Consider the following 43038-nt stretch of genomic DNA (forward strand, 5'->3'; position numbering starts at 1 on the left):
CAGTGCTTTATTGGACACTCTTCTCCCTTAACTCCCTGAATTACCTATTGAGCCTAAATTGTTTGGCTAAGCGTACTTCTGGTTCAGTGCGGGTGCGATCGTGGCTCAAGGCTTGTACCTGCTTGAGCAGGGTGGCGCACTCGTCTTCAGGCAGGGGTGTTTGCACCGTCCAGGCACCGTCCTGGTAACTGGCAGCAAAGAGCCGGTTACCATCATTCGCTTCCAGATTGATGGCTAGTATTTCACCAGCTTTCTCAACAAATAAAAGCTGTTCACCCACATCAATCATCTGGCTGTCAGCTTCTGTTCCAACAGGATGATTCAATGCTGCTAATTCAACTAGAGATTCAGCAACAGCCCTTTGCTCCAAGGATGCCGCTTTGACAGGTGCTTGATGGTTAGCTGATGTTTGTGTAGCCGCCCTCCAAGCTTCAGCTTCTACTTTTGGCTCTGATTGAACAGAAGATTGAGGTGCATAAACAGTGGCTTCCAGAGTTTCTAAACGCTGTTCCAAACCATCAATCGCTTTAACCATCTGGTTGAGATAGCGCTCAAGCTGATCCAGTTTCTGGTTAATGTCTGCTTCAGGATTGAGTTTGAGGGGTGGCAATGGCTTGTGGTCAGGATCAAGGTCATGCCCCAGACGATGGATGCGATCGCCGACCTGGTTGGTCACACTGCTGAGAACCTCTTCTTCATTTGCTTTGTCATTCGTACTGGGTTGAACGGGCGATCGCAACTCAGTTAACCGTTCTCCCAGATCATGCACCCGTTCATTTTGGTGCTGTAAGGCTTCGAGAATCGCTTGCAGGCGCTGCTCCTGCCCTTTGCGCTTGGCTTCTTCCAGGATGTCTGCCAGTTGTTGCAACCCTAAACCACTGATGGCAACACCGAGAGTAGCCAGTTGAGTAATCAATCCTGACTCATTTAAGCCATTCAGTTCAGAGCCTATGTTGGCAGTCTGTCTGGCGGAGTCAGCCACCTTTTCCATCGGGTGTTGTCGGTAGCCATAGCGATCGCCTTTTTGAGGTTTGGCAGGCTTTGAGCTTGCTTGTCTTTTGTCCTGGGCAGCCTGTGGATTTCTCTGGAGGTTTCTCTGGGGGCGCTGTTGGGGAGCAAAAGCCAGGTCATCATCAAGGTCATCAAGGTTCATGGAAGTATCCAGATCATTGGCAAGATCCAAATCACCAAACTCATCATTGAACTCTAATTCAGTTTCAATCACCTCCTCGAAGTCTGCTTCAGTTTGGGAGTCAAACCCCAGATGTTCAGCCAGTGTAGAGGGTGTATAGTCATAGGTTTCGGCACCTGCTTTGATTGCCAGATGCTTGCCGCTGATGGTTTTGCCGGGGTCAGCTTGCAGGTAGAAGCGGAACCCACGCATAGCACCATCAATCTCACATAGTTCCATCCCAATGGGATGTTTGCTGGTTGCCTGACTATGACCTTCAACCAGATCCTTCAGGTCTTCAAAGGAGTTGACGGCTCCAGTTTGGCTGGCGATGGTGATGGCTTCATCTACTTTCCTGGCAATATGGGCGATCGCCTTTGGATTGGTTAAATATGTCTTTTGGCTACGTTTACCAGAAGTGCCAGAACGTTGATAGTTCATAACGGTTGTCACTGCTTTCTATAGCGACCCAAGTTAGGAACCGATCTGAATTAGTTTCATACTCCTTTGGTTAGAGATCATCGCATAGCTAACAGAGCCGAATTTATGCCTAAGCCATAGCTAAATCATTGCTGCTGGCGAATAGCGACAATATGCCACTGTTCTAATGAAGGGAAAGAAGCCCACTAATTTCCAGAGCCGGAGCAGGATGCGAATTGCTGCTCACTTTAATCAAGTTTTGGGATTAGCTGGCGATCATTCTCTTTCACAGTTAGTTTGTGACAAACTTTAAGCAGAGATTTAAGCCCTGCCCACCATCAAGGCGGTTAGGGAAACCTCGTCCACTTGATTGACCGTACCAGCACATAGCCCTCTTCTTACGCACCTTTTGAACCTATGCGCCCCCGTCAGGAACTCACTGAGATTTTCTCGACCTTTATGCAGTTTGAAGCAGAGCGTTTCAGCCGATGGGCAACGGATAGCAGGTTACGCCAAAGCATGCAGAATTGCCTGAAGCAATCATCCAGCATCCCAGTTTCAAAGCATTTCTGGGCATTATCCTGGCATAAGAACTGGCAAGACCAGACGACGACTTTAGCCGCTAAACACCTTTCAGCGTATTTGCAGGAACCTTGCTACTGGGCTGCTCAGGAAACACTCAGAAAATTCGCCCTTCTTCAGCACGGACTCTCTGACTATTTCCAGCTCGCGATCGCCGATATCGATCTGATTTTAAAGGGTTTCAAGCCTGAACGCGGCTCCAGTCTGTCTGTTTATGCCAAACTTGCCTTCTCTACCCGCCTGCGAGATCTTCTACGCCAACGTCGAGAAATCGATGGAGTTGCAACCTGGACGTTACTTCGCAGGCGGGTTAGCAAGAAAGGGTTAATCGACGCGTTGCACCATGCTGGGTTAGCTTCTACAGAGATCGATCAATATTGGCTTGCCTGGGTTTGCTTCAAAGCTGTTTACACACCGATGCAGGAAGGCATCAAACGCTTACCAGAACCTGATCGCTTACTGTGGGAAGCTGCTGCTAACCTCTACAACACCGAGCGGCAGCACCAATTAGCAGTACTGGGTCCACCCTGTAGCCCAGAAATAATCGAACAATGGATGAGAAAGGCAGCAAGCTATATGCGTAGCTATCTTTATCCACCGATCACTTCTTTGAACCTTGTTAATCAGGAGGGGCAGGAAACAGACCTGCCTGATCCTCAAACAGTGTCAGGTCTGGACGTAATGCTTTCAGAGGAAGACCTAGAAAACCGCTTCAACCAACGACAGCAAGTGTTTAGTCTGCTGTCGACGACTATTGAGCAGTTCGACCCGCAGATGCAAGATGTGCTCCGCCGCTACTATCAGCAAAACCAAACTCAGCAACAGATTGCCGCTGAACTCAACACCAGCCAGCCAACTGTGGTAAGGCGCTTAAGCAGAGCCAGGGATGCCCTCCTCACTACATTGGTGATATGGAGTCGAGATGAGATGAATATTTCCCCGACTCCAGACCTAGTAAAAGACAGAGGGACAGCTTTAGAAGAATGGCTTCGGCTTAGATATGCAGAACAACCCTCTTCTGAAGAAAACGCAGAGGAAAATGACCTATGAGCTTCACATTTACAGAACCAACTGAATGGTGGTTGGAGGTGGCTCCAACCCGTGCAGAGTGGCAACAGAACCAACATCATTCCACCTTAAATCGGAGCTGGGCAGCTTATACCAACCTGCTTTGTTTGACCGCAATTCTGAGCTGGATCAAAACTGAGTATGCGCCTAACGCGAGCAGCTTATCGCGTGCAGCGTTGGACTCACATTGGGAGTTTGTCGATGGCTTTACGATTACGGCGGGAACCGTTCGACTTGCCATGATACCTACCGATGAAACTGCTGGAAATGAGCTGGATGTTCCCCAAGAATGGGTGGATATTCCTAGTTGGGCGGCAGACTATTATCTGGCAACCCAGGTTGATGTGGATACCAACACAGTTCGAGTATGGGGCTACACCACGCATCAGGAGCTAAAAACGCAGAGTCGGTATGATTCGGGCGATCGCACCTACTGCTTCAATGCCGAAGACTTAACGAGGGATTTGAGTACCCTATGGGTAACGATCCAGTTTTGCCAAGACGCACAGACAAAAGCTGAAGTTGCGCCCCTTGCCGAACTGTCTAATGCCCAAGCGGGTAATCTGATTCAACGCCTGGGCGATGCATCTGTTGTCTTTCCCAGGCTAGCAGTGCCGTTTACGCTTTGGGGTGCGCTGATTGAAAACGAGGCATGGCGGCAGCGCTTATATCAGCAGCGGCTCACTGGTAAGCTCCAGATCCGTTTGAGCGATTGGTTACAGGGCAGGTTTACATCTGTCTGGCAACCAATGGCAGCGGTGTTGTCGCCACAACAGGTTGAAACGGCATGGGGCGCTGCCGCAAGAGGGCGGAGTGAAAATCGGCTAACGGATCAGTCGCGTAATGCTGTGTTTGATATCAGTCGAGTCAAAGTTTTGGACTTTGGCAACCCACCGAACAATGACCAGGTGGCTCTGCTGGTAGGAGTTTCTGCTCTGGATGAGACGGACGTGTCGGTTGGGATTAAGATCAGTCCGGTAGGCGATCGCCTCCAGCTGCCGGGTGCCGTTCAAGTACGCTTGCTCGATGAGCGTGGCAATGAGGTTGGACAAGCAAGCGCCGCCATTACTGAGACAATTCAGCTTCAGTTCAGCGGTCAGCCAGGGGAACGCTTCAGCGTGGAAGTTACCTGCGATGACCAGTGTGTCACCGAGACCTTTGAAATTTAGTCAGGGTGCCATCAATGAGTAAACGAGCGGTGCTAAGGCTGGATGGCAGATTAGAAGAGGGCTGTCGGGTCACGCTAGAGGTAGGGGAAGAAGGCAGTCTTCATTCGGCGGAAGAAGATGGACGCTTGCCGCCTGCGCCAGAACTTATCCAATGTCTGGAGGAGTGGCAACAGAGCTATCCATTTTTAGAAGGGACACGCATCAAGCTGGGGAACATTACGGTTCGACCTGGGGTCGCGACGCAGGCGGAGGACTGTCGCCAAAAGGCAAAAAAGCTACAAAAGCAGCTGAAAGCCTGGTTAGGGTCTGGTTCGTTTCATGTGATTGACACTCAACTGCGGGAAGCGGTTAATCGAGATGACCTGATTCGAGTGGTGCTGCGTTGCCAGGATCGGCGGTTACATCTGCTGCCCTGGCATACATGGGATTTTATTGACCGTTACCACGCGGAAGTGGCGTTTAGTTTGCCCACTCGTAAGTCCGACCAACTGGGCAAGTCGTTGAAAGCTAGAAAGAAGGTGCGAATCCTCGCCATTCTCGGAGATAGCGACGGCATTGATACGAACGTTGATCGCTCCATACTTGAAACCCTGCCAGATGCGGAGGTGGTGTTTCTAGTTGAGCCACTGCGCCAACAACTCAACGAGCAGCTTTGGGAGCAACCGTGGGATATTCTGTTTTTTGCGGGACATAGCCAGACTAAAGACTGTGAAGGGCGCATTTTTATCAATGCGAATGATAGCCTGACGATCGATGATCTTAGATTTGCCTTAAAGCGGGCGATCGCGCGTGGGTTACAGTTGGCAATCTTTAATTCCTGCGACGGCTTGGGATTAGTGTATGAACTGGAACAGTTGGGGATACCGCAATTGGTGGTAATGCGGCAACCTGTGCCCGATCGTGTGGCTCATGATTTTTTGAAGTATTTGCTGGCTGGACTGGTCAAGGGTCAGCGGTTCTATTTGGCGGTGCGGGAAGCGAGGGAAAAGCTTCAGAGCCTAGAAGACTGCTATCCCTGTGCATCCTGGTTGCCAGTTATTTTCCAAAATCCAAATCAACCCCCATTGACCTGGCAGAGCTTACGCTTCAGGAGAGAGGAGGGGTTGGAGGAGCACACTCGTAAAGGGAGGGCTTCGTCATCGCGAAATTTCGAGCTAATTCCAACTCAGCAAAAATCCCGTAGAGATCTGCTCATTGTTTGTCTAATTAGTGTTGTGATCAGTAGTTTTGTTTTGGGAGCGCGGTGGCATGGCAAGCTACAATCCTGGGAGCTTCAAGCATTTGATCTCCTGATGCAACAGCGTCCAGTTGAAAAACCAGATGACCGAATTTTAGTCATTCGAGCAACTGAGGAAGATTTGCAGAGACTAAAAGAGCCAACGTTGTCAGATCGCACTATCCTCCAGCTTTTAGAACAACTAAAGCCTTATCAACCACGAGCGATCGGGCTGGATATTTTTCGAGATCAACCTCAAGGAAAAGGACATGCTGAACTCCTAAAGCATTTGCAGCAAACCGATAACATTTTTGCGATTTGCTTTGGAGCGATGAATGATCCAACGAAACCGAGACATTATCCTCCAGCGCAGGTGCCAGCTGAGCGCATTGGCTTTTCGGATAATGTTTTCGATCCAGGCGATCGTGTAATTCGTCGTCATATGCTCCGAGCAATGCCCGCTCCAGCATCTCCGTGTCAAACACAGTCTGCGCTGAGCCTGTCCTTAGCTCTCCGTTATCTGAAACCTCAAGGAATTAACCTGGGATATAACTCAAAGAATCAATATTTAACACTGGGTCAGGCGGCTTTAATGCCCGTACAAGCCCACATTGGCGGCTATCATCAGCTAGATGCAACAAAAGATTTGGGAGGAGACCAAATACTCTTAAACTATCGCTCTTATCACAATATTGAAGATATTGTTTCACAAACAACTCTACTGACAATCCTAAATGTCTTAAAGAATACAGACAAGAGCTACACAGAGTATTTCAAAGACAAAATTGTGCTAATTGGGTACGACGATCGCAAAAGCGATTACCACAAAACTCCTCATGGAATGCTGTCTGGCGTCTTCATTCACGCGCACATGGTCAGCCAGCTTCTAAGTGCTGCCCTTAAGGAACGATCACTCCTGTGGTGGTTGCCCTGGTGGGGGGATGCCCTTTGGGTTTTAACTTGGGGATTGGTAGGAGGGATGGTGACTTGGTGGTTCAGGTTACCATCCCTCCTGGGATTGGCTGAGTTTGTCATGCTGAGTGCATTGTACGGACTCTGCTATTTTTTCTTTATTCAAGGTGGCTGGTTGCCACTGGTTCCGTCAATGTTTGTTCTACTACTAACAAGCGGTAGCGTCCTAGTTTACAGAATGCTGCAAGCTCAACGATATTCATCACGATAGGAGTTCGAGACATGACTCGGATACAGCCAATTCTTGTACTAACCGTAGTACTGTGCAGCTCGTTTAACGGCTCATATCTAGCACAAGCGAAACAAGCGCAATTAAGCGGATCGAAACGACCACCCATGGATCAAAAAGTGGCTCAGAATATAGCACAAGTACCACCTCCGACTAGTCCGCCTACAAATGTTGAGTCTGGAGGCAAAGCAGGCGAAGGTTGTCGAGCAGTCCGCGTTCCCCTTACAGCGTTAGCACCGCTGGGCAAGTCCACTACCGGGAGCACAGTGGTTTGGGGCTTGACGGATGCTGAATATCCGACCCTCTGGTTTCACATTCCTTACCAGCTTACGGCTAACCAACCTGGAGAGTTTCAGCTACAGGATGAACAGGGTAAGCAAATCTATGCCAAGCCAGTCACCGTTGTGGATGTATCAACTGGAGTGGTTGGGTTGCAGTTGTCGAAGTCGCTTCAGGTGAACAAAAACTATTTGTGGACGTTTACAGTGCGTTGCGATCGCGAAGATCCTTCCAAAGACCTGTTCGTGAGGGGCTGGATACAGCGTACTAAACTCAGCGCTAACCTTGCGGCTCAGTTGAAGAAAGCAAAACCAAGGGATCGTGCCAAGCTCTACATCAAGGAAAACATTCAGTTTGAGGCGTTGACGGTTCTTGGAGATCTACGGCGATCGAATCCCAGCGATGCTGAAATTGCGGCTGACTGGCGTGCTTTATTAACATCATTGGGATTCGAGCAGGTTGCGGCAAAACCTGTCGTTGAGATTAGGCCTCTGAAGGAATAAAATAACAGCAACCCGTTCGGTTTCCAGCCGCTTTATAAAGTTCTCTGTTCAACTTCACTGGCATAGAGGGAGTTTGCATGGCAAGACGCATCAGCTTGTTGGCGATCGCGCTAGTTTCGGCATGGAGTGTCAAGGTTGGCTACGGGCAGGCGCAGTCAATTACACCAGCACCGGATGGAACGGGCACGATCATCGCTCCAAATGGCAACCGACTTGACATCAGTGGAGGGCAGCTTTCTAGAGACCAGGCGAATTTGTTTCATAGCTTTACCCAGTTTGGGCTAAACCAACAGCAGATTGCCAATTTTCTCTCGAATCCTGCGACTCGAAATATTTTGGGACGAGTGGTGGGTGGCAATCCATCTGTGATCAATGGTTTGATTCAGGTGACAGGCAGCAATGCCAATCTGTACTTAATGAATCCGGCAGGGTTTGTGTTTGGTGCAAACGCCAGCTTAAATGTACCCGGTTCGTTCTTAGCAACCACTGCTAACGGAATTGGGCTCGGAGATCGCTGGTTTAATGCACTGGGTTCTAATGACTATGCATCTCTGATTGGAACGCCGGGTTCTTTTGCGTTCACGATGGGTCAGCCTGGAGCGATCATCAATGCAGGCAATTTAGCAGTAGGACAAGGCAAAGATTTATCTTTGCTAGGAGGAACGGTTGTCAACACCGGGCAACTTTCTGCGCCAGGAGGGCAAATTACGATCGCGGCAATTCCGGGTGAAAACCTGGTGCGGATCAGCCAACCGGGAAATCCGCTGAGTTTGGAGATTGAGCCGCTAGTAGCAGGTAGCAATCAACCACAAAACTGGAATTTGCCGATTGATGCGCTACCGCGCTTATTGACGGTCGGTAGTGCAGGCATCAATACAGGGCTGGCGGCAAGTAATGATGGAACGGTTCAACTAGCTAGTTCTAACACGAGTATTTCGGCTGAGGCAGGGGTAGCAATTGCTTCTGGCAAGATTGATGCATCATCGCAATCGCACATTGGAGGAACGATCAATGTTCTAGGCGATCGTGTCGGGCTACTCTCTACCAATCTCAATGTCTCTGGAGTCACTGGTGGCGGCTCTATTCGGATTGGGGGTGATTACCAGGGAAAAGGTAGTGTCCCCAATGCATCTCAAACGTTTGTTAGTAAGGATTCTGCTATTTATGCAGATGCATTGCAAACAGGTAGTGGGGGAAGAGTTATCGTCTGGGCAGACAACACGACTCGTTTTTATGGCAGCATCTCAGCACATGGTGGAATTATCAGCGGAGATGGAGGATTCTCAGAAGTATCTGGGAAAAACCAGCTTGATTTCAAAGGGTTAGCAGATTTACGAGCCGTGAACGGTAGGCAGGGGACTTTATTACTTGATCCAACAGATATCACTATTAGTGCAGCACCAACAACAGGCACTGTGACTGGTGGCGCTATTTTTCAGGATGCTGCTACAACGCCCTCAAATATCTCAAATACAGATTTACAAAACCAATTAGCCTTGAGTAATGTCACTGTAACCACAGCTTCAGGATTGGCAGGGTTGGGGGATATTACGGTAAATGCACCAATTGCCTGGAATACTCGTTCTAGCTTGACCCTACTTGCAAATCGAAACATTACTGTTAACCCTGGTGCGAACATTACGACAAATGGAGGCAATGTTACTCTCACCGCTGATGCTGATAATGCGGGCGGTGGTTCGCTTAACATCACTGGTAGCATCATCACAACCAACGGCGGTAATTTTACAGCAAGTGGTAAAGGGCTAAATACCATTGCTAACAGTGATGGAATTACTTTGAATGCAAGCACTATCAATACTAGGGATGGCAGTATTACTCTGACGGGCGTAGGAGGAACTGCCACTAATCCAGACGGAACTGTGAATGCAAACAATGGAATTGCTATCAATCCAGATACCATTCTCGAAGCAGTTGATAACGGTTCGATTACGTTGGTTGGTACAGGTGGTACGGGCGCAAACAGGAGTATTGGAATTTCCACCAGGGCACGATCGCAGATCACTACACAAAACGGAAGTATCCAGCTTACTGGTCGAGGAGGTGGAGATGGTACAGGCGATTTTAATGTAGGAGTTTATTTGGGACTCAACGCTGAAGGTAACTCGATTCGGTCTAGTGGCAGCGGTTCTGTCAGTATACAAGGGACTTCTGGAACTGGTCTTTCAGGAAATACAGGTACTTTACTTTACTTTTCCACCATCAATGTAGTAGATGGAGATATTACGCTCAGGGGGATCTCAAATGGTACAGAGGGTTTTAACACAGGAATTTCAATTCAGAGTAGTGCGGTTACAACCACGAGTATAATACCTGGAAAAGGAAACATTACGCTACAGGGGAAAGGTAGTAGTTTTGCAGCGGGAGCACAAAATGGAGGTATTGAAATTAGTGGTGTACTCGCTGGTCTTCCGGCAATAATTGCTGCGGAGGGAACTGGAAACATTGAAGTTGAAGGGATTGGCGGAGTTAGTTCTGCCAATGGCGGTGGTTTCGGGTTGGGCAGAGACAGCACTCTTAGTTCAAAGGATGGCTCTATTAGGATTCGTGGAGTGGGGGGAACTGGAAGTCCTAGTCCAGGAATTAATCTTAGCAGTGACATTCAAAGAGTTAATCAAAGAATTATATCAACGGGTAAAGGCAGTATTTTTCTAGAGGGAATCGCTGGAACTGAAGGAATCAGTCCTGGAATTACTGTTGGAGGTTTCCTATCCAATGGGGCTACGATTGAAGCGACTGGAAGTGGCAATATCACCTTGAAGGGTACAGGGACGCAGGGAGCGCAAGGTATTGACTTACGTGGGAAGGGCTCAATCGTTCCAAATAGCAACAGCGTTATAGATCTAACTGGCAATATCACTTTTACGGAACCTGTCAACTTCAATGTTGCAAGATTCAACCACACAGGCGGAACGTTATCCACGACGGGAGACTTTCCTTTCACACTTCAAGCAAATCAAATAACAGTTGGGAATATTACCAATCCGGGGCAGCCAATTACCCTTACTAGTAATGGCAATATCGCAGTTGGTCAGCTTGACACAAGTGCTACAACGGGCAGTGCTGGAGCCATCACACTCAATGCTGGTGGTAATATTACCCTTGGTGCCAATATATTTGCAACTAGCACCTTGGGGAATGGAGGAGACGTTACGCTGTTCTCTACTAATGGCAGTGTCATCACCAATGGTACTTCCATCTCTACTGCTTCTACAAGTGCTACCAATTCGAGCAATGGTGGAGCCGTTACAGTCAGAGCCGGTAACGGCAGTGTTGCGGTTTTTGATCAAATATCGACTTATTCTCAATCAACAGGTTCTGGTACCGCTCAAAATGCTGGAAATATCTTTATTGAGTCTCGCAACGGCAATATCTCTGCTGATCGCTTAGATGCCAGATCTATCGCCGCTTTTGGTAGTTCTGGTAACGGCGGCAATATTACCCTGAACGCACCTGAGGGCAACATCGCCGTGAGTTCCCTCCAGTCTCTTTCCGAAGCTAATTCTCCTAGTGCAGCCAATCCGAGTCAGGCAGGCAATGGGGGTTCAATTTCATTAAACGCTGACTCCACAAACGGGATCATTAACCTGTTATTTAGACCGCCTAATACTTTGATCCGATCGTACAGTCGAGTATTGGGGACAGGGGGTTCGGCTGGCAGAGGGGGAGATATAAGGTTTACTGCGGGAGAAATAGCGTTAGAAACAAGTTTAGCTGCCTCTGATTCAACCTTTCCTGCACCCGGTGGACAAGTTACTCTAACGGCTAGTAAAAGCATTACTCTGAATATCAACAATACCGTTTCCGAAGCTCGTATCAATACTAGCAATAACAACATTGCTCTCAATAGTGGTGCCATTATTCTAAGAGGAGACACAACCTTTAATAGCCCAGTCACCTTACAAGCCAATACTATTGATACCAGGGGCGGTACGATCAACGGCATCGGTAATGCCACAATTGCCCTGCTCGCCAACCAAAACATTATTACAAGCGACATTATTAATCCGGGTCGAGGGATCAGCCTTAATGCCAGGACAGGGGCAATTAGTACCGGAAATCTGAACTCTAGTTCCACGGTAGGAGATGGTGGTGCTATTACTCTGATTGCTCGTACCAATGTGACAACGGGTTTGTTAGATTCTAGTTCTACCCTTGGCAAGGGCGGCGATGTGTTCATTGACCCGATTAGGGATGTGCAGGTATTTGGCATCAATACTCAGGGTGGTACAGTAGGCGGCAATGTAGACATCACCACGGGTAGATTCTTCCGCGCTATTGGTTCCTTTGTCGATCGCAACAACCTCCTTGCCAGCATCTCTACCGCAGGTGGGCAAGGTGGCGGGGCTATCACCATTCGTCATGGTGGTGGATTCTCCTTCACTCCCTTTGTTGTTGGCAGTGCCGCTCGAAACGGTACAGCTGAAGCCATCACTACTGGAGCAAACAGCATTCTTCCCCCACGTTCTTTCCAAGGCAGCTACATCCAAGACAATATTCGCATCATCACTACGCCCCCACAAGTTACCTGCGAAGCCTCCACCTGCCAACAACCTAACAGGACGGGCAATTCCCCAGCAACTGGTAAAGACGACCTTGCAGCGATCAATTACAGTCCCGATTCGGACTTTACTTCACAGTATGTGCAGTATTTGGGAGAACTCCCGAATAAGCCTCGCAGTGTCTCCGTGGCAGACATCCAGAGCGAACTTCGCCAAATCACAGCCAAAACTGGCGTAAAGCCTGCTGTCATCTACATCAGCTTCACTGCCGCAGGTAACTCACCAGCGTCATCTCCTAACCAAGCAAAACAAATCCAAGCCTCACGCGATGCAGAAGTCCTCTGGCAATTTAACTCTCAAGGATTGCCGCTTAATGGGGTTGCCGACAATCAAGCTCAACCAACGTCGAAGCGTCAACCCAGCGATCAGTTAGAACTGGTGGTTGTTACCGCTAAAGGTAATGTTGTTCGTCGGCAGTTTCGGGAGGTTACGCGATTTCAAGTAGGAGAAGTCGCCGAGAAGTTTCTGAAAGCTGTCAAAACCGCTACAGATGACTCTTCTTATAAAACTCATGGTGCTGAACTCTACCAGTGGCTCATCACTCCCTTAGAAGAGGAGCTAGACGCTCAAGGAATTAACAATCTGATTTTTATTGCAGACATTCAGGTGCGCTCTATTCCCTTTGCGGCCCTCTACAACAAACAGCCTAAGCAGGGAAACCCGTTTCATCTAGTTGAAAAGTACAGCATCGGTTTGATGCCTAGCTTTAGCCTGACTGATACTCGTTATAAACCAATCCAAGACGCTCAACTATTGGCAATGGGCACAGCAACTTTTGAAAGGCAAGACCCACTGCCGTTTGCATTGCTTGGGATAGAAATCGTTACAAGAGATCTGTGGGCTGGCAAACCACTTATAAATCAGGATTTTACTCCCAGTAACCTGAAGACGCAGCGGTTAAAAGAGCGCTATGGCATTGTTCACTTAGCCACTCATGCAAAGTTTGAAGCAGCGCGACTGAACGAAGCTTACATCCAATTTTGGCGAGACAATCAGCTCAAGCTCGATCAGGTGCAGTCAGCAGGACTCAGTGATCCTCCTGTTAGCCTGCTAATTCTCAGTGCATGCGAGACAGCTGTCCCGGATGAAAGAGCTGAACTGGGCTTTGCAGGGCTAGCGGCTAAAGCGGGCGTTCAGTCAGCTTTAGCAAGTCTCTGGACAGTGGGAGATATGCCAAGTTTTGCACTGACAACCGAATTCTACAGGCAGCTGAGAGCAGCACCGATTAAGGCACAAGCGCTTCAGCAAGCACAAATTGCTATGTTAAAAGGCGATGTCAAGATTGAGAACAAGCAGTTGGTCTTACCAGGAAGGATACCAATTCCTCTCAACCTGCCGAGCGGGAAGGTACCTGAGACACAACAACTCTTCCAGCACCCCTATAACTGGGCGAGCTTTACGATGGTTGGTAGTCCCTGGTAAGAGTAGGTGAAGAATATAATAATCAGCCTTGCTTCCTGCTAGCGGGGTTGGTAGCGAACGCTGAAGTAAAATCCTTTATCTTGAGCATTATTACCTCGATCGCTCAGATTCACCAATGGAATACCATAGTCCACCCGTAGGCTAAGACCCGGAAGACCTAATGCTTCATTCCATAACAGCCCTAGTCCTGCCCCTGCTAGAAAAGTTTGCTCCGATTGCTGATTGGGATTATCTGCTTGATTCCAAACCGTTCCCAACTCAAAAAATGGTGCAAGTTGAATTGTGGGCACTCCCGAATCATCTCGCTGTATAGCAATCCGATCTTCAATGAGAAACCGAAGCCCATTGTCTCCCGATCTTGCATTCTGCCGAAACCCTCGCACCGATTGCCCACCACCAATAACAAACTGCTGAGAGGGTAGCAAACTGTTTGGTGTCAGTTGTACATCCGCTTGAATCAACAACAGCTGAGCACTGCCAAGCCGCTGCACTCGCTGCACTTGCCCCAACCAGCTAAAGAAATACCCGTCAGGAATGGGTGACTCATTCGTCGTGGCATCAAATAAGCCTGTACCAAAATTAAACTGCGATCGAAAAGACCAAATGCCCTGAGTATCTCGTAGCGTGAGATCCTGACCAAATCGAATCACACTGGTTCGACTGACCCCATCATCATCGGGACCGATGCCAAAGGGATTAGGCAATCGATCGAACAGAAAGGTTTGCCCATTCTGATACGTGAAACCAAGGGATACAGCAAATTCTTTGGCGATCGAGCGTACTAAAGGTTGGCGAAAATTGATTTCATACAGCTCCTGCTTTCCCCGAATGCCTAGCTCATTAAACGGCGGCTGAGTCACGTTACTGCGATTAGGTGCAGCTCTAAGTTGTAAGGTTCCGTTCATGCGGTTTAAAGGAACTTGATAAGCAAAATCAAAGTTATCAACACCATCAGTCGTTGAGTGATAGTAAGAGCTTGAAATCTCATCTCCAATCCCAGTTAAATTGCGGTAACGTAACTCAATGCCCAATCGTTCAGAACCTACACTAGGCGGAGAGTAATTATCAATGCTAAAGCCGCTGCTAAAAGGAGGCGCTTCGACTACCCGAATTGTAAGCTTACTTTGACCAGATACTCCTGATGCCCGTAAACTAGCCTCGATATTTGTTAATAACGAATCGGCTCGAAGTAATTTTAATTGATCTTCTAATTGAGTCGTATTGAGTGGACTTGTCGTCCCTAACTGAATCCGATCACAAATGTAGGATGGTCTTAACCGCCTGAGTCCCTCAACCTGAATCTCCGCTAACCTGCCTTCTATAATCTGAATCTTGAGGCTCCTGCGAGAAGGACTTTTTGGCATGTCTTCTAACGGTTGAGCGAACGCTAACGAAGTAATGTAGCCTCGCTTCAGATAAAGCTGAGTAACTGCGTTTTCCACCTCTTTGCTGAACTGCTTCAAAGTAAAAGTCTGTGCCGCCTGCGACTGCGAAATTAGCTGTATCGCTTGCCTAAATTCAGCCTTGCTAAAAACAGTATTGCCCTGAATCGTGACTAGAGCGACAGAAACCACATTGGGAGGAAGCTCCACATCAAGCGGTCCAGTTTCTACCGGGTCTACTGGGGTAGGGCATTGTTTTCCCTCATTAACGGTCTTTTGCTCAGATGCTTGTGCGACAAGACTCCTTTTTTGTGGAGTCCCCCATACCTCATCAAGCTTAAGTTGGGCTTGGGCTATTCTCAATGTGAGTAAAGAGCAGGCGACAAACCCCTGAGTTAACCAAGCCACATGATCTAGTCTCATAAATGATCTCAATTAAGAACCGCTAAGGCGGTGTCAAAGCAAATTGCATCGTTTCAGCTAGACTATGAGCTAATGTAACATTGACTATTCATTTAGACGAAGAAATATACGTTAATCTTGCAGATTTTCTATACGCTCGACCTCAGTAAGCGTCTATCCAAAAGATTAGAGGGGGCGATCGCTTCCCTGAATTATTACCTACCGCAACTTCCCAAAGGCTTGCAGAGTCTTTGGGCTTGTTTGTCAGCAACTTTGGCATAATTCTGATATTCCCTTGCCTTCTGCTGTCCCCGTTCAGCAGACGCACCAGAGCGGATGGAGTTCATGCGATGGCTAGCCTCTTGCCACTTCGAGGCAACGGATTGCCAAGCTTGCTTGGTTTTGTCTCCTTGTTGCTCAAGCTTGATTTGGTCGAGATTAGCTTGGTTTGCTAACTCTAGGGCTGCTAAATATTGCCGAGCCGATTGCCACTCTAAATTGGCTCGACGCTGCTGGGCAATCATATCCTTTAGTACCTTGATCTCTGTAGCATCATCGCCTGCAATATATTGTTGCCGCACCTGTTGCACCAGAATTGTCCAGTGACCGTTAGCTTTTTTCCAGGCAGCAACTCCTGCTTTCACTTGGTCGTATCTTTTTGCTGCCTGCGTCTGGTGAGTGGCTTGCTCAGTTGAGTGAATTGCAGCACGCATCCCATTCATCATCTGCCAAGTGATTTCAGGGAGTAAAGACATTGACGTGTCAGGAAAAAGCTCTGTACTCAGTTGGGTTGATACCTCAGACAGTTGGAGATAGCCAGTGTGTAGCGTGGCGGCTATGGGAGCAGGAAGATACTGATCGAGGCGTAGAGGTAAACTACTCGCACCGATCGACAAGGCTGCTCCCACCCCAAGCAAGCCTCGCAGTAGCCACCAATGGCGCGATCTCGGATAGTGGCGAACCTGTTTCCGCAGGCTAGCTGGTTGACCGAGATTTGGGTTGAGCAAGCCAGCCAAGGCGGGATCGATTTCTTCCAGGCGCAAGTCGAGCATCCGTTGCAGGCGCAGCAGCGTGCGGCGAGTGTCGCTGGTGACGGGTTCCTTTCCAGCCAGAATCGGTTCCACGATTTGCCAAAACAGTCGCAATTTTTGCTGCCGCTCACGGTGCGCTTGCAGCACCTCTCGTTCAATTGCGGTTGCCTGCTCAATTGTTAACTTGAGAGTGCGGCTCAAGGCACAGAGGACTCTGCGATCGCGATAGCGGAGTGTGCCGATGAGCGAGAGTTTTCCTTTCTGGCAAAAGCGCTGCACTTCTTCACAGTAGATTTGTTCGGGGTCTTTTTTGAGTGCTTCCGCAATGATAATGTTAAAGCCTTCACCAATGGAATAAATCTTAGGGTGCATGGCGTTCTCTGTTGCAGCTAGCACTTCCCGTTTGGCATAGTTGTGCAGTTCCACGGCTGAAATCTGCCCATTGCAATCTGCGTCTCCCACACCCGTTTCAATGCCTTCAACGATGTACTGCGTATAGACCGACAACTCGCCGTCTTGTTTACCCGCAAGTGAGTACTGGGTTCCTGTAGAAGAAGTTAGAACGGCTCTTCCTTCTCCGCTCAACTGATTTTTTACATCTACTTTTACATCCAGAATCTCATCACCTTTCATGAGCAGACCATCCGCGATCGCGCCGCTGTAGCAACAATCTAAGATCAGGATCTGCTGGCAGCCAGCATCGCTCATGCGCTCCTGAACAAACCGGGCAGACACCATACTGGTTTTAACAAAGTTATTCCCTGTTAATTTCCGCGTGGTGCGGGTGGAAAAGTAGAGCTTGTCTTTTTCATCCAAAATGCCGTGCCCAGAAAAGAATAGTACGACTAAATCCTCTCGAGTACGCCCTGAAAACAAGATTTCAATCTCTTCTTCCATCGTTTTTGGATCAGGGTTGAGCAGTGACTTCACCTGGTTGAAGTTGCCCATTTCTGGATGTTCTAGCACTCGCCGCATTGCTTCCACGTCTCTGATGGCACTAGGCAAAGGGGGCAAACCTGATTCGTATTCACTAACTCCGATCACCAGGGCAAGTTTCTGCATGGCGGGCTTCCTGTATGAATGACATTGCTGGAGAGATAAAGACTATCCAGAAGCCCAACCGTTTAAATAGTTGGGCTTCTGAAGTGGGTTTATGCTAGTGACAGGTCTTTCTGAGTCGATACTTGAGTGGTAGCTTGAATGGCTTCTTGGGCAACAATGAAGTCTTGAGCAGCTTTCAAGGCGATCGCAAATTCTTCCCGACTACTGGCAGTAATTTTGAGTTTGCGCCCGCTGCTTTCGATCTCTAGTGCAATCGGTTTGTCGCCCCAGCGATCGCCCATAAACGCTAGCACCTTGAAGGCATTTCCAGCCGTCGCCTCGGCGCTTAGTAGACCAATCAATGTGCCCGCAATCGCTTTATGACCTGGAGCTGGCTTTGGATCAGCAACTCGATGGACAGCACTGACCTCATCCATTGTGTTTAACTGTTGCAGTAAGCGGCGCGTAGCATCGTTGCGTTCTTCGTCAGTCATGGTGCAGTCGGTCAGATGAATGGTCAGGCAAACAGAATTCGCATTCATGTTGAGTCTCCAAAAGTAATTATCTTTGACGCTTATTCTTTAATTGGTAAATTAATCAAGCTTTATTCACACATAAAAAATGCGATCGCCTAATCAAGAGGATGGAACAGGACGACCGCGTGGCTAGAAATTAAAACACGATCGCCCATCCAAAAGAGATTGGGTGAACGATCGTGTTTTAGATAGCTGAGCAGAAAGATGAATTGCCTGAGTAGAGAAAGTGCTAGAGGCAATTCGGTAACACATTAGAACTCATCAATTCGCATTGATAAGAGCTTGCACATAGTCTGAAGGAAATGTAGTAGAATCCCGCTGTGGTACTCTCAAACCAGCGTCACGAGCAACACTCATCACAAAATTGATGCAGTTAGTGCTGAACAAGTCGTAGTTTGTTGTACGCCATTCAGAAATAGCTCTTTGCGTGCGGTCATACACAGCTTTGTCTACTTGTACGATGAGCCTATCCGTGATCTTATTCATTTTCCCAGAAAACGCTTCATTCCGAATTTGTCCTGGAACTTGACCAAAAGCCCCTGTTCCTTGTGAGGGGTAGAATCCAAATGCTTTATAAGTAGATGTACCTCTGCCGCTATCTTGAATTCCCCAGACAACAAACGCATGACCTGTTGATGAACCACCACGAGCACAGAAAACCAAGTAGTACTTGTTGTTCGTATAGTCAGAGTATGTTCTTTGATCAACAGATTTGTCCGCAGCGAAAACTGGAAGAACTGGCTGCGCTAGAACTGAAGTTATGAGAGCCGTCAAACCTGCTAGAAGCAAGTTGCGAGATTTGATGAAACGAAACGAAAATTGTGCCTTCATGGGTTTCTCCTTAAGTGAGTTGATAGCTTACTTTGAAGCTCTCTATCAATTAGTTGGTAGGATATTTTTGGTTTATTCATCCTTTAAACAATTCGGCACTCGCATTATTTTCTGGCAGCCATGGTTACTCATTTAAACACTTTATGAGCAAAAACCTGACAAATCATAAAATAGTGAACTTGCTAAGAACCAATAGGGATATTCGCTTTTCCGTCCTGTCTAATCTTCAGCGCTAAGTCTAAACAAATCTAAAGCATCTTCCCGTTTAACTTCTATTTGTGATCGGAAATTATTTTGTAACAGTATATATTTGCTTTGGAAAAAGTCAAAAATGCGAAGGCTTCAATCTAAAAAGATTGAAGCCTATAGTAGTTAGATTTTGTGATCGCTTTCGCCTAAAAATTTGCCATTTACAGTCCCGTCATTGCCTCGATCGCAATATCCGCTATTCTGACTAATCCAGTAACAGTGTTAGGCATCAGCAACAGAATCATCAGTAGGAATAACCCGATCGTGTCATCTAACTGTTTAAATTCTGGGAAAAATTCGCAAAGAACACGAAATCCATCCAGTGGTGGCGCTGGCAAAAGGTTAAATAGGAACAGTACGAAATTGATTTGGGCTGCCAGGAGGAAGAAATTTACGCTCCATAGGTGGGCAAAGGATGTTGTTACAATCAGGTTGATCGCGATAATGCAGAGAAGTCCCAATGCCAGGTTAGAGAATGGACCTGCGACAGAGACCAGTATATTACCCGTACGAGGAGAGCGAAACTTCGCAGGGTTTACAGGCATCTGTCCTACAGCGATTCCGGCAACACAAAGGAAGATGATTGATTCCAAACCCATATGAACCAATGGATTGGGCGTGAGGTGTCCTGTTCTTTGTGGTGTGTCGTCTCCCTGGGCAACGGCTGCCCAACCATGAGCCAATTCATGCACACTGACTGAAACAATGACGATCGCAACGTATCTGAAAAAAAAGATGGGATTAGTGAAAAGTTCTGCAAGAAACATTGGTTTGACTCCTGATATGGGAACGATTTACAGCGTCAAGTGGCATTTATACGAGCTAGAACAACGTTGAAGATGGGTTTCCAAAGAATTCCTGTCAACGCATAGGGAGCGTATTGTAGAATTAGTGGGTTTGCTTTCCAAAATCGCTGTATCTTAAGCAAATTCAGCACTACGGGTGTTACGCAGGCAAGTGCATAGGCAGTAATTAATGTTTCAGGCAATGGCGGTTTGTTACCAGGAAGCGGACTGAAGTATATCCCTACAAAAATGCAGCCAATCATAACAACTTGTTCTAGCAAGTGCAGGTTTTGACGCAGTAACAAGTAAACACTCTCTGGAAATCCTTGCTCTGGTTTGTGGCGAACTCCTAACAAAATCGCCCAAGTCCACGGACCAACCATCCCATCAGGCTTTAACCCATAGGTTCTTTGAAAGGAGCGCACGGACCTTTCGGTATCTCTGCCATATTGCCCATTAAGATCGCGAATTGAGAAGCCCTCCTTTCTAAGTAAGACATGAAGTTCCTCAATTGCCTTTCGTTTCTCTGAAGTTATCTTCTTCTCATGTGGAGAAAGCTGTGGATGGTATAGGCAAGCCCATGTGAGGGGACCAACAATCCCATCCTCATGTAGGTCATTATCGTGTTGGAAATCCTTAACTGCCTTTTCAACTCTAGTATCAAAGCTGCTGCTTAGTTCTGTAAGATAGTTTTTCGCCTTCAATTGAATCTGCAACTCTTTAAGTGAGTCATCAATTAGTTTCTGCGTGACATTACTGTGTAGAATTGGGAGCGATGTAAATAGACACATTGGAGTAGCCGTTTGGCTAACAAGCTGTGGCTGGTGGGAGTAAAGTTTGTTGAGTAGCGATCGCAGAAGTTTTCTCATGGGGCTTTATCATCCTGCTTCAAAGTGAATATCGGACTACTTTTCTAGACAACAGAGGGGTCTCAGCATCTCAATCATTCATCCCTCTGTTTACTCATTGGTCTGAGAAGGTTAGTTTATTCACTGGCAAAACAAAGACCTGATAAGCTTGACGAATTGGCGATGATAAAACAGATGGTTGCTCAACTCAAGCGCTTTGCCGCAGATAATTCAAACAAAGCCGAAGGTGCGGTCTATATACTTACGACAGACAGCGAAACGACCTTGGGGCGTGATTTAAGCTGCCGTATTATGGTTGACTCTCCTTCTGTTTCTCGGCTCCATGCATCGATTCGGACGATTGAACCGGGTGCAGAGAGGCAATGGGAACTCTGCGATCGCAACTCGGCAAATGGCACCTATGTCAATGGAATACGGTTGCAAGGCTGTCAAGTTTTACAGTCAGGCGATCGTATCATGCTCGGCAAAGATGGACCCGAATTCTTGTTTGAGTCTCAGGAACGTTCTCAGTTCGACCAAACTCTTCAAAAACCAGACACTTCCATTGAACCAATCCCGTTCCTAAGCCAGACCTTGTCCCCACCACCAGCCTCGGCAAGTGTTCCAACGTCACCACCTCGTCTGATTACGACAAGCACCTCTAGTGGTTCAGCAACTGCTGCCACTGTACCTGCACAAAGGAGTCTGTGGAGTTTAGCGAACGATAGTACAATTTATGCGCTTGAAGGGCATTCAGAAGACGTTCGTGCAGTTGCATTTAGTGCTGATGGAAATCTGCTTGCCAGTGCAAGTGCGGACAAAACCATCAAACTTTGGAATCTCGATGAAGGCGAAGAAGTTTTGACGATCACGGGGCATAAACAAGCCGTTAACGCGATCGCCTTTAGCCTTGATCGCCAACTTCTTGCCAGTGCGGGTGCGGACAAAGTGATTAAGTTTTGGGATGTTAATACAGGTGGGGAAGTCCGCATACTCACTGGTCACAACATGGGTGTTAATGCTCTGGCATTTAGCCCCGATGAGAGCCTGCTTGCTAGCGGCAGTGCCGATAAAACCATCAAGCTTTGGGATTTGGTAACAACTGAGGTGACTCAAACGCTGACCGGGCACAAGATGGCAGTCACTGCTCTGGCGTTTAGCGCGGATAGCCAAGTGCTAGCCAGCGGGAGTGCCGATCGAACCATCAAGCTGTGGCACCTTGATACTGGAGAGGAAACTTCAACAATATCAGTCTTTCGCTCTCCTGCAAACGCCTTGATGTTTAGCCCAGATGGAATACTGCTGGCGATCGCTCTTGATGACAAAACTGTTCGGCTCTGGAACCTGCAAACGAATCAGGAAATTCGAGTGATTCCGGGTCAACCCTGGCAGTTAGGGAGCATCGCCTTTAGCTTTGATGGTCAGAGGCTTGCTGGTGGCTGTGAGCATAACACAGTTAGAGTTTGGCAGGTGTAACTAGCCCTTGACTTGAGCCACTTTGTTGCTGGTAGAAACATCGCGCCTCAGTCTTTGGAGTTCAGCCTGATCCTTCTCTAAAGCAACCTGTTGAGCCTTTCTACGCGACTCAATCTGAGCTTTTGCCTGGGTCTGATTTTTTTCGAGTTCGCTCAAGTGAGCTATGCCCTGCTCATTGACAATTTCAAGTGTCTCCCGAAATCGCTTCTCCTCACCCTCTAAAGCCTCTCGCAAGTCCATCTCCAACTGTTCAGTCAGATTCTTTGTGAGTGATTGATAATAACTGACTGTCTCTTTCTGAAGCTTCTCAGTTTCTTCTTCCAGTTTTACTTCCCTGTCATGTTTGTATGAGACGTAACTTAGGATGGCAACTGTTGGTAACAGCGCAATCAGTAGAGATTTTTTGATTTCTTTGACTACCTGAGCTGGATTAGTAGCCTGACCAGAATTGCTGTTTTGATTGGGGTTTATTTTGCTACCAAGAACTTCGTCTGGAACTATCTGCACAACCAGCATCAAGGTTGCAAGCGATGATATAACCTGACCTTTGATATTCTTAAACAGATAACCGAATAGGCTGGGCTGCTTGAATCGAGATTCGCAAGCTAGTTCTACTACTGGAGTACTTAAGACAGGTTGATCATCAACGGTGGAAGCATCTTTTAACCAGATACTTGCTAGATCAAAATTTGGAATAAAGCCTAGCGTTGCATAACTGCGCTGATACAGTCCTTGCAGTCCATCTCCATTGTGATGTTTGCAGACTTTGTGCCATTCGGAATGGAACCATCTCTGAAGTTCAGATCTACAGAGTCTTGTAGCAACTGTATGCACATCTTCAGAATCATCAATTTGCAACTGAATTTGACGGTAGCCAGAGCGATCGCTCACCACTTGAGGCTGCAAATCCTTAGAAAACTGCTGAATTTTATGAGTCAGGCTACCTTTGATCAAACCGTTAAGCAATGCTGTTTTGGATTGGCTAATGTCATCCTTTGCTTGCTTAAAGAATTGATCTTTATCCTCTTTAAGTTTTGCCAGTGTTTTCCTCAATTGTTCTCTCAGGACTGCGGGTTTAAGCTCTAGCAGCTTTTCTTCCTCCTGCTGCAATTGTTGAGTCAGCTCTGTTGCTTGATTGCTCAGCACCGCTTCAATTGCAGCTATCTGCATCAGCAACTGAGTGGTAACTCGCTGAAGCAGCATCTCCTCTGCCTTGTCGTTTGCTAGAGTTTCTAGAATCTGATAGAACTGCTCGAATTTAGGTTGAGCATGGGGCATCCACACAGTTGCTCCTGGGATGGGAGCAATCGGTTGCAATAATAGGGGAACTAACTCGATTTGAGCGCGATAAGGCTGACTGTTAAGCCAGTGCTCCAGATTAGTTAAGTTTTTCCTGGCTACTACAGGAGAGGTCACAGCAGGAGTAGCATCAATCACGAACACTTTAGTAAGCGAGGTTTGAACCGCCTGCGCAACGAAGCGCTGATCACCTTCTGCAAACGGTTGGCTCAAGTCTACAATTAAACACACGACGTTGCAATTCAAGAGCTTACGGGCTTCAGCGATCGCAGTAGCTGCCTGATCAGAAACATCAACATTTAGAGTAACACTGCCAATTGCGTTCTTGGAAGACCCAAGGCAAAGGCGATCATCCACTTTTAGCTGCTGCCAGCCTTCCAATGCTTGCTCACTACCATTAAGATACGTTCCATTTTTGCTACTGCGATCGCGAATTTGCCACTTGCCATCTTCTGAGTACCAAAATTCTGCATGACAACCGCTGACAAGGCTAAGGCTATCTGGCAAGAGAATCTGCGCGGCATTAGGATTGCGTCCAATCACTTGCTTCTGAGCAGGCGATACTGCATAGCAGAGCGGTTGTCCGGTTAAACCACTGGAGCGAAGTATCAGCGTGGGCGGCGGTAGTGGAGCATCCAAAGCTGGCAGATCAGGTAAAATATCGGCTCTCACCTGGTACTTTTCGATGAGTATTGTTTTGGCCAGTAAAGATTGCAGTCTTTCTGCCTGTGATCGCTCATGGCTGACAATTTGAACCATCAGCATCCCCGTGCTAAGTGAAGTCTCAAGCTGTTGTAGCGCCTTGCTGATGCCATTGAAAGCCATGCTAGAGGCATGAGCTACCACAAATTGTTTTACGTCCTGAATACCCTTGGCTAATTTGTCAGTTTTGGCAGACATGGCTGGTTACCTGGATAAGATTGTCAGAATATTTGTGAGCGATTAACAGGGTTGAAAGCACTGGCAGTAGACCTGGCATTAGAGCTGGAGAATATCTAGAACCTCTTCAAAAACGCCGATCGCTGCTTCTAGACCCATGTTGGTGGTTTCAACCCCTTGCATTAAGGCATCTTGGGTGGTCATGACCGTTTCAGTCGTAGTTTCAATCACACTGCCGAACTGTTCCATGAGTTGGGATAACTCGTTCACACTATTCAATAACTCACCAATGCCTTCTCGCTGAAACTCACCGACTTGTTCAATAGCAGCCTGCGTCGATTGCTCGGCTGACTCGCCCAACTCTTGCAATTTATCGGTGAGTTGAGTCAGCAATTCCTCAACTTGACCTGCAAACTCCTCAACGTTTGCTGCAAGCTGGGGCAAACAATCCGTAACCTGAGCCGTCATTGCCGTCAGCCGATCGTCGATTTCAGTCTGATGAGTTTCTAGCTCGTTGCTAAATTCATTGAGCAGGTACTCCTCAGCCTGCGAAACGGTTTCTTCCAGCTCAGGCTCAAGTTCGCCCAGCTTTTCTTTTAGCGCTGTGAAAGCTTCCTCAGCCGTCTGAAAAACGTCCTCCAGTGCATCGGGCACAGCTTCAACCTTGCTGCTGAGTTGACCGATCGCTGTTTTGGTTTGTTCAAGCTCCTGATCCAATTCACCTTTGGCAGTTTCAAGTTTGCTTTTGAGTTGAGTTACAGCTTCAGTGCCTTGCTGCACTCCATCAGCTAGTTCTTCTTTGGCAGTGCCAACTTTTTCTAACAAAGCCTGTGCCCGTTCAGTCAAGCTTGCCCAGTTGGTATCAAGTTGCTCACTGATGGTGGTTAGCTGTTCGCGTGATTCGTCCATAGTCGAATGCACCTGTTCTGTCTGTTCTAACAGTTCAGTCAATTTCGTCACGGTATCGTTTGCGATCGTGTTGAAATCAGCCATGCTTCAATCCTCCTTTTGTTTACTATTGATTAACTAACCCCAAGGAATAAACTTGGTCACAACCGATTTGACAGCCTCGATCGCATCCTCGACCGGACTGATAAAACCATCAAGTTGATCAAACAATGGGTCGAGTAACTCCCGTCCCGAGGCGGTTTCTTCCTTAGCTCCAGTCACCTGTTCAGACATTGCGCCAATCACTTCAGTGATCTGTTGAACCGCACCCTCTCCAAGGTCTTTGACTTCACCATCCACCTGCTGTTGAGTTTCATCGAGCAAGCTGGTTACTTCGGTCTGAAGCGTGTTTTCCACAATCTCAGTTAGTTTGCTTGTCAAACCGTCCTGCAACTCTGTAAACTGCTCCTGCATTGCTTGGATTTGTTCTAACAACGACTGCTCCACTTCTCCAACTGACTCTGTTAAGGTTTGCACCTTCTCGCCAGTCGTCGTTTCAGTCGTTTGTAGCGTTTCCTGCAACTGTTCAATCCCTTGATTGACGTTTTCTTGAGCAGAGCTTAGTTGCTCTTGAGCGGTTTGCAGCTTCTCCTGCACCTGAGACAATCCTTCGCTGGTAGCTTCATGTGCCGTTTCCACAGCTGCTTTGCTTTCGTCGATCGCGTCCTTCAGAGTGGTGAGATGCTCCTGAGCCGCTTGAATTTCTGTCGTTAATTCTGTTTGCGCTTGCTCAAAAACGTCCTTAAAGGCTTCCGCGTCAGTTTCTAATTCAGTGATCGCCCCCTCTGCTTCACTTTGCCAGGCAGAAGTTTCTTGTTTCAGTTCTCCGATTGCAGTGGTAATTTGTTCAAGCAGAGACTCTAGCTCGGTTTGCTTTTCCTGTAAGTGAGTTTCCAGTTCATCAACAGCCGTTTGAATTTCGGTTGCTCCCTCAACCAGTTGGTTTAGTTTTTCTGGTGTTTGAGCGGCAACCTGAGCCAATACTGCACTTGCATCATCCATTGTTCTAACCTCCTATATGATCAAATTTTGGACAGTACGACCTGAGCAGGATTAGCAAATCCTGGTGAATACAACAATCAATGTGTCCTAGCACTGCACTTAATTTGAATTACACAAATGGCAATGCTTGGAATGCTTCCAGAGCGACCTTCGCAATTGCAATCTCTGGCAGGATGGGAGTCAGCGCTCCAGTGATGGTTGAGCCAACCGACATCATTGCCAGTGATTCACCGACTTCAGTAACGATTGATTGAACAACATCATCCATCGCGTCCTGAAATACGGTTTGAAGACTATCGCTTAGTGAGTCCTCGAAATGTTCAGTCACAGTACTGAAGACTTCAGAAGCTTGTTCCTGCAATTGGCTACCCAACTCACCCGCTTGAGTTTTGTAAGTTTCGTAGGCTGTCGTCAACTCCGTCTCAAACTGACTGAAGTGATTTTCAACTTCAGTCACCTGAGTTTGGCTAATCTGTTCACCAAACTCGCTCATCACTGTTTCGATCGCCGATCGATGAGTCTCCCCAACCGCCGTCGCGACCTGCTCAAAGTCTCCTTCAACAGTAGATTGCAATGCCGTTAAGTCTTCCTGGATCTGTGAAATTGCTTCCGCGACTTCCGTCCAAGTTTGTTCTGTAGTTTCCTTTGCCTGAGTCAGCTCAGACCCAGTTTCCTCCAGTACCGCCTTGATCTCAGTAAGAGCGGCTTTGACTTCTGTTAGATCGCCATCGATTTCTGTTTGCTGGTTGTTCACTTCTGTTTCCAGAGTCGTTTGAGCTGACTCGATCGTCTGATTCATTTCATCGAGCTTTTCCCCGATCTCCGAAACTGCCTGTTGCCATTCATTTAGCGTTGAACTAACGTCTTCTTGCTGAGTCTGGAGTTCCTCCTCACTCGCTTGCAAAGCCTCGCCGAACTGGGACAGAGCAGTGTTGACGGCTTCAGGCACTTGGCTGAGGGTTTCGTCACCCGCTTCCAACTCTTCGCAAACGGCGGTGAGTTGGTCATAGGCTTGGTCTAGAGCATTCAAAAGTTGAGTTAAATTCTCAGCCGATTGGTCAAGGGATTGACTAATTTCTTGTGCGATCGCCATGATTAAAAGCCTCCTTTGCTACTGTGTTGTGAGCACTGTGTTGTAAGCGAAATTAACCCAGGACACTCTTCGCCTGTTCCAAAATATCCAGCACGGGTTTGACCACTTCCAGTACGTCATTGATGCTGTTGACCACATCGCCGAGTTGTCCGTTCAACAAGTCATTGGCTGACTCACCCACATCACCCAGGCTTGCGATCGCTCCCTGCAATGTTTCGATGGACTCAGAAAGTTGGCTCTGAACTTCTTCAGCGAACGTCTGAGTAATTTCGCCCTCAACCTCATCGGCAGTGGAATCGAGCGTGTTTTCTAGTGCTTCTTTGTTTTCAGTGCTGCTCTGAGTTAGAGTCTCAAATGCCTGGGCAATGTCCTCTAGCCTTTCCTGAAGCTCTGTCTCCAGCGTTTCAAACTGTTCCATCAATTCGGTCTTGCGCTCCACAAAAGCAGCCTGAGCAGTATTAGCTGTTTCGTGAACGGCTTCAACATTGCCTTTGATCGTTTCAGCCTGCTCACTCGCTGCCGTCTCTACTTCCTGAACATGTTGAGCCAACTCGCCGAACTCAGTCTTAACGGCTTCCGCCTCAGATTCTAGTTCTGTCAGTGTCGATTCAACGTGATCTCTAAACTCTGCTAACTGGCTTTTGACCTCATTCGTCAGTGTCTCTACCTGCTCATCTAGTTCGGTCACTTTTTGCTGCCAGCTATCCAACGTTTCTTTTGCGGTTTGCAGGTCATTTTCTAGCGTCTGCTCTGCCGTCTCTAGAGCAGCATTGAATGCTTCAACTTTGGCTTGTGCCTCTTGACCTGTAGAGGCTAGGGTTGAGTTCAGGCTGGCAATTAGTTGCTCAATGTTGCTAACGCAATTAACGGCGCGATCGGCTTCGGTAGACAATGCTTGCACTCTGGCTTCGTTCTGTTCAACAAGTTGATCTACAGTGCTGAGATTAGACATGACTAAACATCCTCCTGGTTATGAAGTTTGACGTTGATCTAACTTTCTACTTACTGTTGAGCACAGTCAGAAGAAAACGTCCTCGCCCCTGTTGAGAGTAAGCATTTGCACGAATACGATAGGTTCCTGCCGCTGGCAAGGTAAAACTGCGAATTGCAGCGTCGTAGTTGTTCCTGAATGCATCATCACTTTTTGCAATCACTTGATCATTTGAGCCTACTAGAAAGAGGCGGGTATCAAAGTCTGAACTCTCCATCATGATGGTTATGACTTGATTAGCACTACCCTCAAACGTGTAATCCTGATATGAAGTTCCATCTTGCTCTCGGCGTGGAGAGTTATTATCTAAAACACCTTCACGCTTCAAAATAGGTAAGGTCGCTTTGTCCACTTCTTGAATGATTGTTGTTGCTCTTTGTTGCCAATACTTAGCAGGGCTACTCACAAGGCGATTGGCAGCGGCACGAGCGGTTTCCCAGTCTTTAGCTTTTAGAGCATTTTCAGCAATTGAAGCGTCACTTCTATTTTGCTGTTCAGCTTGATTCCATCGCTGCATCGCTACCTTAGCTTTCTCATAGGCGGAGCTACCTTGAGGAATTGCTTTTGCAATCTTTAAAGCATTCTTAAATTCCTCATCATTCCTTGCTGCTTGATATTTCTCCTCAGCAAGTGTGTATATACGCTCAGACCACTCTACCTTTAATTTCTGCGCTTCTCCAACTACAGCACTAGGAGCATCTGATGCAATTTGGGTCAGAACAGCAATCGCCTTCTCATAGCTACCTTTTTTTGCCAATTGTTGAGCAAGAGCTAGCTGGCTTTCGTCTGCAAGATTCTGTGCTTGCTTAGAGAACTTTGATTGTGGTCCAGAAAATGCTTTCGCTTTGCTGATGACTTCCTCATGTTTGTTGTCGGCTCTCAGCTTCTGAATCTCCTCTAAAGCAAGCTGTTGCGTTTTGGCAACTTGGCAATCACCCGCGATCGCCTGTGCTTTTGTAGAAAGCTCTGATTGGAAGCCCGGAAACGTCTTTGCTTTGTCTATGCATTCATCGAATCGATCGCTTTCGTGCAACGCCTGAATCTGCTGGAGTGACTGCTCTTGTTGGTTTTTGATGGACATGAAGCTAACGCCTGCGATCAGACCCGCGATCGCAACAGCAACCCCTGCACCAATGAGCACGTTCTTTTTCGATGAGGCATTAGATGGCGTTAGTTTTGCCTTAGGGGAGACGGGTTCGGTTGGAGTCTGAACCTGACTGGAAGAGGCATCAGAGCCGTTTCCACCGACCCAAACTTCTGCTTTAGCTTCATGCTTAGTTCGGGGGTTCGATGCCTTTTCATCGCTACCGTTCAACTCTGTTGGTGTATAACCCGGACTTGATGAGGCTGATGAGTGACTTGATGGTGATGCCGATTGTGCCGCAGCAGAGAGTTGATTCAGTGCTAGTAGTGCTTCACTTGCTGTTTCGTAGCGCTCCTTAAAGTGATAACGTACCATCCGGGTAAGGAAGACTGTCAGTGCCTCACTGACTTCTGCCTGTTCGCGCCAGATCACCTCGCCATCATCACTTTCTCTCAATTGGGTTGGTAGCATTCCAGTCAACGCCTGAATCGCGATCATTCCCAATGCATAAAGATCGCTGTTAGGACGGGGCTTTCCTTTCGCTTGCTCAGTTGGCATATAGCCAGGGGTGCCAATCCCGATTGATACGCTAATCAAACCTGAAGCCGCCGCTTGATGAAGTCGAATTGTCTTCACTGCGCCAAAATCAATCAGGGCGATCTTGCCGTCCTTCCGTCGGATTAGATTTTCAGGTTTGATATCACGGTGGATTACACTATGCTGATGAACTACTTCTAAGATGCTTAACACGTCTTTGAGAAGTTGGATGACCTGAGCTTCAGACCAGCGCTCTCCAAGGGGCATTTCAGTGGTTAGTGGGTGACCATCAACGAAGTCCTGAACTAGATAGAACTCTTCCTCCTTCTCAAAATACGCCAGCAACTGAGGAATCCGGTCGTCTGCCCGACCCAGTTTTTCCAAAATCATCGCTTCGTTGTTGAAGAGCCTTCTGGCAGTCACCAAAAAGTTCGGATCGGTACTTGCAGGCTTCAGTTGTTTGACCACGCATTCCGGGTGATTGGGGCGCTGAGTGTCTTCAGCAACAAATGTATGTCCCATACCGCCCTTTCCTAAAGGTTTGATGATTTTGTAGCGATCGTTGAGTAATTGATTGATAGCTGTGCAACTAGACATTTTGCTTTCTCCTTTAGTGCCGTTGAATCGAGCTCCTGTTGACTCATTGGTTTAGCCGCACAGACTTATTCACTCGGTAAGTTGTCATAAGGGTAAAATCTTATTTTGGAGAGCAAAGTCAAGTTATATTCCATAGCATTACAAAGAAGTGCTCCATCCCTTTGAGAGATGGAGCACTGAAACTGATAAGTATCCTGCAATCCTCTGCTGTTGGAAACGGTGAGCTAGAGCAGTCAGAACATTTGAGAGCTTGTTATTTAAGATTAATGATTCGATACTACCGTTGAGTTCATTTCATCCATTGGTTTACTTCTTATAATTTATTCACTCTAGACTAAAACTATACAATCCTAAGTTCTGTTAGATGATTTGACCTTACTGGAATTGATGCAATTTGACAAAGATGGGCAATCGCTCCCAATCGGGTATACGGCAACATAATTCCCAGAGCCTTTATAATCCCCAGATCAACTAATGTCTCCAGCATTCCTGTATTTTCTGCATGGGACTTGATCAAGCATTCATCTTCTAAAAGTTCATAACCAGGGACATCGACCGTACAGGTAGCGATGAGCTCGTTGTAGTCAAGCCCAACTAAATACAAGGCAATATTTCCGTTGGCATAGCGATCGACAGATACCTGGCAGGATCGTCCTTGAAAATAAATCTGCTTCATCTTGAGAAAACACCTTGCTACACCTTGCTTTTAATGACCGAAAACAAACAAATTCATAGGTCTTAGGGCAGATTGTGTCGAGAAAGAGCTTTGTGGGTGCCCGAACTCAACCAAATTGCTTGCCAAACTCTAACTGATCTCATGCCTCGCCCCAGCTACCGCTGCACGGTGCGGCAATCGCTTTTGAGGGGGATATTATGTCTCAGCCGCTTGTGCCAACCTTGCCGCTGGAAGCGGAGTTTCAGCCGACGGAGCAGCAGGTCAAAGCTCTGGATCAGCTCTCCTGGTTCATGAACCAGACTTCCATTTATCTGTTTCTACTGGCTGGCTATGCTGGTGTGGGCAAATCCCGCTGCATTTTCCAGCTTGTGAAGGAACTACTGTTGCAAGGCAAGCGCCTTGTGATGACGGCTCCGACCCACAAAGCCGTGAATGTGCTGCGCCGAATGGCAAGTGAGCAAGACATTACAGGGGTAGACTTTATGACCGTCCACGCTCTCATGGGGCTGAGTCTGGCACGACGAGGCGAAGAGAAAGTCCTGCAACAGACCGGCGTGAACTATGCCGGACTCTTTGATTTAGTGGTGATTGACGAATGTTCCATGGTCGATCAACAGCTTTGGCACTTTATTGAGCAGATCGCGGCTGGCACCAGTCCTCAGCTCTTTGCTGCCAAGCGTCCCAAAATTATTCTCATGGGTGACCCAGCGCAATTAAATCCAGTCAATGAGGGGCGATCGCCTGCTTTCAACGTGCCTGACAAGGCGGTACTGACCCATGTAGTGCGCCAGGGTAAAGATAACCCACTGTTGGAGTTCGTCACGACCTGTCGTCAGGCAGTCATCAAAACGAAAGTGCCCTTTAAACCATTTGCCTTGGCTTCTCCCAACAAACATCAAGGCGCATTACTCGTGAGACGCTCTCGCCTGCTGCAACATGCTTGCAAACAAATCACACAGTACTTTGCTCAAGACCCCGATCGCTTTCGAGTGTTGTGCTGGACGAATCATCAGGTGGATGATTACAACCAGCAAATTCGCTCGCATCTGTATGGCAACCACTCACCTCGCTTTATGAGGCATGAGCGTCTGATTGCTCGTGACCCGATTTATGCCCCGGATCGTAAAACGATCCTCATGCAGACTTCAACGGAGTTCACGGTGCGCGAAAGCCACGAAGACCGTTATGCAGGCTATCAGGCGTGGCGTTTGGTCGTCGAGTTGGATGAGGGATTGCAGAAACAGCTTTATGCCCTTCATGAAGCAGATCAACCCCGCTTTGATCTGGAAGCTGAACAACTGCTGGCAAGCGCTAAACGGACACCCTTCTTGTGGCGGCGCTATTATCAGCATTTAGAAACCTTTGCGAATGTACGCCCCTGCTTTGCCCTGACCGTCCATAACTCACAGGGTTCGACGTTCCGAGAAGTGGGTATTGATGGGGCTGACTTGAGTAAACGCTTGAACCCGGACCGGGCAGACACGTCGGCAGAACGCAAAGCCAAAGTTAAGGAACATAATCGGCTCTGGTATGTAAGCGCCAGCCGCGCTCAACAACGAGTACTGATTTGCTGAGTTTGTTGCATGTGCTCCTGCTACCGCCGCCAGAACAGGACGTAGCAACAAAAATAAATCCCGATGCGAATGAATACTGCAACGGAAAAACGAACCAGATCAACAAAAACATCTTCTAACGGTGCAAGCCAACGAACAGCCTCAAAGCGGCGCAGTTCCAAGACTGCTGATCCTAATTTAACCGCTGACCCTGAAATCAGACAGCACATGCATTTGGTATGTAAACAGGAAACTTTGAGCGAAGCCCTTGCCTTTGTCAAAGCCGCTGTGCCCAACCGCACCAATCAGCCCGTGCTGACCAATGTCTTACTGTCTGCTAATGAAGCCAAGCAACAGGTGACTCTAACGGCTTCTGACCTGACCTTGACCCTGAACGCCGCTCTAGAAGCACAGGTGATTAATGGTGGTGAGATTAGCTTGCCTGCGGAGATTTTTGCAGATGTGGTGAGTAAATGCCCGACTGGTATGTTGACCTTGACCACGCAAACCAGCACACTTCAGGGAACAGGCAATGCCATCGATTACCACGCTCAGTTAGTGGATGAGGAAAACGGCGTGACCGACCTGCGCGGTATAGATGCGAATGAGTTTCCACCGATCGTGGCTATCAACGGCAAGCCGCTTGAACTGCCAGCAAAAGTGGTGAAAGCAGGCATTCAGGGTGCCCTGTTTGCGATCTGTACGGATGAAGAAAAGCGTATTCTGACTGGCTTACATTGGGTACTCAAGCCAACGCAGCAAACGCTTCAATGCACGGCAACCGATGGGCATCAGGTCGCTATGATCAACCTGGATCTCAGTGGCATCGGGAGAAAACGCCGCCAATCAAAACAACCAGTTGACGACATTCGCTGCACGATTCCGATCAAGGCGCTGAGAGAACTGACGCGAACCTTGGAAAAAATTAAACTCGATACTCCTTTGCAGTTTGTCAGCGAATCGAATCGAGTCTCGTTTGCGGTGACTGATAGTGGTATTACGAAACAATTGCTGTGTCAATGTTTAGAAGGCGACTATCCCGACTGCCAAGCGCTGCTGAACCGCTATCAATATCCTAAACAGGTGACGCTCGACAAGTATGATTTGCTGGCTCGGTTGGATCGACTGGCAGTACTGGCAGACAAGAAAGAACATGCTGTGCGGCTATGCTTTGACCAGGCAACGCAAATGGTGACGCTCTCGATCGAGCGTGAGTATGGCAAGGGACAACAGATGATGTCTGCCATACTATCTGACGATGTGGATGGGATGGAACTGCTGTTCAATGTCAAATATTTGTTGAATGTGATTAAAGCACTGGGCAGTAGTGCTCTGAAGTTGGTGCTGGATCAGCCCAATACTCCCGTGAAGATTTGCTCTGCTGGTGCTGTGGAAGTCCCAGAACTCAATCTGGAAGCCACCTACTTTGTCATGCCGTTGTTTGACCGGGAACGAGCAACTCAAACAGCACCCAAAGAAGTAACTGATGCAGCAGTAATGGCATCAGCCGATGAAACTGAAGCAGCAAGCTGATTTGGTCAACTTTAGTTGTTTGGCGATGCCCAAGAACCCATTCATGCGATCCAAAAAATTATGACCCAACCACTTCATCTTGCTTACCGTCCCCAAACCTTAGCAGCACTGGTCGGGCAACCCTATGTGCAAACGGCGCTGACCAATGCGATCGCCTATCAACAGATCGCCCCTGCTTACCTGTTCAACGGCTCTAGAGGTACAGGTAAGACCAGCACGGCTCGTATTTTTGCCAAGTCGCTCAATTGCCTCAGTGACGAAGCACCAACCGTCACTCCCTGCGGCACCTGTCAGTCCTGCCGCTCGATTGAGTGGAGCAATAGTCTGGATGTGACCGAAATTGATGCGGCATCACACAATGGCGTTGATGAGGCACGCGAACTCACTCACATGGTCAATCTAGCTCCAGTATTGGGACGTTACCGGATTGTGATCCTGGATGAATGCCACCAATTAACGACCCAATCTCAAAATGCTTTACTCAAGTGCATTGAGGAACCACCGTCCCATGTGGTGTTCATCTTGTGTACGACCGAATTACACAAAGTGCTGCCGACGATCGCCAGTCGCTGTCAGCGGTTTGAATTTCGCGCTCTTGCCACTCAAGTCATTACCAGTCAGCTCAGGCAGATTGCAGACGCTGAAGGCATTGCAATCGCAGACGTGGCGCTGAAAGCGATCGCCCGTTTGTGTGAGGGTGGTATGCGCGATGCCCTGCAACTGCTGGCACAGGCAAGTTTGCTCAGTGGTGAAGTCACCGCTAGCCAAATCATTGAGCTGGCAGGCGGCGTGAGTGAAAGCGATTTGCTCAACCTCTTTGATGCGCTCGCCAACCACAATACCTTTAAATTGCTGCAAGCTTCTCGCAGCTTGCTGGATGCTGGCAAAGCGCCACGACTCATTCTCAGCACCTTGCTCCAGAGCTATCGCGATTTACTGATTCTCAAAGCCGCACCCAGCGAAGCAGATTTGCTCACTAGCCCCATCAATCGGGGCAATTTGCGATCGCTGGCTGACCAATGGAGTGATGAGACGTTGCAAGCCGGACTAACACACCTGCAAACAGCAGAAAACCAGTTACGTTACACTGCCAATGCTCACGTCTGGCTGGAGGTTTGCTTGTTGAACCTGATGCCGCAGCGAATGCCCCTTTCCAAAGGAACGTCACAAGTTGTGCCCTCTCACGGCAAACAAACGCATGGCAATAGTACTTCAAATCTCAAGGAAGTCTGGGAGAGGGTTCTAGTGACGGCTCAACCCAATGCTCGACGGCTGCTGGAAAAAGCAACCCTCGTCACCTTGAAGGAGAATCAGGCAGTTGTGCGGGTTAGCCCCACGGACGTGAGCAAGTTTGAAGCGCATGCAGACAAAATCAGCAAGCTGCTGCAAAAGGCAATGCAATCAAACCAGCCGATCACCATCGCTTTCAAAGCCATGACGGTAGTTCGGTAATTGCTTTTGACTAATGACTTGATGTTTAAACTGTCACGCTTATGCCAGTACATATCTTTGTGGGTGACGATACCTATACTCTGAACCAGGCGCTTACAAAGCTCAAGCGATCGCTCCATTCAACCTGGCAGGCATTCAACTGCCATGCTTTTAGTGCAGCCCAACTACCAGATGCGTTGATGACGGCTCAAACGCCACCTCTGGGCGATATGCTGCGAGTTGTTGTCGTTGAGCAGTGCCAGTTCTATCACTTTGGCGCACAGCAGCTTGCACAACTCCAAATCATTGCTCATTTACCAGAAACAACCACGCTGGTTTTTACTGCCGCTTCAATCGATAAGCGATTGAAAGTTGTCAAACATCTGCTTAAACATGGCACCTTACAGGAGTTTGTTCTCATTCCACCGTGGCGAACGGACTTGATTGCGGATGCGATCACCCATCAAGCCAAAGTCATCAATCTGACTCTACCGAAAGATGTGCTGCTGTATCTGGTAGAGGCGATCGGGAATGACACCGCTCGGCTTGCCTCTGAGCTACAAAAGCTCGCGACGTTTGCTCAAGGTCAGCGCTTAACCAAACAAGCCGTGCAGCAACTAGTCCCCTGCCAGACTCAAACCAGTCTGCAATTGGCTGAAGCGATGCGGCAAGGCGATGTGTCCCAAGTTCTAGGGTTACTCCACGAACTGATGTCTCGTGCAGAAGTGCCGCTGGTCATTGTCGCGACTCTTCTCACACAGTGCCGCACTTGGCTGTGGGTCAAAAGTGCTCTCAGCGATCGCGCACGACGTAGCGACACCGAAATTGCTCACCTTTGTGGACTGGGCAACCCCAAACGGCTTTACTACCTGCGGCAGGAAGTTGCCAAACTGTCTGTAAATACTCTCGTTCAGGCGGTGACACAACTACTGGCTTTGGAGGTGTCCTTGAAACAGGGAGAGGGAGCAGCGTTGGTGCTGCCAAAGTTGATCGCGATCGCTCATCTGTTTAAGCGCTAATAATCTACTTGATCAGGGAGAGTTCATTGAGCCTACAGCACTTATTGCTTTTTGGGGCGAGGCTTTGAGTGAATCTTTGCCTTTTAAGCATCATATCGGCGTTAACGGCAGCTACTTCTCAAACTTGGTGATGCTGTCATGATTCAAGGCGGCGTGCATAAATGAGGACAAGAGCAATGGAGACAAATCAAATCATTTTTCAAGCGCAGTGATTCACTATGCAAAAGACTCCCAAATGTTTCGGTATTTGAAACGTAAAGGTAAAGATTTGGTTGTCTTCTTTCCGGTGTAGAAGAAGGTAACGGTCATATAGCATTCGTCGAATCAAGAGCGCGATAACTTTCTACTCAAATAGGTTAACTTGAGCTTTTAGCCCTTTAGGAGCCTATGACTGAGAGGGCATAGTGATTCAGTCCGGAGTCACTACTATGTACAGCCCCTACTTAGAATCAGTATCAGATCTCTCTGAGTATTTCGATAACTTCAATAAGTTTCCCATCAAGAGCTTCTCGCTGCGTTGATGCTACCCGCTTATCTACACGATCTTTTTCATAATTTCGTACATCAAAGCCCAACTTAAGGAGAAGTGAAGCAGGATTAGAGCTAAGCTGCTTTTGTTCCGCCACCCTCCATAAATCAGTGTAGTATCCTTCTGTAAGCAGTTTGCTCATCCATAATTCAGTCATAGTTTCTCGCTCAGCAAGTATTGCAAGACGATCTGCTTCAAGCTGTGTAGGCAAAATCTTTATTAACCAATGCCGACGTTGAGCCTCTTCTTTACGACGCTGTCTATAGTCATTAAAGAATGTAGTTAAGACAGTCAAAAGTGCTCCTAAAAAAACTCCAGATAGAGTACTTGAAGACAATCCTTGCCACCAGAAGCTAGCGACCTTCACTTCAAGACCTAGAAGCTTTTGGCTTACAGAGATCTGCTTATTAGTTTTCAGGTTTACTCCTGAAACGTGCATCAGCATGTTACATTTTCCAGGACGTCTGCTAACCAATGTAAACACAAGTGGTGATGCCATTGGTAAATCAAAAGTTTGAGAGCTGCTACCTTGCAATTCAAAATTGGTTGTTGGGAAAGAGATGGTCGCTTTAGCAGCTTTGATGGAACTGGATTCCACTAATACTTGAATAGCAACTTTTTCTCCCACCTTTACGACTTCTTGATCAGGAAGCATAGTCAGGCGGATTGGCGGCTCTGAAACAGATAAGGAGTCTGAAGAATCAAATTTATTTTGATCTTGAGCAACTGCTGTCGTTAAATGGAAAATAAATACAATGCTGACTACAATTAGGGATAAATTTAGAAGACTACGTAATCTTGTATTTTTCATGTCATTGGAGTTCACTGTTCTAACTCAAAAAAATTCTTTAATGCTAGCTCATAAATCTTATTTCGGATGGCTAAAGATGAATCGCTCTTACGGATAATAACTCCAACTGTAATTAGATCAAGATCATGATAGACTGACTTAAGATCTGGTTTATCTAGAACGTTAAAAACCGAGTCACAATAGGATTTAGTGTTTTTCTTCAGGTAATTGAACACATGATTCAAATTTGAGTTGTTGGCATAAATGAATTCTGTTTTCACTAATTGGTTAATCAACTCAGGGATCTGCGCTACATCTATACCCTTATGAGTATCAGTTTCTTCAATTAATTCGAAAAGGCGTTGAGTTAAGTATGGATGACCATTAGTCCAATCGTATACAGAATTTGCAATTTTTGGAACTAATTCAGGAATAGCGCCTTGAAAACCCTTGGCTAACTCAAGAACTTGTTCCAGAGAGAAATCTCTTAAGCTAAAAGTCTCACAAATGTTTAGAAGAGGCGAATTTCTACCTTGCATCAATTGCCCTAAATCGATATCACCCGCAAAAATGAACATAATCTTTCGGTATATATTTTTTCCTTGAGGGCTCGTTGCCCCTCTAGTGAAGAAACTTCTAATCGTTGGAAATAAATTTAACGAAGCTTCTTCAGGAATTTCACCAATCCCATAAAACATCAAAATAATTCTTCGCTGCCCTGGCGTGTTATTACACAACCACTCTAAGTATCTAAAAAACCCCTTTTGATCAGTAATATCCTGCTGGCATAAACTATCATCTGTGCTCTCAATCAGATCTTCAAGCCCTTCTCTAATGAATGAGGAAATCGTTGCATAAAACTCCGATTTGGTCAGATCGTTAAGTCCGGAAAAATCGAGAAAGGCTACACCATAACCTTGACCATGTAGATCGCAACGGACTTGGTTGAGCAATGTCGCTTTTCCAGTTTGACGGGGGCTGTTAAGAGCAATATAAAGGCTTTCATTAATAGCATGTCTAATAATGCGATCAAACTCCTCACGACGAATAATAGCAATACGGGCTTCATTAGGATTCAGAGGACCCCCTGCTTGAAAGGTGTTCATCTGTCATCATCTCCTGGTTTCTTTGACACACTCTGAAATTAGCGTAGGAATATCACGTTGTTGTTCTATCAGCTTTGCAAACTCACGGAAATTTAAAGAGTATTTATTGTTAACCATTTTTAGAATAGAGTAGGCTAAAAGAGTTTTCAAGCTAATCTGTACCCCTTTTGCTGGCAGATCCCTCTTCTTAAACTCTTCCATAACATCAGAATCAGTGAATTCTGGATAGGGTAACATGACATATATGATGAGCTTCTCAATTGATTTGGATTGTGACCACATGGTTTTTTCAAAATACGTGAAAAATTCATCCGAGGTAATGATTGTATCAAGATCTTCTCTAGTGATACGACGCTCTTGCTTCTCGTTAACTCTTCTGATAAGTCGATCACAAACATACTGAATAATACTAGGGTGTTGCGATGTTATAGAAAGAATCTCTTCACTAATCACCTCCTCATCTTCAAACTCTATATTCATGCCTCCCATTGGTTCTATCACTAAGTCGCGAGCAGGTTTTCTCTCTAAAAGTCCCAAACGTAATTCTGTGCAAAAATTGAAGAAAGGCGAATCCGGGTTCGACATTTGCTTGACTAATGTTGTAGTTCCGCTAAAGATAAATTTAATGTCAGCATTTCTTTGCGATAAGCTTCGAAAACTTTTAAATAGTTGCTCCTTGTTATGCTCAAGATCATAAGCAAGAAGCTCGTCGACCTCATCAAAAGAAAAGATAATTTTCTGTTGTGGTAATTGCTGTTTAATGGTTCTAGCTATCTTCTGAAAGCTTAGAGCTGAAAAACTATCTGGTTGACTTACCTCAATAGAAAACTCCGGAAAAATCTCAGTTAATACTTCGTAAAAATCCTCATAACTATAAACATTTTGCAAGTCAAAGTCAAAAACGCGGTATCCTTCTTGCTTGTTTAGTGCTTGAACAACTTTTCTGATTAGTGAGGTTTTTCCTACCTTTCGATTAGCTATCAACACATAGCTATGTCTTGATATATTTTGAATGATTGTCTTTCTCTCTTCATCCCGACCAAAAAACATATTTGAGGAGACTGGACCACCGTACTGATATGGCGAAATAGCAATTAAATCAACTTGTTTTAATATGCATTCTTTTAAGTAATCAATTGGAGAAGATGCTGTTTGTATATCAAAAAACTGAGCTCTATCAATAACAACAAAATCATTGGCGTAAGCTGATTTATGGACATATTGACGTAACTTATCGGCATTATTAAATGAAATTAATAATGCAAAGAAATTATTTTGATTACTATTAAGTTGATATTGCTTCTGATAAATATCGGTAACATCGCTCTGAGTAAACTCGCTCCGAAATGTATAAATGATGGGAAACCTTGAAGATATGTTGATTTTCAAAGACAAACTGGATGCGTCCACTAACTGTATGTAGAGATTATTATCTAATTTTGCATCTTCGAGAGCTTTAAATTCAACCGCTTTACAAAATTGTTTTGTCAGCTTATCAGTTTCGATTTTAACGATCTGTGGTTTGTTTGTTTCTAATGCCCCCTCTGTTGCAACTACAGTTTCTCGAAGTTCTTCTATTATTTGAACATCTGTTCTTGTGCGCAATAACTGCATAAAGGTATCGCTAACGGTGTGGTCTTTGGTATCCGCCGCGTATTGGATCAAGTCCTCTCGCAAGCGTTGAGCCGCATCCAGAGGCAGAAGCGTTGCTAACAGAAAGTAGACTCCACGAAACCGAGAGTCACTGACGTGAGTTTTGAGCCGCTCTTCAATGGCATCACCTTTGCCCAAGAAGGTTTTCAACAGAAAGAACTCGGCGATCTTGTCATGGCGGAAGTACCATTCTTTCTTCGCCTCACCTTGTGCATCTTTCCACTGCCGACTCACCACCATGCGGAATTTCTCGTCTTCCATGCACAGCAGTTCGTTGTAAAACTTGTCTGCTCGCAGCGCTTTCTGATCGACCAACCACTGCTGATAAACCGCTTCCGAAAATTGCTTCAGCGGAAAGTCTTGATTCCAAGTACGGCGATACTCTTCCGCCATCAGTTTGTACTGCTGCTCACGCAGATTAAATAAATCGGGTTGCACGCCGCCTGCCAGCATCCACGCTGCCAACGTCAACTCCATCGGGTTCGACAGAATGGTGCGAGCGGTCTTCAGTTCCTCTGAGGAAAGGGGCGTTTGGGCACCCAGCATATTCTCCAAAAAGGTGCGACACGCCTGTTCATAGGCTATACCCTGCACAGGTGCAGCTCTGGGCAACGCAGACTGACGCGATCGCAAATAGCGTTCAATTTGCTCTGACTGAAGCGGCTGCATGACATACGTTTTGACCGTGGAGGGCGGCAACCATTCCAGCGGCTGGGTGGTCATGAGAATATTGCTCTTAAAGTGACTCCCCACAAACTGGGTGATCTTGGCTCGCGTGTCGGGGTTGACTTCGTTGAGACTGTCAATGCAGATGTCAATGGCTCCGCCGTAGATGAGGCTTTGCAAAAACTTGGTGTCTTTGATCTCGTCACCGTGCAGCTTTTTTTGAATCGCTTCAATCACGCCCTCGGCGCATTTGGTGGCAGGCAGATAGACCACAATGCGCTTGGATTGCTGAAGCAAATGCCGCAAAAACATCGTCTTGCCCAATCCAGAATCGCCCTCCAAAATCACCTGCCCTTTGATTTCGGGAATGACCTGCATGATAGGCTGTTCGTCCCCTACTCCCAGTGCTCTCACGTTGGACTCTGAGAAATAGTTATCGCGATTGAAGTAATCGAGTTCAGCGTCGGCGAGTAGAGAGGGTTTAAATGGCTCAAAGAGCTTACTCTGCAGGAAGGGAACCCATTGGAGTAAAAAGGTGACATAGCCAAAACCGAGAATGGTGCGAACCCAGGGATTCCAGAAGAAAATTGCCTGAATTTGCGGCGATTTGGGGTAGGCGAAGACGAGGGCAAGCCAGAAGGCAGCATGAGTCAGAATAGTCGTTCCGAGGCTAGGCAGCCATTGCCATACCTTGAGCGTTGCAATCGCTGCCTGCACCGAGTCCGCATTGGGTGAGTTGGCAGCTTTAAGATTGTTGTAGTGCTGTTGCAGCAGAGTAATATCGCCCGTCTGCCATTTGCCCAGCTTGGCAACCAGCGCAATTTTGTTTGCTAAATCCTCACGCAGTGCGAGGAGGTCTTTTGATGCGTCCCAGGCTTTCTGGAACACGGTCAGAGTTTTAACACCCTCGTCATGGTTGAGTTGATTGGGCAACTGCTTGGGTTTCCCTACCCATTCGAGCAAACGTTTGACATCTTCATCTCCACCGCTGAAAAAATACGTGTAAAACCGCCATTCGCTAGAACTGTATACCTGGCTACCGATTACGAATGGCTCTCCATAAAGTAAATTGAGCACTAAAATACTGTTGTTGAAGTTCAGCCTTTCCAAATTGCTCAACGCTATAGCTACACTGCCACGCAGATTGGAATCTTGCCTTTGATCCTGAAGGAGATTAAGAAGGTTAGGAATGTAGGGTTTGGCAGCATCACCCAAATTGCCCAACGCTATAGCTGCACTGCCACGCAGATTGGAATCTTGCCTTTGATCCTGAAGGACATTAAGGATGTCAGGGATGTAGGGTTTGGCAGCATCACCCAAATTGCCCAACGCTATAGCTGCACTGCCACGGACAGAGGGGTTTTGCTTCGTATCTTTGAGCAGGTTGAGGATGTCAGGGATGTAAGGTTTGGCAGCATCACCCAAATTGCCCAACGCTATAGCTGCACTGCCACGGACAG

At 47.1% G+C, this 43038-nt stretch carries 27 protein-coding genes; 10 read left to right on the forward strand and 17 right to left on the reverse strand.

Annotation, left to right across the window (positions count from 1 at the left end):
• Positions 1-40: 40 nt before the first annotated feature.
• Complete coding sequence (locus AC5JLP_RS15200; RefSeq protein WP_496068767.1) at positions 41-1612, reverse strand: hypothetical protein; 1572 nt, start codon at positions 1610-1612, stop codon at positions 41-43.
• Between the two features lie 396 nt (positions 1613-2008).
• Between AC5JLP_RS15200 and AC5JLP_RS15205 the strand changes: the two genes are divergently transcribed.
• The 5 genes from AC5JLP_RS15205 to AC5JLP_RS15225 all read left to right on the forward strand — a co-directional run bounded on the left by AC5JLP_RS15205 (position 2009) and on the right by AC5JLP_RS15225 (position 13611).
• Positions 2009-3223, forward strand: coding sequence for a sigma-70 family RNA polymerase sigma factor (locus AC5JLP_RS15205; RefSeq protein ID WP_496068768.1), 1215 nt, complete (start codon positions 2009-2011; stop codon positions 3221-3223).
• Positions 3220-4410 (forward strand): DUF1822 family protein, encoded by a 1191-nt coding sequence (locus tag AC5JLP_RS15210; RefSeq protein WP_496068769.1) that lies wholly within the window; start codon positions 3220-3222, stop codon positions 4408-4410. The genes AC5JLP_RS15205 and AC5JLP_RS15210 overlap by 4 nt, the downstream gene beginning before the upstream one ends.
• A 14-nt stretch (positions 4411-4424) precedes the next feature.
• Positions 4425-6809 (forward strand): CHASE2 domain-containing protein, encoded by a 2385-nt coding sequence (locus AC5JLP_RS15215; RefSeq protein WP_496068770.1) that lies wholly within the window; start codon positions 4425-4427, stop codon positions 6807-6809.
• 125 nt (positions 6810-6934) lie between these two features.
• Complete coding sequence (locus tag AC5JLP_RS15220) at positions 6935-7609, forward strand: DUF928 domain-containing protein (RefSeq protein WP_496068771.1); 675 nt, start codon at positions 6935-6937, stop codon at positions 7607-7609.
• 77 nt (positions 7610-7686) lie between these two features.
• Positions 7687-13611: a CHAT domain-containing protein gene (locus tag AC5JLP_RS15225; RefSeq protein ID WP_496068772.1), complete on the forward strand. Its 5925-nt coding sequence runs from the start codon at positions 7687-7689 to the stop codon at positions 13609-13611.
• 38 nt (positions 13612-13649) lie between these two features.
• On the opposite strand, the gene AC5JLP_RS15230 is transcribed toward AC5JLP_RS15225, so the two are convergent.
• From AC5JLP_RS15230 to AC5JLP_RS15255, 6 genes are all read right to left on the reverse strand, one after another.
• Positions 13650-15416 (reverse strand): ShlB/FhaC/HecB family hemolysin secretion/activation protein, encoded by a 1767-nt coding sequence (locus AC5JLP_RS15230; protein ID WP_496068773.1) that lies wholly within the window; start codon positions 15414-15416, stop codon positions 13650-13652.
• A gap of 194 nt (positions 15417-15610) precedes the next feature.
• The gene (locus tag AC5JLP_RS15235; protein WP_496068774.1) at positions 15611-17488 is read right to left on the reverse strand and encodes a caspase family protein; all 1878 of its coding nucleotides are present in this window, start codon (positions 17486-17488) and stop codon (positions 15611-15613) included.
• Between the two features lie 89 nt (positions 17489-17577).
• The gene (locus tag AC5JLP_RS15240) at positions 17578-18009 is read right to left on the reverse strand and encodes a hypothetical protein (RefSeq protein ID WP_496068775.1); all 432 of its coding nucleotides are present in this window, start codon (positions 18007-18009) and stop codon (positions 17578-17580) included.
• Positions 18010-18264: 255 nt separating this feature from the next.
• A complete protein-coding gene (locus AC5JLP_RS15245) occupies positions 18265-18834 on the reverse strand; it encodes a hypothetical protein (protein WP_496068776.1) in 570 nt (189 codons plus the stop codon).
• A 410-nt stretch (positions 18835-19244) separates the two neighbouring features.
• Entirely contained in the window at positions 19245-19850 is a 606-nt protein-coding gene (locus AC5JLP_RS15250; protein ID WP_496068777.1) for a site-2 protease family protein, read from the reverse strand.
• Between the two features lie 35 nt (positions 19851-19885).
• Positions 19886-20737: a peptidoglycan-binding domain-containing protein gene (locus tag AC5JLP_RS15255; RefSeq protein ID WP_496068778.1), complete on the reverse strand. Its 852-nt coding sequence runs from the start codon at positions 20735-20737 to the stop codon at positions 19886-19888.
• A 162-nt stretch (positions 20738-20899) separates the two neighbouring features.
• Between AC5JLP_RS15255 and AC5JLP_RS15260 the strand changes: the two genes are divergently transcribed.
• Positions 20900-22192, forward strand: a complete 1293-nt coding sequence (locus AC5JLP_RS15260) for a WD40 domain-containing protein (protein ID WP_496068779.1) — start codon at positions 20900-20902, stop codon at positions 22190-22192.
• On the opposite strand, the gene AC5JLP_RS15265 is transcribed toward AC5JLP_RS15260, so the two are convergent.
• From AC5JLP_RS15265 to AC5JLP_RS15295, 7 genes are all read right to left on the reverse strand, one after another.
• Complete coding sequence (locus AC5JLP_RS15265) at positions 22193-24391, reverse strand: FHA domain-containing protein (RefSeq protein WP_496068780.1); 2199 nt, start codon at positions 24389-24391, stop codon at positions 22193-22195. It lies immediately after the preceding gene.
• Between the two features lie 78 nt (positions 24392-24469).
• Positions 24470-25363 carry a hypothetical protein gene (locus AC5JLP_RS15270; RefSeq protein ID WP_496068781.1) on the reverse strand — a complete coding sequence of 298 codons (894 nt, stop codon included), beginning with the start codon at positions 25361-25363 and terminating at the stop codon, positions 24470-24472.
• Positions 25364-25396: 33 nt separating this feature from the next.
• Entirely contained in the window at positions 25397-26320 is a 924-nt protein-coding gene (locus AC5JLP_RS15275) for a hypothetical protein (protein WP_496068782.1), read from the reverse strand.
• A gap of 109 nt (positions 26321-26429) precedes the next feature.
• Complete coding sequence (locus AC5JLP_RS15280) at positions 26430-27413, reverse strand: hypothetical protein (RefSeq protein ID WP_496068783.1); 984 nt, start codon at positions 27411-27413, stop codon at positions 26430-26432.
• Between the two features lie 52 nt (positions 27414-27465).
• Positions 27466-28365 (reverse strand): hypothetical protein, encoded by a 900-nt coding sequence (locus AC5JLP_RS15285; protein ID WP_496068784.1) that lies wholly within the window; start codon positions 28363-28365, stop codon positions 27466-27468.
• A 46-nt stretch (positions 28366-28411) separates the two neighbouring features.
• A complete protein-coding gene (locus AC5JLP_RS15290; protein WP_496068785.1) occupies positions 28412-30622 on the reverse strand; it encodes a protein kinase domain-containing protein in 2211 nt (736 codons plus the stop codon).
• A 340-nt stretch (positions 30623-30962) separates the two neighbouring features.
• Positions 30963-31298 carry a hypothetical protein gene (locus AC5JLP_RS15295; RefSeq protein ID WP_496068786.1) on the reverse strand — a complete coding sequence of 112 codons (336 nt, stop codon included), beginning with the start codon at positions 31296-31298 and terminating at the stop codon, positions 30963-30965.
• A 197-nt stretch (positions 31299-31495) separates the two neighbouring features.
• Here AC5JLP_RS15295 and AC5JLP_RS15300 point away from each other — a divergent pair, with 197 nt between their 5' ends.
• The 4 genes from AC5JLP_RS15300 to holA all read left to right on the forward strand — a co-directional run bounded on the left by AC5JLP_RS15300 (position 31496) and on the right by holA (position 36834).
• Positions 31496-32872 carry an ATP-dependent DNA helicase gene (locus AC5JLP_RS15300; RefSeq protein ID WP_496068787.1) on the forward strand — a complete coding sequence of 459 codons (1377 nt, stop codon included), beginning with the start codon at positions 31496-31498 and terminating at the stop codon, positions 32870-32872.
• Between the two features lie 207 nt (positions 32873-33079).
• On the forward strand, positions 33080-34384 hold the full coding sequence (gene dnaN, locus AC5JLP_RS15305) for a DNA polymerase III subunit beta (RefSeq protein ID WP_496068788.1): 1305 nt from the start codon (positions 33080-33082) through the stop codon (positions 34382-34384).
• A 60-nt stretch (positions 34385-34444) separates the two neighbouring features.
• Positions 34445-35836, forward strand: a complete 1392-nt coding sequence (gene dnaX / locus AC5JLP_RS15310; RefSeq protein WP_496068789.1) for a DNA polymerase III subunit gamma/tau — start codon at positions 34445-34447, stop codon at positions 35834-35836.
• A gap of 41 nt (positions 35837-35877) precedes the next feature.
• Positions 35878-36834 (forward strand): DNA polymerase III subunit delta, encoded by a 957-nt coding sequence (gene holA / locus AC5JLP_RS15315; RefSeq protein ID WP_496068790.1) that lies wholly within the window; start codon positions 35878-35880, stop codon positions 36832-36834.
• A 455-nt stretch (positions 36835-37289) separates the two neighbouring features.
• Here holA and AC5JLP_RS15320 read toward each other — a convergent pair whose 3' ends face one another.
• The 3 genes from AC5JLP_RS15320 to AC5JLP_RS15330 form a co-directional block, all read right to left on the reverse strand.
• Entirely contained in the window at positions 37290-38189 is a 900-nt protein-coding gene (locus AC5JLP_RS15320; protein WP_496068791.1) for a hypothetical protein, read from the reverse strand.
• Positions 38186-39259 (reverse strand): AAA-like domain-containing protein, encoded by a 1074-nt coding sequence (locus tag AC5JLP_RS15325; protein ID WP_496068792.1) that lies wholly within the window; start codon positions 39257-39259, stop codon positions 38186-38188. Before AC5JLP_RS15325 ends, AC5JLP_RS15320 begins: the two co-directional genes overlap by 4 nt.
• A gap of 6 nt (positions 39260-39265) precedes the next feature.
• Positions 39266-43038: AAA family ATPase (locus tag AC5JLP_RS15330; protein ID WP_496068793.1), on the reverse strand; the 3773-nt coding region annotated here is incomplete at its 5' end.

The organism is Stenomitos rutilans (genome assembly GCF_059505485.1).

What these genes read in the sequence shown, in the direction of transcription:
- AC5JLP_RS15200 (WP_496068767.1), bottom strand. Translation starts at nt 1,612, where the DNA reads ATGAACTATCAACGTTCTGGCACTTCTGGTAAACGTAGCCAAAAGACA.
- AC5JLP_RS15205 (WP_496068768.1), top strand. Translation starts at nt 2,009, where the DNA reads ATGCGCCCCCGTCAGGAACTCACTGAGATTTTCTCGACCTTTATGCAG.
- AC5JLP_RS15210 (WP_496068769.1), top strand. Translation starts at nt 3,220, where the DNA reads ATGAGCTTCACATTTACAGAACCAACTGAATGGTGGTTGGAGGTGGCT.
- AC5JLP_RS15215 (WP_496068770.1), top strand. Translation starts at nt 4,425, where the DNA reads ATGAGTAAACGAGCGGTGCTAAGGCTGGATGGCAGATTAGAAGAGGGC.
- AC5JLP_RS15220 (WP_496068771.1), top strand. Translation starts at nt 6,935, where the DNA reads ATGGATCAAAAAGTGGCTCAGAATATAGCACAAGTACCACCTCCGACT.
- AC5JLP_RS15225 (WP_496068772.1), top strand. Translation starts at nt 7,687, where the DNA reads ATGGCAAGACGCATCAGCTTGTTGGCGATCGCGCTAGTTTCGGCATGG.
- AC5JLP_RS15230 (WP_496068773.1), bottom strand. Translation starts at nt 15,416, where the DNA reads ATGAGACTAGATCATGTGGCTTGGTTAACTCAGGGGTTTGTCGCCTGC.
- AC5JLP_RS15235 (WP_496068774.1), bottom strand. Translation starts at nt 17,488, where the DNA reads ATGCAGAAACTTGCCCTGGTGATCGGAGTTAGTGAATACGAATCAGGT.
- AC5JLP_RS15240 (WP_496068775.1), bottom strand. Translation starts at nt 18,009, where the DNA reads ATGAATGCGAATTCTGTTTGCCTGACCATTCATCTGACCGACTGCACC.
- AC5JLP_RS15245 (WP_496068776.1), bottom strand. Translation starts at nt 18,834, where the DNA reads ATGAAGGCACAATTTTCGTTTCGTTTCATCAAATCTCGCAACTTGCTT.
- AC5JLP_RS15250 (WP_496068777.1), bottom strand. Translation starts at nt 19,850, where the DNA reads ATGTTTCTTGCAGAACTTTTCACTAATCCCATCTTTTTTTTCAGATAC.
- AC5JLP_RS15255 (WP_496068778.1), bottom strand. Translation starts at nt 20,737, where the DNA reads ATGAGAAAACTTCTGCGATCGCTACTCAACAAACTTTACTCCCACCAG.
- AC5JLP_RS15260 (WP_496068779.1), top strand. Translation starts at nt 20,900, where the DNA reads ATGATAAAACAGATGGTTGCTCAACTCAAGCGCTTTGCCGCAGATAAT.
- AC5JLP_RS15265 (WP_496068780.1), bottom strand. Translation starts at nt 24,391, where the DNA reads ATGTCTGCCAAAACTGACAAATTAGCCAAGGGTATTCAGGACGTAAAA.
- AC5JLP_RS15270 (WP_496068781.1), bottom strand. Translation starts at nt 25,363, where the DNA reads ATGGCTGATTTCAACACGATCGCAAACGATACCGTGACGAAATTGACT.
- AC5JLP_RS15275 (WP_496068782.1), bottom strand. Translation starts at nt 26,320, where the DNA reads ATGGATGATGCAAGTGCAGTATTGGCTCAGGTTGCCGCTCAAACACCA.
- AC5JLP_RS15280 (WP_496068783.1), bottom strand. Translation starts at nt 27,413, where the DNA reads ATGGCGATCGCACAAGAAATTAGTCAATCCCTTGACCAATCGGCTGAG.
- AC5JLP_RS15285 (WP_496068784.1), bottom strand. Translation starts at nt 28,365, where the DNA reads ATGTCTAATCTCAGCACTGTAGATCAACTTGTTGAACAGAACGAAGCC.
- AC5JLP_RS15290 (WP_496068785.1), bottom strand. Translation starts at nt 30,622, where the DNA reads ATGTCTAGTTGCACAGCTATCAATCAATTACTCAACGATCGCTACAAA.
- AC5JLP_RS15295 (WP_496068786.1), bottom strand. Translation starts at nt 31,298, where the DNA reads ATGAAGCAGATTTATTTTCAAGGACGATCCTGCCAGGTATCTGTCGAT.
- AC5JLP_RS15300 (WP_496068787.1), top strand. Translation starts at nt 31,496, where the DNA reads ATGTCTCAGCCGCTTGTGCCAACCTTGCCGCTGGAAGCGGAGTTTCAG.
- dnaN (WP_496068788.1), top strand. Translation starts at nt 33,080, where the DNA reads ATGCATTTGGTATGTAAACAGGAAACTTTGAGCGAAGCCCTTGCCTTT.
- dnaX (WP_496068789.1), top strand. Translation starts at nt 34,445, where the DNA reads ATGACCCAACCACTTCATCTTGCTTACCGTCCCCAAACCTTAGCAGCA.
- holA (WP_496068790.1), top strand. Translation starts at nt 35,878, where the DNA reads ATGCCAGTACATATCTTTGTGGGTGACGATACCTATACTCTGAACCAG.
- AC5JLP_RS15325 (WP_496068792.1), bottom strand. Translation starts at nt 39,259, where the DNA reads ATGAACACCTTTCAAGCAGGGGGTCCTCTGAATCCTAATGAAGCCCGT.